The 57,671-nt window shown below is 47.8% G+C and carries 51 protein-coding genes (2 of these 51 cut by a window edge); 21 read left to right on the top strand and 30 right to left on the bottom strand.

What is annotated here, in order from left to right; all coding sequences use genetic code 11:
- The 3 genes from drmD to ACQ4M5_RS13385 form a co-directional block, all read right to left on the bottom strand.
- Positions 1–2,671, bottom strand: partial view of a DISARM system SNF2-like helicase DrmD gene (drmD, locus tag ACQ4M5_RS13375; protein WP_430676122.1) — the 5' portion only. The gene continues 590 nt to the left of window position 1, outside the view; the window shows 2,671 of its 3,261 coding nt (coding positions 1–2,671); its start codon is at positions 2,669–2,671; its stop codon lies off the left edge, out of view.
- Between the two features lie 72 nt (positions 2,672–2,743).
- Entirely contained in the window at positions 2,744–8,041 is a 5,298-nt protein-coding gene (locus ACQ4M5_RS13380; RefSeq protein ID WP_430676123.1) for an A1S_2505 family phage non-structural protein, read from the bottom strand.
- Positions 8,042–8,124: 83 nt separating this feature from the next.
- The gene (locus ACQ4M5_RS13385) at positions 8,125–8,397 is read right to left on the bottom strand and encodes a hypothetical protein (RefSeq protein WP_430676124.1); all 273 of its coding nucleotides are present in this window, start codon (positions 8,395–8,397) and stop codon (positions 8,125–8,127) included.
- Between the two features lie 243 nt (positions 8,398–8,640).
- Between ACQ4M5_RS13385 and ACQ4M5_RS13390 the strand changes: the two genes are divergently transcribed.
- Complete coding sequence (locus ACQ4M5_RS13390) at positions 8,641–8,907, top strand: hypothetical protein (protein WP_430676125.1); 267 nt, start codon at positions 8,641–8,643, stop codon at positions 8,905–8,907.
- Between the two features lie 301 nt (positions 8,908–9,208).
- On the opposite strand, the gene ACQ4M5_RS13395 is transcribed toward ACQ4M5_RS13390, so the two are convergent.
- On the bottom strand, positions 9,209–10,099 hold the full coding sequence (locus ACQ4M5_RS13395) for a helix-turn-helix domain-containing protein (protein ID WP_430676126.1): 891 nt from the start codon (positions 10,097–10,099) through the stop codon (positions 9,209–9,211).
- A 118-nt stretch (positions 10,100–10,217) separates the two neighbouring features.
- Here ACQ4M5_RS13395 and ACQ4M5_RS13400 point away from each other — a divergent pair, with 118 nt between their 5' ends.
- Positions 10,218–10,727, top strand: coding sequence for an MAPEG family protein (locus ACQ4M5_RS13400; RefSeq protein WP_430676127.1), 510 nt, complete (start codon positions 10,218–10,220; stop codon positions 10,725–10,727).
- A gap of 2 nt (positions 10,728–10,729) precedes the next feature.
- The gene (locus ACQ4M5_RS13405) at positions 10,730–11,455 is read left to right on the top strand and encodes a DUF4336 domain-containing protein (protein WP_430676128.1); all 726 of its coding nucleotides are present in this window, start codon (positions 10,730–10,732) and stop codon (positions 11,453–11,455) included.
- Positions 11,456–11,457: 2 nt separating this feature from the next.
- On the opposite strand, the gene ACQ4M5_RS13410 is transcribed toward ACQ4M5_RS13405, so the two are convergent.
- Positions 11,458–12,216, bottom strand: coding sequence for a hypothetical protein (locus ACQ4M5_RS13410; protein ID WP_430676129.1), 759 nt, complete (start codon positions 12,214–12,216; stop codon positions 11,458–11,460).
- 192 nt (positions 12,217–12,408) lie between these two features.
- On the opposite strand from ACQ4M5_RS13410, the gene ACQ4M5_RS13415 reads away from it, so the two are divergent.
- From ACQ4M5_RS13415 to ACQ4M5_RS13430, 4 genes are all read left to right on the top strand, one after another.
- The gene (locus ACQ4M5_RS13415) at positions 12,409–12,954 is read left to right on the top strand and encodes a hypothetical protein (RefSeq protein ID WP_430676130.1); all 546 of its coding nucleotides are present in this window, start codon (positions 12,409–12,411) and stop codon (positions 12,952–12,954) included.
- A 294-nt stretch (positions 12,955–13,248) separates the two neighbouring features.
- Positions 13,249–13,530, top strand: a complete 282-nt coding sequence (locus tag ACQ4M5_RS13420) for a hypothetical protein (RefSeq protein ID WP_430676131.1) — start codon at positions 13,249–13,251, stop codon at positions 13,528–13,530.
- Positions 13,527–14,141, top strand: coding sequence for a hypothetical protein (locus tag ACQ4M5_RS13425; protein ID WP_430676132.1), 615 nt, complete (start codon positions 13,527–13,529; stop codon positions 14,139–14,141). The genes ACQ4M5_RS13420 and ACQ4M5_RS13425 overlap by 4 nt, the downstream gene beginning before the upstream one ends.
- A 27-nt stretch (positions 14,142–14,168) precedes the next feature.
- Positions 14,169–14,567 (top strand): hypothetical protein, encoded by a 399-nt coding sequence (locus ACQ4M5_RS13430; protein WP_430676133.1) that lies wholly within the window; start codon positions 14,169–14,171, stop codon positions 14,565–14,567.
- Positions 14,568–14,633: 66 nt separating this feature from the next.
- Here ACQ4M5_RS13430 and ACQ4M5_RS13435 read toward each other — a convergent pair whose 3' ends face one another.
- Positions 14,634–15,494 (bottom strand): hypothetical protein, encoded by an 861-nt coding sequence (locus ACQ4M5_RS13435; RefSeq protein WP_430676134.1) that lies wholly within the window; start codon positions 15,492–15,494, stop codon positions 14,634–14,636.
- Positions 15,495–15,619: 125 nt separating this feature from the next.
- Positions 15,620–17,080 carry a PLP-dependent aminotransferase family protein gene (locus tag ACQ4M5_RS13440; protein ID WP_430676135.1) on the bottom strand — a complete coding sequence of 487 codons (1,461 nt, stop codon included), beginning with the start codon at positions 17,078–17,080 and terminating at the stop codon, positions 15,620–15,622.
- Positions 17,081–17,184: 104 nt separating this feature from the next.
- Between ACQ4M5_RS13440 and ACQ4M5_RS13445 the strand changes: the two genes are divergently transcribed.
- From ACQ4M5_RS13445 to ACQ4M5_RS13465, 5 genes are read left to right on the top strand one after another with little or no spacing between them, the layout of a single operon-like run.
- Complete coding sequence (locus ACQ4M5_RS13445) at positions 17,185–17,874, top strand: HAD family hydrolase (protein ID WP_430676136.1); 690 nt, start codon at positions 17,185–17,187, stop codon at positions 17,872–17,874.
- 15 nt (positions 17,875–17,889) lie between these two features.
- Positions 17,890–18,384 (top strand): GNAT family N-acetyltransferase, encoded by a 495-nt coding sequence (locus ACQ4M5_RS13450; RefSeq protein WP_430676137.1) that lies wholly within the window; start codon positions 17,890–17,892, stop codon positions 18,382–18,384.
- Complete coding sequence (locus tag ACQ4M5_RS13455; protein ID WP_430676138.1) at positions 18,372–18,980, top strand: transglutaminase-like domain-containing protein; 609 nt, start codon at positions 18,372–18,374, stop codon at positions 18,978–18,980. The genes ACQ4M5_RS13450 and ACQ4M5_RS13455 overlap by 13 nt, the downstream gene beginning before the upstream one ends.
- Positions 18,977–19,651, top strand: a complete 675-nt coding sequence (locus ACQ4M5_RS13460) for a pyridoxamine 5'-phosphate oxidase family protein (protein ID WP_430676139.1) — start codon at positions 18,977–18,979, stop codon at positions 19,649–19,651. Before ACQ4M5_RS13455 ends, ACQ4M5_RS13460 begins: the two co-directional genes overlap by 4 nt.
- A gap of 25 nt (positions 19,652–19,676) precedes the next feature.
- Complete coding sequence (locus tag ACQ4M5_RS13465; protein ID WP_430676140.1) at positions 19,677–20,564, top strand: DMT family transporter; 888 nt, start codon at positions 19,677–19,679, stop codon at positions 20,562–20,564.
- Between the two features lie 121 nt (positions 20,565–20,685).
- On the opposite strand, the gene ACQ4M5_RS13470 is transcribed toward ACQ4M5_RS13465, so the two are convergent.
- The 3 genes from ACQ4M5_RS13470 to ACQ4M5_RS13480 all read right to left on the bottom strand — a co-directional run bounded on the left by ACQ4M5_RS13470 (position 20,686) and on the right by ACQ4M5_RS13480 (position 22,672).
- On the bottom strand, positions 20,686–21,384 hold the full coding sequence (locus ACQ4M5_RS13470; protein ID WP_430676141.1) for a hypothetical protein: 699 nt from the start codon (positions 21,382–21,384) through the stop codon (positions 20,686–20,688).
- A 55-nt stretch (positions 21,385–21,439) separates the two neighbouring features.
- Positions 21,440–21,685, bottom strand: coding sequence for a hypothetical protein (locus ACQ4M5_RS13475; RefSeq protein WP_430676142.1), 246 nt, complete (start codon positions 21,683–21,685; stop codon positions 21,440–21,442).
- A gap of 93 nt (positions 21,686–21,778) precedes the next feature.
- A complete protein-coding gene (locus ACQ4M5_RS13480; RefSeq protein WP_430676143.1) occupies positions 21,779–22,672 on the bottom strand; it encodes a phosphotransferase enzyme family protein in 894 nt (297 codons plus the stop codon).
- A 165-nt stretch (positions 22,673–22,837) separates the two neighbouring features.
- Between ACQ4M5_RS13480 and ACQ4M5_RS13485 the strand changes: the two genes are divergently transcribed.
- A complete protein-coding gene (locus ACQ4M5_RS13485) occupies positions 22,838–23,014 on the top strand; it encodes a hypothetical protein (RefSeq protein ID WP_430676144.1) in 177 nt (58 codons plus the stop codon).
- Between the two features lie 178 nt (positions 23,015–23,192).
- On the opposite strand, the gene ACQ4M5_RS13490 is transcribed toward ACQ4M5_RS13485, so the two are convergent.
- Both ACQ4M5_RS13490 and ACQ4M5_RS13495 read right to left on the bottom strand, forming a co-directional pair.
- A complete protein-coding gene (locus ACQ4M5_RS13490; RefSeq protein WP_430676145.1) occupies positions 23,193–23,909 on the bottom strand; it encodes an arylamine N-acetyltransferase family protein in 717 nt (238 codons plus the stop codon).
- Positions 23,910–23,985: 76 nt separating this feature from the next.
- Entirely contained in the window at positions 23,986–24,216 is a 231-nt protein-coding gene (locus ACQ4M5_RS13495; protein ID WP_430676146.1) for a hypothetical protein, read from the bottom strand.
- A 465-nt stretch (positions 24,217–24,681) separates the two neighbouring features.
- Here ACQ4M5_RS13495 and ACQ4M5_RS13500 point away from each other — a divergent pair, with 465 nt between their 5' ends.
- Both ACQ4M5_RS13500 and ACQ4M5_RS13505 read left to right on the top strand, forming a co-directional pair.
- Complete coding sequence (locus tag ACQ4M5_RS13500) at positions 24,682–25,791, top strand: nucleoid-associated protein (protein ID WP_430676147.1); 1,110 nt, start codon at positions 24,682–24,684, stop codon at positions 25,789–25,791.
- A gap of 39 nt (positions 25,792–25,830) precedes the next feature.
- The gene (locus tag ACQ4M5_RS13505; RefSeq protein WP_430676148.1) at positions 25,831–26,814 is read left to right on the top strand and encodes a GTP pyrophosphokinase; all 984 of its coding nucleotides are present in this window, start codon (positions 25,831–25,833) and stop codon (positions 26,812–26,814) included.
- 6 nt (positions 26,815–26,820) lie between these two features.
- On the opposite strand, the gene ACQ4M5_RS13510 is transcribed toward ACQ4M5_RS13505, so the two are convergent.
- The 4 genes from ACQ4M5_RS13510 to ACQ4M5_RS13525 all read right to left on the bottom strand — a co-directional run bounded on the left by ACQ4M5_RS13510 (position 26,821) and on the right by ACQ4M5_RS13525 (position 29,995).
- Positions 26,821–27,393 carry a hypothetical protein gene (locus ACQ4M5_RS13510; protein ID WP_430676149.1) on the bottom strand — a complete coding sequence of 191 codons (573 nt, stop codon included), beginning with the start codon at positions 27,391–27,393 and terminating at the stop codon, positions 26,821–26,823.
- 607 nt (positions 27,394–28,000) lie between these two features.
- Positions 28,001–28,396, bottom strand: coding sequence for a hypothetical protein (locus ACQ4M5_RS13515; protein ID WP_430676150.1), 396 nt, complete (start codon positions 28,394–28,396; stop codon positions 28,001–28,003).
- Between the two features lie 12 nt (positions 28,397–28,408).
- A complete protein-coding gene (locus tag ACQ4M5_RS13520; RefSeq protein WP_430676151.1) occupies positions 28,409–28,879 on the bottom strand; it encodes a hypothetical protein in 471 nt (156 codons plus the stop codon).
- 9 nt (positions 28,880–28,888) lie between these two features.
- Positions 28,889–29,995, bottom strand: a complete 1,107-nt coding sequence (locus ACQ4M5_RS13525) for a ParM/StbA family protein (RefSeq protein WP_430676152.1) — start codon at positions 29,993–29,995, stop codon at positions 28,889–28,891.
- Positions 29,996–30,615: 620 nt separating this feature from the next.
- On the opposite strand from ACQ4M5_RS13525, the gene mobF reads away from it, so the two are divergent.
- From mobF to ACQ4M5_RS13555, 6 genes are all read left to right on the top strand, one after another.
- On the top strand, positions 30,616–35,469 hold the full coding sequence (gene mobF, locus ACQ4M5_RS13530; RefSeq protein WP_430676153.1) for a MobF family relaxase: 4,854 nt from the start codon (positions 30,616–30,618) through the stop codon (positions 35,467–35,469).
- A 211-nt stretch (positions 35,470–35,680) separates the two neighbouring features.
- Positions 35,681–38,917 (top strand): HEAT repeat domain-containing protein, encoded by a 3,237-nt coding sequence (locus ACQ4M5_RS13535; protein WP_430676154.1) that lies wholly within the window; start codon positions 35,681–35,683, stop codon positions 38,915–38,917.
- A gap of 160 nt (positions 38,918–39,077) precedes the next feature.
- A complete protein-coding gene (locus ACQ4M5_RS13540; protein ID WP_430676155.1) occupies positions 39,078–39,320 on the top strand; it encodes a type II toxin-antitoxin system RelN family antitoxin in 243 nt (80 codons plus the stop codon).
- Between the two features lie 163 nt (positions 39,321–39,483).
- Positions 39,484–40,310 (top strand): IS5 family transposase gene (locus tag ACQ4M5_RS13545; RefSeq protein ID WP_430674732.1). Its coding sequence is split into 2 segments (ribosomal slippage): positions 39,484–39,871 and positions 39,871–40,310, totalling 828 coding nucleotides; the frame shifts between segments, so codons are not numbered across the junction.
- Positions 40,311–40,462: 152 nt separating this feature from the next.
- A complete protein-coding gene (locus ACQ4M5_RS13550) occupies positions 40,463–40,717 on the top strand; it encodes a ribbon-helix-helix domain-containing protein (RefSeq protein ID WP_430676156.1) in 255 nt (84 codons plus the stop codon).
- On the top strand, positions 40,710–41,033 hold the full coding sequence (locus ACQ4M5_RS13555) for a type II toxin-antitoxin system RelE/ParE family toxin (protein WP_430676157.1): 324 nt from the start codon (positions 40,710–40,712) through the stop codon (positions 41,031–41,033). The genes ACQ4M5_RS13550 and ACQ4M5_RS13555 overlap by 8 nt, the downstream gene beginning before the upstream one ends.
- A gap of 246 nt (positions 41,034–41,279) precedes the next feature.
- On the opposite strand, the gene ACQ4M5_RS13560 is transcribed toward ACQ4M5_RS13555, so the two are convergent.
- The 14 genes from ACQ4M5_RS13560 to ACQ4M5_RS13625 all read right to left on the bottom strand — a co-directional run.
- A complete protein-coding gene (locus tag ACQ4M5_RS13560) occupies positions 41,280–42,623 on the bottom strand; it encodes a hypothetical protein (protein ID WP_430676158.1) in 1,344 nt (447 codons plus the stop codon).
- 9 nt (positions 42,624–42,632) lie between these two features.
- The gene (locus ACQ4M5_RS13565; protein WP_430676159.1) at positions 42,633–43,046 is read right to left on the bottom strand and encodes a hypothetical protein; all 414 of its coding nucleotides are present in this window, start codon (positions 43,044–43,046) and stop codon (positions 42,633–42,635) included.
- A 6-nt stretch (positions 43,047–43,052) separates the two neighbouring features.
- The gene (locus tag ACQ4M5_RS13570; protein ID WP_430676160.1) at positions 43,053–43,532 is read right to left on the bottom strand and encodes a hypothetical protein; all 480 of its coding nucleotides are present in this window, start codon (positions 43,530–43,532) and stop codon (positions 43,053–43,055) included.
- 15 nt (positions 43,533–43,547) lie between these two features.
- Entirely contained in the window at positions 43,548–45,365 is a 1,818-nt protein-coding gene (locus ACQ4M5_RS13575) for a type IV secretory system conjugative DNA transfer family protein (protein ID WP_430676161.1), read from the bottom strand.
- Entirely contained in the window at positions 45,362–45,913 is a 552-nt protein-coding gene (locus ACQ4M5_RS13580; protein ID WP_430676162.1) for a hypothetical protein, read from the bottom strand. The genes ACQ4M5_RS13575 and ACQ4M5_RS13580 overlap by 4 nt, the downstream gene beginning before the upstream one ends.
- A gap of 71 nt (positions 45,914–45,984) precedes the next feature.
- On the bottom strand, positions 45,985–46,431 hold the full coding sequence (locus tag ACQ4M5_RS13585) for a hypothetical protein (protein ID WP_430676163.1): 447 nt from the start codon (positions 46,429–46,431) through the stop codon (positions 45,985–45,987).
- Entirely contained in the window at positions 46,409–48,733 is a 2,325-nt protein-coding gene (locus ACQ4M5_RS13590) for a glycoside hydrolase family 19 protein (RefSeq protein ID WP_430676164.1), read from the bottom strand. The genes ACQ4M5_RS13585 and ACQ4M5_RS13590 overlap by 23 nt, the downstream gene beginning before the upstream one ends.
- Before the next feature lie 68 nt (positions 48,734–48,801).
- Positions 48,802–49,797 (bottom strand): hypothetical protein, encoded by a 996-nt coding sequence (locus ACQ4M5_RS13595; protein ID WP_430676165.1) that lies wholly within the window; start codon positions 49,795–49,797, stop codon positions 48,802–48,804.
- 29 nt (positions 49,798–49,826) lie between these two features.
- Positions 49,827–51,200, bottom strand: a complete 1,374-nt coding sequence (locus ACQ4M5_RS13600) for a TrbI/VirB10 family protein (RefSeq protein ID WP_430676166.1) — start codon at positions 51,198–51,200, stop codon at positions 49,827–49,829.
- Positions 51,201–51,215: 15 nt separating this feature from the next.
- Positions 51,216–51,884: a hypothetical protein gene (locus ACQ4M5_RS13605; protein WP_430676167.1), complete on the bottom strand. Its 669-nt coding sequence runs from the start codon at positions 51,882–51,884 to the stop codon at positions 51,216–51,218.
- Between the two features lie 48 nt (positions 51,885–51,932).
- The gene (locus tag ACQ4M5_RS13610) at positions 51,933–53,180 is read right to left on the bottom strand and encodes a hypothetical protein (RefSeq protein ID WP_430676168.1); all 1,248 of its coding nucleotides are present in this window, start codon (positions 53,178–53,180) and stop codon (positions 51,933–51,935) included.
- Between the two features lie 5 nt (positions 53,181–53,185).
- Positions 53,186–54,046, bottom strand: a complete 861-nt coding sequence (locus ACQ4M5_RS13615; RefSeq protein ID WP_430676169.1) for a hypothetical protein — start codon at positions 54,044–54,046, stop codon at positions 53,186–53,188.
- 18 nt (positions 54,047–54,064) lie between these two features.
- On the bottom strand, positions 54,065–57,181 hold the full coding sequence (locus ACQ4M5_RS13620; protein WP_430676170.1) for a hypothetical protein: 3,117 nt from the start codon (positions 57,179–57,181) through the stop codon (positions 54,065–54,067).
- Between the two features lie 10 nt (positions 57,182–57,191).
- Positions 57,192–57,671, bottom strand: the 3' portion of a protein-coding gene (locus ACQ4M5_RS13625; protein WP_430676171.1) for a hypothetical protein. Its footprint extends 153 nt past the window's final position; the window shows 480 of its 633 coding nt (coding positions 154–633); its start codon lies off the right edge, out of view; it ends in the stop codon at positions 57,192–57,194.

The following is a 57,671-nucleotide window of genomic DNA, read 5'->3' on the forward strand; positions in this document are numbered from 1 at the left end:
GCAATTCATTCACCGCCATCTCTTCCACGGTCAGCAGCAAAATGCCGTCCCATCCTTTCGGCACTTCTCCATACCGTACAATCCAACGGCTCGGCGGGTTCTCCAAGCCACCCGGAAATCGTGCCCGCGCAAACAGCGACAATGCCTGATGGTAGAGTGGATGCCCCAAATGAACTAGCGTCGTATCTTTCGCTGCTCGGAACACAGGGCGGTGATTGCGATACTGAATAAAATGCTGAGGGTCAAACACGATCGCAGGCAACGCTCCTCGTGTTCCATCGGGTGTCTCTAATCTCAAATAGTCATCCACCAACGCCTCCCATTTCGGCGGAATCGGAGCCTTCAACCGCACCCGTCCATCGGAATCGATCGCTTCAAATCGAGGCAGTCCCAATCCGCCGATGCTCAATGCAATCTCCAGCGTATCCCGCAAGGTTTCTGGGCTGAGATCCACTTCATCCGCAAGCGTTTGCAAGGCTTCCGCTTCAACTTTGCCAGCGTCGCCCTCTTCAGTTGGGATCGCCGCCCGTCCGCGATGCTTTTCAACCGCGAGATCTAATCCATCGATGACGCGATCGCTCTCTTCAAAATCCACAAATCGTCGCTGAAATGCGGCATCAAAGACTTCACCCATCGATCCCAATTCTTCGCGAATCGTGTTGACCTTCTGCACCACATGCGCCAGAAATTTCAAATCGGCATCATCTTCGCTGGTGAAGTGAAACACAATCACATCGCGGGCTTGCCCATGTCGATCGAGTCTGCCGTTGCGTTGATCGAGCCGTGCCGGGTTCCACGGAATGTCAAAATGCAAGATCAGATGGCACGTTTCCTGTAAGTTTAGCCCTTCCGATGCTGCATCCGTCGCAATCAGAATCCGTAATCCGCTATCTGGATCGTTAAATGCCTGCTTAATTTCTTCTCGTTCCGGGTCAGTCATTCCCCCGAACAACACTCGAATTACCCCGGATTCCGGATAGAGTTCGTAGAGCCTTTGGTGCAAATAATCCAGCGTCGTTTTGTATTCAGTGAAGATGACCAATCGCTCATCTAAACGCCATTCTGTCCCGTTGCGAAGATTCTGCTTAATGGTGTTGACCAACCGCTCCCAGCGTTCGTCCTGAGCCGGAAATTCCAAACCTGCTCCATCAGTCAGTAGCCCTAACTGGCTCAAAGCTTGATCGATCGCTGCAACTTCTTCGGTCAAATGCGGCGCTAATTGCTTTAACCAAGCTCCAACCGTTCTAGCGGCATGTTGCAGTCGTCCTTCGACTTCCTGATCGTCATCTAAATCGGCTGCGATCGCTCGTTTTGCCGCATTCACTTCCGAAACATCGGCTGTATCGGATTGTGCAATCCCTTCTTTGAAGCGATACCAGGATTGTGCAAAGGTGTAGGGGCACGAGAGTAAGCGTTTATTCAGAACTTCAACCGCAAATGACCCCGCTAGTTGAAATGTTTTCTTTTCTGCTGCAACCAGTTGTTTCACTTTGGCGCGAAAAACTTGAAAGGCTTGCGAGAGGTCTTTTTCGGTGCGACGAAAGTAAAGCGGAATCGGTTGAGGATAGCGATCGCAGAATCGAGGAATTTTGCCGGATTTCTGATCCAGTTCATTAATCTCGCGTTTCAGTCGCCGAATCACAACTTGAGCAATTCGATCTTTCATCGCGGTACTAAATTCACTCGTTTGGGTGAATCTAACCGGATCAAGCTGTTCCAGCAAACCTGAAAAACAGCGTGTATGACCGTTGTGGGGTGTTGCAGTCAAAAACAATTTGTGTTCAAACCAAGGAGAGATCGATCGCAGCATCGCTGCCAAATCGCTATCCTCGCCAAAGTTCGACGGCATCAGGTTATGAGCTTCATCGACGATCAGCAAATCCCACGGCAGTTGAGCCGACCCCTCCGGTTGTACGCAAGCTGCTCGAAATTGCTCCAAAACATCCGCTTGTTTCAGGTAATGGTATGACGTGATAATCCGGGGGTAAGTGCGCCAGGGATTCGCATCCAAGCCCAGCCGCTTCTGTAGGCTATGAGTTTCGTGGCGATCGACCACATCAAAATTGAGTGAAAACTTTGATCGCATTTCTTGCTGCCATTGCTTCCGCAATGCGGCTGGACAAAGAATCAGCACTCTCCGAATTCGTCGTCTAAGCAGAAGTTCTGTCAAAATTAACCCTGCTTCAACCGTTTTCCCTAAACCAACATCATCGGCTAGCAATAGTGAGATTCGCGGCATTTGAAGGGCTTTCAGCAGTGGAACAAGCTGGAAATCTTCCACCTGCACTGCTCCAAAGAACGGCGAAGCAACCGGCGCTTTCATTCCACTTTTCGATCGATCCAAGGGCAAAAAGGGTGAAAGTGCTGTCCAGCGGGTTGCCCGCACTAACGCCTCAAACTCCGCTGCAAGCATGGGCGACTCTGCTTCAATCTGAGGCAGTGCAGTCGGTTCCAAAACTGACGCATTCAATTCCCGCTCCCAAATTAGCGTATCTTCGGGAACACCATCTGCGTCCGTATACTCCAATGTCACTAGATGAAGTTGTCCATCTACCCCAGCATCGAAGGCTTCTACCGATGAAATCAGCGCCCGCCGATTTCTCACGGTCGCCAACATTCCAATCCGAGGCTTTATCGAGGCAGGAGATTGAGCAACTAGGTCAGAGTGCATATCAAGCTCTTTTTGCAGCCTCTCAATTTTGTCATACGGTGATAAAAATAACTCCTCTAATAACCGAATTGTTTAACGTAATTCAGCAGGTCGTTGACAGCGAGCTAGTCGCGCAGCAGACTGATGCGTAGGCGATGCTTGATGCTGAAGGTACTGAATTGCTTTTTGCATACGTTGGTAATCTTCAGGCGACAGAACGACTGCGGGATTCCGAAACTCGTTCTGTAATACATCTACAGCCCTTCCCTGACTATCGTGGTAAATCGACTTTGCTTGGGGAGATGAGCTAATTTCTAGTCCTTCACTTTTCTGTCGAAGTCGAATTGATTCAACGTATGCCATGCCTGCTCGATCGTGTTGAAGTTTTTGAGGATCATGAAGATGGGTTTGAGCGCGAATCTGGTAAGCCTGATACCACTGGAACAGTTCGCCTCGACTAGGACAGTATCCCGCATTTGCAGGAGCGACAGCGCTTTGACTAGATTCTGTCGCGATCGCAGTTGCAATGTTTGCTGGTGAAGTTGCCTTTAAGTAGCCGCTGGACGAGGCAATCGAATTCCACTCCAAAGTGTAGCCGTGCGATCGCAAATACTGCTGCACGAGTTGATCCGTCCCCGCCGCATTGCCAACCACAAATTGAGCTTGAGCCGCGATCGCTTCATCTAAAAGTGGTCGGTAGTGAGTTTCAAAGGTTTGTTGAATTGCTGCTTGAGAAACACCGCGCCACGGACCACTCCCACTGACCATGATGACATCGGTTGAAGCATAGCATCCTGTGTTTGCGCGATCGCCCCAAGCGAGTTCATAGTTTCGAGTACTGGAGGGCGTATGGTCAGGCGCAGCAGATCGACCAATGAACTGAGTTGCCGCTTCCGCCATTGCAATATCTTTTTGCATATGTCGAGCCGTTGCTGCATTCAGTGCAGGTAGATCAGCTAAAGGGTTCGATTGCAGTGTCGGCTGAGACGCTGTTTGAATGCCTTCAATAAACGATTGGGGAAGCCGCACGTTTTCCGGAATTACTTTTCCTGCCCACAACGCAGCAATTTCGCTGTCACGATAGCCACTCAGTCCACAACCAATGCGGGTGACTAAAAATTCTTGGTTTGGATGCGATCGTGCATAATCGATCAACTGGCAAATCTGCGCTCCAATTTCTGGCAGAGGGATCGACCGCGTTCCTGCCTGGAGATCCTTTGTAATGATCGCATAGGTTTGCCCTTGAATGCCTTGAGAATTGCCATATTCGGCTCCAAATCTCATCGCCGTCTTTGCAGCTCCTGCACCGTGAATACCTTGCCGATTGGAACCAAAGACAAAAACTTGATGTGACTCAAGAAATGTAATCCGATTAGGCGCAGCTCGTAAAGCTGCATCGGATTGGGGAGATGAATTCTCAACTGCTTGAAAATCAATTCCAGCCGATGAAACAGTGAACGTTTGAATCGCTGTGATTCTTGCTAGAAGGGATTGTCCTGGCTGTCCAGTGATCGCCACAATATCACCAACGTTTGCTCTAATCTGTCCATGATTCCGCAACGTACTGGTGCGTAAATCGGCTGCGATCGCATCAAAGGTGTTATCGAATTCGCTGTTTGGAGCTAGGCTATTCGCAACTCCGGTAATTCGAGTCATCATTGTGCCATCGAAATACATCGGTAAACGATGCTTGACTGAACCATTGGGCTGCTCAATCCGTTCATACTGAATATAGTCATAGCTACGTCCAGGTTTGAGATACTGGCTTAATGCTTCTGCTGACCAGACATACTCTGTTCTCAGAATTTGAGCATACAGATTCTCTGGAGTGTTTGAAGCTGCTGACATTGCTGACTGACCCTCTGGTTGTGTTTGTGGGAGTCGTAGACTTTCTGAAACAATTTGAATGGCGGCAGTGCGAGCGATATCTGAAGTGAGGGATGCCACGATCGTAGAATCTCGTTTCAGCACAGGCGTTGCTTGTCGAAATGCTGCCTCAACTGCCTGACAACCTTTTGCAGTGCTGATAATCCCTAAGTCTTGTAATTGTCCCGCTGAATCCCGCATCGTCAGAACTAAGTCAGCCCACTGGCTTCCTTCACGATCGCGGCGTTTCATCCCCAGTTCAACCGCTTCGTTGCTCCAAGTGTGACCTTCAAAGTAATGCGTTTGAATTTGATTGACTTTAACTGTTGCCCCGCCTGGAAGCGTTACCTTCGCAACGGCTGGAACTTCGGGTAGGATTCGAGCTTCGCCCTGAGTTCCGATCGGTAACTGATAGCTATCGGTTGAGAAGGGACCAAGTGTTTTTCCTTCGACTTGTAGAACGGATCGCCCTGCGATCGCACTTTCTGAATTGGTTTCGGTGACAACTGCGATCGCGAACGGTGAGTCTGAGAACGATCGTTCGCGATGTTGGTTCGTCGGATGCTGCAATCCAACCACAGTCATTGTCTGCTGATGCAGTATCTGAAGCTGCTGACATAACTCTGGGTAAAATGCTTGAATAACTAAATGCTGTCCACCGTGATGCCAGAGCGCGGCTGCGATCGCAGCACGTTCGTGAGTCTCTAATGATTCAGCCTGCTTTGCGACTCTCTGTATTGCTTCAGTAATCTCTGCTTTCGCTTGAGCAACGGTCATTCGAGGTTCAAACACGCATCGCTCAATCCGATCAATTGGAATAGTAATTGTTTTTCCAGCCTGAATTTGTTGTAGCCAGGTTTGATTTGACTGGGTAGACTCCGGGCTAATCAACCCAACAATTTGAGATGAGTTGAGCAAAGAAACAGCGTAGGGGAATTGTGCTTTTGTTTGCCAGTCCTGATTTAGCCTGACCCGGAATGCTAGCACAATGTCTTGACGCGCTGCTTGCCAGATAGGAGAGTCTCCTTGAGGATCGCAGCGAGTGAGATTGACCACTCGAAGCTGACGACCACTGATCGATTGAATCGTGAGACTTGGACCAACTTCTGACTTTGCTTGCTCTTGTGCGACCGCTGCCCGTTGGATTGCACTGTTGTATCCCTCAACCCACGATCGTGCTATTGATGCTTGAGTCTGATTAAATCCACCTTGCTCCTGGTTCGGAAATAGAGGTAAAAAGCTATCACGGCTTCGAGGTATTAACACCACTTCTCGATAGTGCTGATTGACCTGAGTGGCAATTTGCGCGACGGGATCGACAGTGCTAGTTGAGAGAATTCGAGCTGTCTCAGTCGTTTCTCGTCCCTTCAACGGCTGATAAAGGTCTTCATCCTTGCGATGGTTCAGCAATGTGTTTTCCTTGTATTTACCGATCGCAGCGGCAAATTTTTGCAGTCTCCATTCAACCTCTCTCGCACTCTTTGGAGAGTCCACGGCACGTTGCAAGTTCATCGCGATAATTGCTTTGACATCCCACAGTAGAGCTTGAGCTTGCTGAAGAACTAGCTCGGCGGCTTGCGCTCTTTCATGCTCTGGAAGTTGAAGGATTCGCTGCCCTTCGTCTACGATCTGTTGAATGCGATTGCCGAAGTGTAAATCCCCGGTTGACAGTACTGCGGCGTAATCCTGCGGTTGAGGTATTCCTGCACGTTCCAGGATTTTGGCGTAACGTGAGCAAATTTGCTGAAGATAAACAGAGCGGTGTTCTGGTGCAAGATAGGCAATATCCCAATACAGCGAGTCGATCTTCATTCCCAGATTCGCCACGATGCCCGTCGGATTGTTTGCTGCATGAATGGCACATTCTTCGATCGTGCCTTGTCGCTCAATCTTCGGCTCTTTATTGACGGCGACTGGTCGCACTTCTGGACGATTTTTATCCAGTACTTCTGCAACAAAAATCGGTGATTCAGCAGGAGTAAAAATAGCTGAATCCTCAATTGCTGTAAGAAAAAGTGACTGTGCTGTTTCATAAGCGATACGAGGATCGAGAACATCTCGGAGTTGCTCTTGTAAGCTGTAAACGGTTGTGCCGGGAGATACTGCTGTGTAGCCTGGAACAATCGCATTACGATCGCCATCAAAATCTGTAATCAAAATATTTGCAGCAGACCAAGGACTGAGATATACGACTCCCTGCTGTCGAAAAGCTTCTGAATCTGTTTCCCTGATCTGTTCAATGTTATTGATAAACGTGCCGATGCCTGCAACGTTTCCTAATGGCGATCGATATAGTGCTACTAAAGCGCCATGTGGAAGTTCTCGAAAACAACATTCCCAGGGTTTGAGGTTGGCATGAGGTTGAGCGATCGCAGAAGGCGAATACACCCCAATAGTGACAGCATCCATCCACTCATGATGTAGAACTTTAGCGATCGCATCAATCACTTTGGGATGTCCCTGCATCTGCTGAAACGGATCAGCTTGAAGAATTTCGGAGATGGAATCTACATAGTCTGCTTCGACTACTTCTAGGTCGTCTGCTTCTGAATCATCTTTATCCGGTTCAATTTGCTGTTGCTGTCGTCGTTCTGCCACGCTCAAATAGTAGGCAGTCGCGGATTGTGAATTGACTTGAATCTGAGCCACCGCGATCGCTTTTTCCACCAGTTCTGGTAAAACTTCCTGTTGAGTTGACTCCGGCGTGACTAATGCAGGCTGTAGTCCTCGTTTCTGCTGAGTGGTTGCAGCATAGCTTTTATTGGCAAAAAAGAAATGAGAGACAGTTTGTACCCCTACAATTTGCGGTTTCTTCCCGTCTAGTTGCTGGGTTGCTTTAAACGATGAAAGAGACAGAATCGCATCGACCTGCAAGCGATCGCACCAAGCACTCACGCGGCAGGTTCCTTTGATCACTCCTGGAATATTGGGCGATCCTGCTCGAAATTGAAAAGGCGATCGCTCTGGATCTTTAGGCTGTTTTTGTCTCGATGAATAATCAACCGCATGAGCTAGATTAGATGATACCAAGTTATAACAGTCGCCTAGTTTCTGATGAATCTCAACTAAGTCGCTTTCGCTGAAATGGTTGACTAACGCTTTACGAAGGTGGGGAAGCTGAACGATCGCATCTTGAACAGTTGCAGCATCATCTAGAACCAGAATTCTAGCTTGGGGCTGAATTGTGGAGGCATTCGCGTTAGAAAGGAATAAGCTGCCGTATGCGATCGCATCACTCGGTCGAGCAACTTGATGCCGAACTAATGCTGCCGTTTGCGTGTCAGTGAAATACGCCCACTTGCCATTCGCCAGCACCAGTTCAAGACCTAACGATCGAAAAGCATCTAAGTCCGCTGCCGTAACACCCTCATAAATTTGTGCGGTAGCATAACGGGCTTCCCAATTACCACCCCGCTGCCGCTCAATCTCAATAAGGTGTTCTAGTAGCGTGTGGTTGATTTCTTTCGCCGTTGCTTCAATTGGGCGAAGTAACTTAGCATCGTATTGAGTAAAACTCAGAACCATCGCAACCTCGGAACAGAAAAATCTAGAGGCGTTTGATGCTTATCTCACGACAGGGTCGCAACGCACTGCCTCAAGAGGATGTGTCAAAAATCGTTAGCAATAATCTCAATTAATTCTCCACGAGCAATGAGCGCAGGAATTTCTGCTGCTTGAGCGATTAAAAATGATAGCGATTCGTCAGAAATAATCGGCTCATCGAATGGAAGGTCATCGACCTCTATTTCTCCGCTGGCTAGGAGATCGTCAACGCTTTCACTGAATAGTAACTGGTCTACAATCTCGTCGCGCTCACCAGAGATAGGTGTGGCATCTCTGGGAAAGTTTTCTCCAGTAGTACTTGCTGAGTTATGAGACATAGTAAGGAACTGTATTAGAAACCTGAGAAGCCTAGATTATGGTACTGCATTTCTGAGTTTTTGTTTTCGTAGATAGATGAAATGCTACGGCAATGCTAAGAATCTTAATGCTTCTGAATTACTTTAGGTTTGAAGCAAAAAGGTAAGTTGCGGTTGTGAATTGAGATGGCGCGGTAGCCCGTGAAAAATGCTGAGTTGGTCAGAAAAATGACTGTAATCTATCTACCTCTTCCCTGCTCCCAGATGAACCTTTTACGATTGAATTTTCTAGAGCGTTTATCGTTCCAGTATGAACCTGACTTGAGATTGTTTCAAGCTCAGATTGCCCCGTTGCTTCAAGACGCGATCGATCAAATGGGCTTGCAGTTTGAAACTGTGGATGCACTCCTCAGAATCAGAGAGAGCGAAATTGAGATTTATACGGACGATCGTGAAGCTCCAGTTCGGTTTGTCATCCAAGAAGCCCCAGATCAACACGAACAGCTTCAGTGGACAGTCTTCCCGGCATGATCAATTAGCAGGTTTGCTCTTACGAGTGAATCTGCTAATTTTTCAAAGTTTGGAAATTTTGATCAACGCTGTGCTGAGAGCAATGGGCGGTTTCGTACTTACCTAACTGCGTGGATTTGTGTCGATGCCCGGAATTTTAGTCTAAGGAGATGAACGATGCCGCGTAAATTTGGTGAAATTGCGTTCACACTAGCATATTCCGATTCGCTACTCGGAGGTAGAAGTGCAAGCGATCGTAGAGGGGCTGCACCACCACATTGCAGAGCTTGAATCTCAGTTGGCAGAGTAACGACCCTATCGGTCAAACACTCATCCCTTTCGCTTGACGATACTGTTTTGGAGTGGTCTGTAACAGACGCTGAAATACGCTGGTCATGTGGCTCTGATTGCCAAATCCAGCTTCTACTGCAACTTCAGCCAGCGATCGGGAACGATCGCCTAGAAGCTGTTGAGCGAGTTCCACGCGACAGTGCAAAACATACTGATAGGGCGATACTCCAGTCGTTGCTTTGAATGCACGGGCAAAGTGGTAAGGGCTGAATCCAACGATCGCTGCGATCGCGTCTAAGCTCAATGATTGCGAAAGATTAGCTCGAATGTAGTCGATCGTAGTTTTGAGTAATCTGGGTTCGAGCAATTCTGGTGGGCGTTTGAACTGGTGTGAGAGCGTTGAACGTTGGTAGATGATTTGCCCTAAGACTGCTGTAACGACTGATTCAAAGTAGAACGTATCTTCAGATTGTCCATTGTTAAAAAATTCTTGAATTGCGATCGCGCTATTCAACCCCCAATGTGTTTTTGGAATCTGTCCTGGCAGCAATTCCACTTCAGCACTCACACTGCGCGACAAGAACGAATCAGAATAGCCAAAGACAACAAAGCAAGATGCTTCCTCTACTGAGCGGTAAGTGCTGTTTTGAGGCACGATATCAAATCCTCCTGGTAAAGCCTCATACGGCTGCAAGTGATCGCTATCAAAAGCAGCCACACCACGAGTCACCCCGAAACTTGTAACCACCAGATTCAAGGGCGATCGCAAATTTACTTCTAAGTGTCCAGGAGGAATGATTGCCACCATGTACTCCGATGTGGTTAGCCAATGGCCCCACTTTGGCAAGGTTTCGAGCGGCGGTTGATCGAGTGAGATCTTGCGCTCTGGTGGATTGAATAAAAACTCTTGCAGAGGATTCATAGGTAGAAGCATTGAAGAACCTCAATTTTGATTGTCTCAGAAAACTCCGCAAGAATTGAAAAGACTGCGATCGCTCAGAACGACTACGATCGCGACAGACTTGTGACCGGACTGAACTATGCCTGCTCTCATCCCAATTTCCACCTTTTTCATCGGCTGTCATGGGCTATTAGCGCTCGGTTTATCGTATCGCGTTGCGATCGAGCGGACGCGACAGCGGATTTGGCATGGAGCCACTGCCGCTGAGGTTGCCGCACAACCGGACTACCTAAAAGATCCTAATGCCTGGGCAGCCTTTGTAGAAAAACTCACTCAACAGACTGTAGCGAGGAAAACAGCAGACGATGGGGTGTTGCAGCGAACGATCCGGGCGCAGGGCAACTTCATCGAGTATGTTCCTTTGGGTTTGTTGTTGCTGCTGGCGCTGGAATGGGAAAAAGCTCCAGCGGCATTCCTTTGGTTACTGGGAGCAATGCTGATTCTGGCTCGAATTGCCCATGCATGGGGCGTGATTCAAACCTATGGACCTTCACCGGGACGCGCCATAGGATTCTTTGGAACGTGGCTAGTTTATCTGATGGGTAGCATCGCGTGTTTGTACTACAGCCTGCTCAATAGATTGAATTAACCATGACGATTTTGAGAACGATCGACACGGATCTTTGGGTTGCTGAACAACCTCTGAAATACTTTGGACTAGAAGTTGGCACTCGGATGACTGTAATCCGTCTCAATCAGAACCAGTTACTGGTCATCTCGCCAATCGATCCTGATGGTGAACTGCTTGAACACCTGAATCAATTGGGACAGGTGAGTGTTATCATTGCCCCGAATTTGTATCATCATTTGTTTCTCAACCAGTTTAGGCAGAACTATCGGGAGGCAGAGCTTTGGGCACCAACCGACCTACAGCAAAAACGCCCGGATTTGCAAATCGATCGAGTGTTGAGCGATCACACAATCAATCTACTCGACGGAATTGAAGCAGAGCAAGTAATTGGGTTCAGCACACTGACCGCAGCCGGATACGCACCGTTGAGCGAGTGGGCTTTCTTTCACGTTCGCAGTCGGACTTTGATCATCACTGATCTCGCCTTTTATATCGATCGCACGAGTTCCCGACCTGTGCAACTTGCTTTCAAACTGCTCGGTGGATATCAGCAGCTTCGTCCATCTTGGTTGGAGAAGCTTGCAACACAGGATAAAGAGCAAGTTCAGCACTCCATTCGACGAATTTTAGCTTGGGATTTTGAGCGAGTGATTCTAGCTCGCGGTAGTATTGTCGAACAGGAAGGGAAGCGGCAATTTCAGCAGGGGTATGAATGGTTTTTGGGCAAATCGCTCTCGAAACCGTGAAGTCAGTTAACCCAAGAACCAATCGGGTAGCAAGTCGGCACAAATTGCTCACGGGTCTCAATTGCTTGAAATCCCCGATCAACCCCTAGTGCGTACTGACCATTCAAATTCCCTTCAATCCACTCCTGGGTCTCAGAATAGCCCAGTTTTTCTGCTTGCTCGACTGCCCTGACCCAGCTTGTCAGACACATCGGATCACTGCTCTGGATCGCGAATAGACCTTGCCAAACTGAGAGCGGGACTTGAATCGGTGAGGTCGCGATCGCTAGACGCTGTTTGGCATTGCTCGGTCCTGTAATGCAATTATCAATCACAACAATTTCTCCTCGATCTGCGCCTGTTTCACCTTGCCAGGTTACTATTCCGTTCAATTGGTAATTCCAGCGATCGAGAAAGTGATCAATCAAGTACTGTAACCACTCGACATACCGATAAAACTTCTCTCTGCCATCCCATTGAAGCCCGCCTCCATCCGGTGTAGGAATCCATTGACACCAAAGGCTCGGTTGAGTCGTTGGCGGGCGGTTATCGTCGAGAATTGAAGTCTCCGCCGCTGGGTCTGCGGCAGCAATAAAATACTCTCCTTCTGTTCCCAGCGACAAATCTACTGCTTCACGACCGGGATCAGGAAGAGATCGTAAAATTGCCACGTTTCGTTTGACGCGACGAGTCTTTGAAAACTTCAAAAGATACAAGGCGTGGCTGTCTAAAAGCCTGGGTGAGATATCGAAAGCGCCCTCGAATTGAGTGGTGTAACCCATTGAATTTGTTGCGATTACGAATTCTATCCCTCATTCTAAGCTGCCGGAAGCAATTAAGGTCTCGAAAATGCGCCTAGCGGCAAATTCGTAGGAAAAATCAGAATCTCAAATTCAATCAACAACCGCCTAGCGGCAAAACTGTGAGTTTAGATTCTGACTCATTGATCCATTGATTCATACAGGAGATTAACAATGGCTGGCAAGAAAAGTACCAATAATGCAGCAACGCTTGAAAGAGACACAATGCAAACTGCTCCCGCGATCGACACCGTTGCAACTCCAGTAGCAGAAATGCCTGCTGCTCAAGCACCGACTGTCGATCCTTCGGAGCTTCGCGGAGCGAATCGTACTGCTGAATCTCAATTCATGGAAGCATTCTTCGGAGTCATTCGTGACGAATTTCAGAGGACATTTGGCAGACCGTTGTACAGCAGCGACATCCACTATCATGCCACTCGCTACAATCTTGGACTCAGCCTGCGAGCGCCTGCTTACCGAGTAGCTGCGTATCAACTGGAAGGACATCTTTCGGCTGAGGCTCCTGAGTTCAAGCAGCAACGCGATCTGATCACAATGCAGTTGTTGCAGGCTTCTGGCTACGATCCGAACGTCAAAGCGATCAACATCACGTCTGCTCAAATCAAGGCTTGGTCAGGTAACTTCCGCGCTCAAAACGGTGCGGTATTAGATGTGCTATCAAGCCGATCTGCTTCATCCGCGCCAGATAAAGGCTGGTAGCGCTGCAACAAGATTGCCTCATCTGAGGTGATCTTTTTTGTTTTTGCGAAGGAGGAAATGAAATGCTCGAAACGCCGAACGATAATCTGCCATCCGAGCAGAAAGACCAAGATTACGATCGTCAATACGAAAGCTACCTGGACGAGCGACTAGGACGCTATGGCTACTAGCTGTATCGCTCTGAATTAAATAAAAAGTTTTGCTAAGGAGGTAGTTTGATTTGCCTCCTTATTTCTTGCTGACTTAATTCATGCCTCGTTAGCACGAGAACAATGATGGTTTCTGATAATTGCGATGGCTACCCTTTACATTCAATACCGCATCAGCGCTTGGCAAGCGGTGAATCAAATGATTGCCGATGCAGAACAAACGACACAGACACAGCTTGATGAAGCAGGTCGCCGTGTGGCAAAAGGTGTCGTGATCAATTGGCTCATCGAAAAGACTTGCTTGCCTGTGGACTTGATTCCCGAAACGGTTCCAATGCAGGACAGCCTTCAGGCACTTCAAGCCGTTTCCCAGCTTTGTCACACCTATTTCGCGAGTGGCTCAACTGAATTTGGAGATGTTGTATGACGAATTTTCTCAAACCTCTAGCTCATCCTATGCCCGAAGTTGCTCAATTTGATTGTGCAACGATCGATAAGCTCGTTCACGCTACAGTTTGCCGCTATCATCCTGCTCCTGAAGTGGCTTGTGCTTGGTACGCGCTACTTGGGACACTGACATTAAGGCACTTATATCCCAAATCTCAGTACAGCTTCTATGCTGGAACGTTCGAGATTTGTACTAGCCCTGACCCAGTAGAAGAAGGCGTTTGGTATGCGCTGTGCTTTGATGCTCATCAACCTCTCATTCCTGATCTGGAGTTTCATTGCTGGATTGCTTGCCCCGATCCAGCCCATCGCACTTACGCTGAAGTGATTGATTTTAGTGCCCGTCATCTAGAAACTCGTGCGCGGGAATTTGGTGTTCCTTGGAATCGTGACCCGATCCCCAACTTTATTTGGACAGACTTAGTTGGATTGGAACAGTTGAAAGTTCGGCAACTTCGTCCGATCGTAGAGCTAACTGATCGTATTAGCCGATCGCTCATGCAGGATTTATTGTTCCGTCAAACATGGCAGGCGTTGAAAGCTTTGCTGGAAGAACGAGCGTTGTCAAGCTCGTTAGCACGAGAGCGATAAAGATTCTACCTTCATGGAGAAAAGCGAATGGCACTTGAGATTTTATCGATTCGCGATCGCGATCTACTCAAACAGATTTGGCATGAGTTCGAGCAGTATAACTCTGGAATTGGCTACGTTTCCTGTGGTGTTGCAATGAATGAGCATCACTATACTATCACGACCTTCCCAGATGGTTCGATGCAATCAATTATTGAAGATGCACAAGACTCAGGAGGACTCGAAGAAGATGTGGATGCACCTGGGCAGCAGCATCGCCCTGTTCCCGCTACGGGCGGAACACTTCTGATGAGAATTGACTGGGATGCGCCTGAGCCGATTTGCTATTGCGATCGATCGAAACTAGCTGAATTATGGAATGCTTTGTTGTCCTTGAAAGGACAGCCACCTGTCTTGATTCAATGGATTGATGAACCCGATCTCTAGAGAACCTTGAGCGTGTTTGACTCTGCAACGAGTTCCCTTGCAGAGTCAGCCTTTTACAGCGATCGCTCATTTTCTCTTCCGGTTTTTTCGACGAGATTCAATCTGCTGTTTCTGTTTCGATTTACGATTCGATTTCGATGGTTGAATCTTGCTTGCTCCAAACCCACTTGGAGCAGATGGCGTTTGATCAAAAGAGTCTAAATACCGTAAAATTCTTGGATCAACGGCTTTTCGTGGCACTTCCTCACGCGACTTCAATCCAAGCTGTACTTGAATCTCATCCCAATCCCCGTGCATCATCTCATCGACCTTTCCCTCCATAAAAGCTTGCTCCATTAGAGGTACTGCTTCCATGACTTGCAGCTCTGCTAAGGCTCCAATGAGAAACGCATTAAAGTCAGCCCCATTCTCAGCAAAATGGGATAGTTCTTCAAGGAGAATCGTGACGCATTGTTGATAGACAACATCCTTGCCTTCTGCCTGAGATCGTTTTGCGATTGCTTCTAATCCATCTAAGGCAATCACTCGCGCCCAGGATAATCGAGTTCGGTCTTGAATGACTGCTGCTAAATCAGGAATAATTGATGCTCCAATCATTGCAAAGACGCTCGGCAACTCCATTGCCATCCAATCCCACCAGCCCTCCTCGTCCACGTACTCATTTGCGTGTTTCAGCAAGGGTTCAGCAGCCTCAGCCACTTGTAGCTGCCCCAATGCCCGCCACGCATGAATGGGTGCCCAACCCTCCAGTGCTTCTGAATCTAACTCATAAAGATCGTGATCCGTTGCCATCTTGATAAGGCTAAAACGATCGCTCTCGCTCAGCCCCAAACTCTGATAATCCATCCAAGATTCCACCCCGTGGCTTGAACATTCGCCTTGATTCAACAGTTGAGCCACAGGTTCGGAATAGTCAGAAATTGCCATTGCTAAATCTAGAGGTGAAGGAACTTTGCGATCGTATCTCTAATTGTGCGATCGCAACTCTTGCACAAGTGCCTAAGTAGGAAACCTGTTCTAACATGAAGTTGCATTTACCGATGGTCAGGAATCTACTTTAGCGCTGAAGCTAATCGATCGATGCCTTGAACGATCGCGGCTTCATCAAGTTCGCTATATCCCAAAATAAACTCTCCCTTGCCCCCATCTACTAGATAATGAGGAGCAGCAGGCATCAATCCCACATCCGCAGCTTTGGCTCGTTGCAAGATTTCAGCATCGCTGATGGGCAGGAAGAAACGAACCATGACATGAATTCCAGCTTTCTCGCCCAGAATCCTAATTTGTTCCCCAAAATGCTTTTGTAGCGCTCTGACAAGTACTTGACGAGCGCGATCGTAGTAGGCTCTCATTTTGCGAATATGACTCTCTAAATGCCCTTCTGTGATGAAGTCAGTGAGAACCTGCTGTTCAAGGGTAGGAAGTTGTCGATCGCTTAACCATTTCGCATGAGCAATTAGAGGAACTAATTGTGGTGGAAGTACAAGATATCCAATCCGTAATGATGGAAAGAGTACTTTTGAGAATGTGCCGATGTACAGTACTGAGTCACTCTGATCTAAACCTTGCAGAGATGGAATAGGGCGATCGCCATATCGATATTCACTGTCATAGTCGTCTTCTAGAATCATAGTTCCATTTTTGCTTGCCCATTTCAATAGTTCTAATCGTCGCGTCAAAGAAAGCGTTGCTCCGGTTGGGAACTGATGGGATGGAGTAACATACACCAAGCGTAGAGAATCTGTTGCTGAATGTTCTAATTTCTCAATGATTAAACCGGATTCATCGACTGGGATTGGCAGTAAGTTCGCACCGTGGCTCAGGAAAACTTTGCGGGCACTGAGATAGCCAGGGTCTTCGAGCGCGATCGTATCCCCAGGTTCAAGCAATACTCGTAAAATCAGATCTAAAGCTTGCTGCGTTCCATTCGTAATGACAATCTGTTTCGGATTACATTGAACTGCACGGGCGCGTGAGAGATATTGAGCGATCTCTACTCTTAGTGGATAGTAACCCTGTGGGTCAAGCGCATAATCGAGCCACTCAGAATCTGATCGACAACGCCGAGCGAGAAGTTTACGCCAGAGTGCGATCGGGAACTGTTTCAGAGCAGGACGACCGTAGCGAAAGCTAATTTCAACTTCTGGTTCCGGTTGTAATGCAAAGGGAGTTTCAGCAAGGTAGTGAGCATAACGAGATAGCCGGATCGGTGGGCTTGTAGCCTCGGAGTGGGTAGCAATTTTCTCAGTGTGTAGCAACTCATCTGGCAGTTGGCGACAGATGAACGTTCCCGATCCATGATGCGTCTCAAGATAGCCTTCGCTCAACAGTTGCTCATAGCTTTGAGTCACAGTTGTGCGCGAGATACCGAGCGATCGAGACAGCGATCGGGTTGAGGGCACTCGTTCACCTGGCAACAATCGACCGCAGAGAATTGCACCTCGCAGTTCTGTATACACCTGCTGGTGCAACGGAATTTTAGAGTCATGATCCACGTTGAGGGTGAGTTCCATCAGACTTCTCAGGGCGAAGTGGACTTATATTAAAACACAAAATTGGCTCTTGTGAGAGTCCACTAAGGGGATTAGGCTAACAGAACGTGAAGTGAGGCACTCGGATGCACTTAGTTATGTTTGACATTGATGGCACACTCACACAATCGAATGCGATCGATGATGCGGCATTTCTCCAAGCATTGACCGATGCGTTTGGCATTGTCATCGATCCGCCCGATTGGTCTACGTTCAGGCACGTAACTGATGCTTGGATTTTGGATGAGATTTATCGATCGCACTTTGGTTACTCTCCTACTGAGCGCGATATTGAAGCATTTCGGCATCACTTGATTGCTCGACTCGCAACGGCGCGGAATAAAGCAGGTGGAATTCAAGCGATTCCTGGTGCAATTGAAGCGATCGCTGCTTTGAGAAATCATCCAGAATTTGCGATCGCATACGCAGGTGGAGCGTGGACAGATTCAGCCCTGCTCAAACTTCAATCGGCTGGGTTGCCGCATCACAAGATTCCTGCTGCCTTTGCAGATGATGCGGTATCGAGAGAGGAGATATGCCACATTGCTTTACGTCGTGCCCAACAGTACTACCAGCAGTCCTTTTCGATCGCGGTTTACCTGGGAGACGGGGTTTGGGACGCTCGCACGTCGCGCAATTTGGGCTATCCGTTTATTGGCGTTGCCCATGAAAGCGATCCAACTCCGCTGATTGCTGAAGGTGCTAAAGCCGTTCTGCCAGATTTTCAAGATCTGGAGCGATTGATCGAACTTCTCAAAGAAGTGACTTCCTGCTAGTAGTGAACACGCGAAATGAATAAACCAATTGAAATCAGAAAAGCCCAATGTGAGGAAGATGGACTGATTGCTGATCACTTCTATCAGATGTGGCTAGATAACGAAGTTACACCGGATAGCTTTGCATCCGATTGGCGAGATCAGATACTTCAATTTATCGATGTTGCACGGCGGTCTTTAGACTATCAGGCATTTGTTGCAGTGGCAGGTGATCAAGTGATTGGCTCAGTTGGATGTCAACGATTTGCAGGGCTTTATCCGATCGTATTCAAGCCTTCTTATCGCTGCGATGGTTACATTTGGGGAGTTTATGTCGGACCTCCTTATCGGCATCAAGGCATCGGCAGGCAACTGACTAAACAATCAATTCTGTATCTGCGATCGATTGGATGCACTCATGCGGTCCTGAATGCCTCACCCTCTGGCAAGGCGTTGTATGAACACATCGGATTTATCACCAGCAATTTGATGCGCCTTTCACTATTGGAGTTGGACAAATGCTCTCTTTAGAATTGAAAAACTCGAATTTGGATGCTTACCTAGAAGCGTCGAACGTGCTTGATTTTGAGCAGCCTGCAATTTCTGAAACCGCGAAGCAATTGATTCAGTCTGAAACGACAGAGATTGCTAGGGCAAAACGCATTTATGAGTTTGTGCGCGATCGAGTTCCTCATACCTTTGATATTGGCGGTGACATTGTAACTTGTAGTGCCTCTGGAGTTTTGCAACATCGCCAAGGAATCTGTTTCGCGAAATCTCACTTACTTGCTGCGATGCTTCGCTCGATCAACATTCCTGCTGGACTATGCTATCAGAGATTGATCTGCGAACAAGAACAGAGTTCTAAATTCGCGCTACACGGTTTGAATGCCATTTATCTTGGCAGCATCGATCGTTGGATTCGAGTCGATGCTAGAGGGAACAAACCGGGAGTACAAGCTGAATTTTGCTTAGAAAAGGAGAGGTTAGCCTTTCCGATTCGAGCAGCGTTGCATGAGACAGAATGCCCGATCGTTTACAGCCAGCCGAATCCCAATGTTATTGCAGCCTTGAGAAACAGCACCACAGTCACAGAACTCATTCAAAACCTTCCAGAGCAACTATGAACAACACAGAATCACCCTTTGAAATTACTGCTCGAACTCAGATTAAACGACTGCCGCAACGGGGAGAGTACGATCGTGAAATGATCTATCAGATTTTAGATGAGGGACTGATCTGCCACGTTGGATTTGCAGTCGAAGGACAGCCTTTTGTCATTCCCACAGCTTACGGTCGAATCGATGACCGTCTCTACATTCACGGTTCTCCTGCCAGTCGGATGCTCAGAACATTGCAAAAAGGCATTGAAGTCTGTGTGACTGTGACGCTGCTCGATGGACTCGTTCTAGCACGTTCTGCCTTTCATCACTCGATGAACTATCGCTCGGTCGTCATTTTTGGCACTGCAACTCTAGTTGAGGCTTCCGAAGAAAAATTGACTGCATTAGAAGCATTCACAGAACACATTATGCACAATCGCTGGTCTGAAGTGCGCCCTCCCACAACTCAAGAGTTGAACGGAACCTTAGTCTTATCCTTGCCGATTGGGGAAGCTTCTGCGAAAGTACGATCGGGACCGCCAAAAGATGATGAAGCGGATTATGCTTTACCTGTGTGGGCGGGAGAATTGCCGTTGCGAGTCGTTGCTGGAGATGCGATCGCAGACCCACGGTTGTCTCCGGAGACTGAGATTCCAAGCTATATTCAAAACTACGGTAGAGGTCAAAGCAGTTGATACCAAGACTGAGTGAAAAGGCACAATGAATACACATTCAAGACCTCAGCGAGAATTGACAGGTTTCGTCTATGGATTTTTAGGGGTATTAGTGTTCAGTCTGACATTGCCAGCCACACGAATTGCAGTGTCCGGATTCGATCCTGTGTTTGTCGGGTTGGGTCGAGCGATCGTGGCAGCAGCACTATCCGCCATTTTGCTAATCGCCACTCGTCAACCGATTCCTCCACTAAGATTTCTGCCCAGATTTTGTATTGTCATTGCAGGAGTCGTGATTGGTTTTCCATTGCTGTCTGCGATCGCGATGCGGGATGCCCCTGCTTCCTATGGAGCCGTCATCACTGGGCTACTCCCGCTCTCAACGGCTCTTTGTGGCGTGTGGCGAGCAGGAGAACGCCCATCTTTACTCTTCTGGGTCTTTGCAGGCTTGGGGAGCGCCTTAGTCGTTAGCTTTGCCTTACTCTCAGGAAACGGCACGACTCGGTTGGCAGATTTAGCGTTACTGGGAGCGGTAGCAGCGGCGGGATTAGGGTACGCAGAAGGCGCAGTGTTATCGCGCACTTTTGGCGCTTGGCAAGTCATTTGTTGGTCTTTACTGCTATCAGCACCGATCCTTTTCCCGATCGTGCTGCAACATACCCCGTCTAATTTTTCATTGATTTCACCCAGCGCTGTACTCGGTTTCTTATACGTCAGCCTCTTTAGTATGTTCCTCGGTTTTTTCGCATGGTATCGAGGATTGTCGCTGGGGGGAGTGGCACGGGTGGGACAAGTCCAGCTTCTTCAACCGTTTCTGACCATCCTGGCATCATCCGTATTTCTGGGTGAGCATCTAACCATGACAACATTGATCTTCGCTCTAGCAGTAATTTTTTGTGTAACCCTAGGGAAGCGAACTCAAATTCGTGCTTGATCAAAATAGTCTTCGATCGACTGAATCAGGTACATCCTGAAACGCACAACACGAATTCAACTTGCAGGAAGTTGAGCCTGCGAACACGTTTCGTGTAGCGAAGCGAACGCTCTCCGATTGCTCAAGGTGAATTAGGCTCATCATCAGTCAGGCTAGACCTGCCTTCAGCCTCCAAGTACTCAAAGTTTGGATAGTCGAGAATCGGAGCTTGCAGAGTCGCGGTGGAGTCGAGTGCGTTTTTGATCGAACCCATTGTCGCCGCCATAAATACATTCTGAGCATTAAGGGCTGCGGTTAACTCAAATATACTGCGAGTGTTCCAGTAGTTGCCTTGATCATCGACCTCGCAGCGAACGCCTAATTTCTGAGATTCATCAAGCAGTTTGACAAGGGCTAAATGGCATCGAATAAAATGCTCTCTGCCCCCGTACTCAGAATTGCTTGCGTACTGCGTTTTGCAAAACCCTGTCCAAATCCAATCGTTCACAGCTTGGATTTTGTTATGCGTTGCGAATCCAAAGGCAGCCGTTTCACAACCTTGTCCGGGTAAAGTATCAAATGCCAGCAGGTAGGTCGAATCTTTCCAGGACATCCCATTCATGGCGATGACTGTTGGCTTGAGTCCACGCAATTTCAGAAAGATGTGAGGGTCTTCGCGATCGTCCATGTCAAAATGACACGCTTCTCCCTGCAATTCGACGAATTCATCAACCTGAGTAAAGGCAAGATCGAGTGCCTTCTGACGTAGCGCCAAGACGATTTCACGAGCTTGGTCAACGCCTGCCGTGAGGCTCAAATTGTAGGAAATATTAAGTCCCATTGTTTGCTGAGAGTTGCTTTCCCCTCAGCTTATCCGATTCGGAGCCGAATGCTGTTTAGTGTGACTGTTTTTCAATTTCTTGTAGCAGTGCTTCATCCGAGTAATCCTTCTGCCAATCGCCGGATAACTTGAGCCGAACCGACTGCGCTCCGCCGCCCGGTGTACAAACGACCCAGTAAGCATCTTCTTGCCCTTTCACCTGAGCGGCTTCTGAGTGTTGGGATTCGTTGTCAGAGAGTCCAGTGAATGCCTCAACACAAGACCAAGTAGTACCGTCTCGATCGCTAACTGTTCGCTCCATTACAATGTTCCTTTCTTTCGTTCACTGAGTTGCAATTGTGGCAAATCGTCGAGCAGAAAGCATCAGTCGATGAGCAGAGACAAATTCCAGAAATTACCCTGCCTCACGGCGGCGAAACCAGTTCAGTCTTCCTTCAATCCGGGCTTGTCGCGATCGATCAGGATGTTGGCGATGCAAGATGATCGTCCACACCAATGCCACCAAGGTTCGAGCCTCAATACAGAGTGCTAATGCTTCGGGATTATACGATCGACCATAGCCGTCCAACGCCATCTCCACTTTGTCTCGATCTGTGCCAAACACATAGGGAGCGGCGACGAGAGAAGCTAAATCCCACTCGATCGGTCCGATCATCACATCTTCCCAATCTGTCCACAACACGCTGCGTGTGGTGTTAAGAACATTGCCAGAATGCGGATCACCGTGGATCGGCTGCATCGGGAACTGTCGCAGGCGTGGTTCTAATCGTTCACTGATCCGCAGCAGCATTTCGGCATCCTCTGTCGTAAACTCAGATTCAGCAATTAAGCGATCAAGAAGTTGCTGCGCTTCTAAGATCAAAGCCAGCACGGGTAACTCTCCAGAAAATTCTTTGAGAACTTCATGGCAGTGGCGGAGAGCCTGCCCTGCTTCATGCGGATCGAATGGTTCATCTAGGATCTGCACAAATTGCCAAAAGCTCAAGACTAAACCTAAATGATGGTGCGGTCCCGCTTCCAATTCTGAACTCAGCGGAATAATCGGCGCACTTGCAGCGGTGAGATATTTCGAGATCGCGACTTCACGAGCAAACCAAGCATCGCCTGTACGAATCGTGCCAGTAGTCGTTGAAACTCGTGCCACAACCGAAATCGGCGCAAGATGAATGATGACATTGCTGAAGTTTTGCAAAACAATTGCTTGTTCAAACTTCAATCCCTGCCGGGTTGCAACCTCGCAAGCGGCGCGTAAAGCAAGTTGTAAGCGTGTATCTGTCAATTCCATCATTATTTCTCGATCGTTACTCAATGAACAGGCACTTCATCACAAATGCTAATCCATCGCTTGAGCAATTGCCCTGAACGCCAGAAATTGAAGTGCCGAGCCACGTTTTATACGATGCCAGAAGCCTGGAAAGCGAGTACCATTTACTTTGTTATCTGAAATTGAGCAATGCAAGCACCCGATCAACCAGAGCGATCGCACTATCGTTTAGCGAAACATCTGTTCAGCAGTACCTTCCCTGATGAGCAATTCGCTCCTCAATTGGCGGAAGCGTGGTGTGGAGAGTTTGCTACGGAGAAAATCGCGCAAATGACGACGACGATATTGACGACAAAATCTTGCTGATTATTGTCCCTTCGATCACAGCAAAACAGTTAGAGAACTGGGGCGCAGCGCCTTCACCGCGAGGGATTTCTGGAATGTATCAGTCGCCGCCCGCCTTCTGCACTACGATTATCGTCACAGGCGAATTGCCACAGATTCCCTCTACGCTTTGGATCAGATTACTCGGTCGGGGAAAAACTCAGCGATCGGCAATTCGAGAATTGATGCAGTTAGAGGCTAACCATCCGCTTCGAGCGATCGCACTGCAACAACTCCAACAAGCTGCCATCAATCCTGTAACAAATCGGGAGCTTGGATGGGTAGAAACAAACCAATTGCTCACTTCGTAATCTGGTAGATGTTGCTCTTGCAAATCAAACCGATACAAGGATTTCCACTTGTGACCGAGCTTCGCTTGCAGCGTGTGAGTTTGATCAGTTGCAATTAACCGAAATGGCTCATGCGGCGTTTGCTGCTCAAGATCGGGTGTGAGCAACAGTGGAGCCGTTTGTGTCAGTCCACCAAACCCAACATCTGCCAAATATGCCGCGTTGTCAATTTCGACTTGTAGCAGCATATGAGTACGAGGTGAGATTGTGCCTTCTGGCAGGTTCCATACTACCCGCGCCGCCAAGTTCTTGACCCGAAAGCCAAGGGCAACTAATACCGATCGCAACAGTAAATTCTGCTCAAAACAATAACCGCCACGTCGATCGTAAATTAGCTTTTTCTCTAATGAATTGAGATCTAGGAGAACGGGTTGCTTGAGTAAGGGAGTGAGGTTCTCGAAGGGAATTGCGATCGCATGGTGTAGATGAATTGCCTGCAATGTTTCAAGCGTAGGAGCAATATTGCCTTCATAGGTAATTCGCTGGAGGTAGGCATCTAGGTTAACGGTTGCCGAGGAGGAGTCCAACTTGATATTCCATGACTGACACTCTTTCATGATGCCACGACAAAAGCGACCCGGTTTTCTCTGCCTTCAGCTACTCTTAAATTAGTTGTTGCCTGAGTTTAGGCGATAAGATCTGTAATCCTCCCACAACTTCTTCCGGTGTTGCCGTGCCACTTTGAACGCGCTCCATGATCGCCATGACTTCGAGTGCCAGTGCGGTTGGAATGCCCGTCGATTCCAGTCGTCTTAATTCCAAGACATCAATGCCAGATTCCAGCCATGCCAAATATTCTTCAATACTTACCCCGAAATCTTCAATATCTGGCATGGCTCTGTTTCCAACCTGAGTCGCTTAATCAAAATTGTTCAAGCCCATTGTGGCACGGTTAGGTTTGGTGTTGAGGTAAGCGTCAATCGCCGAGTTTTCGGTTTTTCCCGAAGGAAGTTCTATCTGGAATTTTACGAATATGCTCCGTATAGCGAAGCTAACGCAATCCTTCATTCCCTCAAAGCCAACGAAACCGCTACCTCCGATTCTGAGATTTGATAATTTTTGAACGGGGAGTTTTTTTACCATGCATTAATTGCGGCGAAGCTTGTTTAGCTACATCTACTGCGTAACGTTTGACCGAATCTTGGGCGCATTTCAGGTTCTGCGGGAAATCTACGTTGCGATCGTACTGCTAATCTTATAAGTAACAATCAAGCTCTGAATTTCTATTGGGGACTTGTCAAATTGCGGAAGAACGTGTAAAGTGGCGTTTTTTACACTCAAGCTCCGTGGTTAGCACGCATGAGAATTGATCTAGGTAGATTGAACATTGAGAGATTGATCGTTCACGAAATTCCGGAGAAACAGTCTGACAGTTTGCCGTATCTATCCCTAAGCGAGGTTGAAAGTACTCTCACTCAAGCGCACAAGAATCTTTTTAGCCAAAAACTTTCAGGAAGCTTATCCGCATCAGCGTTTGACGTAGTACTGGATGCAACATCAGAGTCGCCCATCCCAAAACAAATCTTCAAAAATTTGGAAGATTCCGATGATAATTTTGTGGATATGTCTATTAAAATGGCGCAACGTCTTTATGACAGTCAGACAGGTATTAATCCATCTGGTCTGCTAACAGTTATTCAGGGAAGAGTCGGCAAAAAGAGAGTTGTTGCTGTTCTCAAGCTAGAAAAGGATGAAGGGGTTCGTGCCACACCGTTGCAACTTGAGGGTAAGAATACCTTCGATCTGGAGCAAATCCGCGATTTAATGATGACTGGCAAAACAAAAGTGTTTAAAGCTGGAATCTTTTGGCAAGCAGGCAACACATTTGACTCTATTCAAGGAATCATCTCGGACAAACAGCGTGGCTCCGTGGGAAATAACGCTGTTGCAACCTTCTTCTTGAAATCTTTCCTCGGATGTCGTTTGCAGGAAGCTCCAAAGCTCACCACAAAGAAATTTTTTGAGGCAAGCGAAAAGTTCATTAACAGTGAAGTAGATGATCCGGCGAAAAAGGCGAAATATGAAATTTCTCTTCTAGCGTTGATGAATAATCAGGAAGATACGATAAGACCGAAGCACTTCGTTGAGCAGAATCTTGAAGTGCGCGACCGCCAGCGCCTTATTAAATATCTTGATGAGTCTGACGTGCCTACAGACACTTTTCCAAAAGATGTAGAGTTAATTCAGAATAGTTTGAAGCAAGTTTGTATGAAATTTAGTAGTGGGATGGTAGTGCTAGCTCCACCACACGTCATTGAAGAAAGAGTCCGGCTTGAAGAGGCAGAGGACGGCTCGACTCATGTGGAATTTAGTGATCAACTTAGTGAATTGAGAGGCAAGGGTAAACATTCAAACAAACAAGCTCGTATAGCACCAGATTCGGAATCTCCAACGCTTCCCGGAAAATAGTACAATTATATTACCTTCCGATTGCGACAGGGGGCGCTAATGTCAGTAGTAAATGTTGATTCGCTTAGACAGAGGTATGAAAGTGAGCGCCCAGTTTATGAACAGATGGCGCATTTTGTGCAGGACGAATTGAAACGAAAACTTCTCCCACACGGTATTAGCTGCATATTCGAGGCACGCGCCAAAGAAGTCGAGAGTTTTCTACGAAAGGCATTACTCAAATCCTATACTTCACCGTTTGAGCAGATCAAAGACAAAGCGGGGGTACGAATCATCCTCACATACTTAGATGATGTGGAGCAAGTTAAAGAAGCTATTTCAAAAAGCTTTCTTGTTCAGAATGTTGAAGATAAAAGTATAGAGCTTGGCAAGAATCAACTAGGCTATCTTGGCATTCATTATGAAGTTTGCCTTACCGAATCTTTCAATGAAAACGCACAAAAAAGCTTTGAAGGCAAAGTGTGTGAAATTCAGCTTCACACACGCGCTCAGAATCTCTGGGCAAAAGTATCACATGAATTACTGTATAAATCATCTCATGATATTCCCGACGAAATTCAACGTAATATTTATCGTTTATTAGCTTTGGTAGAATTAATCGATAAAGAGATTAAAGATGCTCGATGTGCAATTCAGGAGGAGGCTGCCCAGCCTGATGTAAGAATGTTAGAGCAATTAGAAAAGCATTTTTACAGGTTTACAACTGCAAGCTTTAACAGAGAACTATCGCTCGAAGTTCTTGAAAGGTTGTTATTACTCTTTGAGGATGATGAGATTGAGAAGTTTAATGAGCTTATAGATGTTTTTGTTGAGAACAATAGAGAAAAACTTCAGAAAAAATTCAGCAATTACTATCACGATATCGGTCGCAATCCACTTCTTTTTCAGCCAGAAGTCTTTGTGATTTTTGAGAGGTTAGAAGAAGATCCATTTCGGCTAAAAGAACTGTGGGTAGAGAGTTTTCCTCTTTCAGTTTTAGAATCTTTAGCCAATATTTGGGGAACGACAGTTGAATTAGATTAAGAGAGTCTATTGCTTGCTTAAGAGGAAATCATACGTCTCCTTGAGACGCTTGTAGTCATTTATCGCAAGTTTTTTCCATGCAGAAAAAGTGATACCTGCACCAAAGCTAAATAGGGTAAAACAGAAAACAGTAATCATCCAGCGATTACTGTTAGGCAGGTTACTCAACCTTGTCCATATAAAAACTAAACTGCTGAGAGTGAGCATTACAAAATTGATGCTCCATGCGCGAGTAATTCGGAGGCGGCTTCTTCCGTATTCAAATAATGCAATTAGCCTATCTACTGCATATGTGTAAACGTGGTTTCTAGCAATATGATATTCGTCATTATTAGGAAATCCATGTGTATAGCGGAGGCGTTTATCCCATTTGCTAAACAGTCTATCTGCAAGGCGATCAACTACGATTCCTAACACATAAGTCACTGTAAGTAAGGGCAGCAATATTGCCGTTGCTGCCGCAGCTTTCTCCCACGGAAGCCAGTTATACCCAAAGAGACTGAATGTAAATAATAGTAGCCAGAAGAAAGCTCCTGCCCCAATGACGATTAATTCAACAAATAGATTAGTTGTGTTCACTAATTAGACCTTGATTCGGTAGAGCTTGTTGTGAAAGCGATCACTGATTTTACAACTGTCTTTGCAAGTCGATGCTTGCTAAAAAATTAAATCTTATCTCAAAATATTAAGAATTCGTAATGTATAGCATCATAGCGACATCTGAAGATGCCAGAGGAAGCTTAGAGATGTCAAATTTTGAGATTAGGCTTGTATGGCGAGAATAGGTCGGAAAACTTTCTCATGAGTGCAAATCTCACGTTCTCGAATGAGTTGGCTGTGATTAGCAAATTTGGCGAACACCTTGTTAATACAAGGCAGATCCTGGTTGAGTTCCATCGCTACCTGATTCAAGCCCAATAGTCCCGAACTCATGCTGATTATGATGCGAGTTCGCAAGCGACAGAAGCTACCACGCAAGTTGAACATGCGGAAATCTTGATTGCATTTGCTAAAAGCAATTTGTGATTTTCAATCCAGTATGAATCTTTCTCGAAGTGTCAGAGCTTGTTCCCTTATGACATTAAGAAATGGCAGCGATCGCTATCGAGCATACATTTCCTAAGTTTTTTAGATAGAAACCCCATCTGGAATTGTGGCAATTGGTTCTCTCAAAGCAGCGATCGCACTAACTGCGATTTCGGGATCTGATGCCAATCGATTGCTCTGAGGAAGCATCTTGCATTAAGCGTGGCTGTACCCGTTCAACTATATCTGCCGCGTAACGTTTGACCGAATCGACGGGTTGTCCTTGTTTGACCGAATATTGCACTTGTGGACTGACTGCTAACAGATCAAACACCTGCTGTTTTGTTAATCCTTGCTGGAAGGCTAATTGTGCGATCGATTGGTCGAGCGATCGCGCATCGGGTTTGCCTTGATAGGTTTGCTGTAACTCCTCAAAACTCAATCCAGGATTCCCGATCGCTTGCCGTGCGAGACTCAAGTAAGCCAATCGATAAATTTCTGGATTGAGCGGCGTGCTTTGATTCGTTCGTTGCTGGGGCAATTGCGGCTCGACCATGATCGCTGCTCCTTACGATGAGTTGCCGTTCAGCATAGTGCTGAATACGCTATCGTCATAATCAAAATACTCTGGAGAATTTAGGACAGGTAACGATGCTGTGGTCGTGTCGATCGTCGTTCGATCGGTGGAAGGAGAAATCGCCTCCAGATTGAAAGAGTTTTGCGATCGGTCGATCGTAATTCCCAAAGGTTTCAAATCGAAGCATTCCTGAATGAGCAGGATTTGGGCTTGCAGTTGGGCAACGCAATCGATCGCAGCGACTCTTAACTCGACTTCTGAAGTTGAGTGTGAGTTTTGATAGGCGAAAGGCAACCAGAAAGACCGAATGGCGCGATTGACTAGCTCTTTCGTTGACCCCAGCATCGAGCCATCTTGGAGATAGCGGTACAGCACATCTTGTCCTGAATCTTCTACGGTGCAGACTCGCAGGCAAATTGTTGGCTTGCGTTGTTTCGATTTCTTCGGTGTGGCAGTTGACATTTGTTCTCGCTATGAATTGGCTGCGCTTAAGGATTGCCGTTGCAAGTGTTGGAAGGTCGCGAAGGCATCCACCAGACGGAGATTGAGCGGTTCTTCTAATGCAAATTGCACCTGACCAAAGCGATCACTGATCCCACGCCGAATACCTTCTCCAAAACTCCAACGTGAAGGAGAAATTCCCAATCCTTTCAAAAATTCTGACAGTTCTGGCGCAATTAACTGAGACGCTCCACCACCGATCACGACTTCACAGGTCGAATCCACATAGCGGACGAAATGGTTGATCAAAAAACTCTCAAGCTGTCCCCAGTAGGTTGCTTGCCCAACCCGTAGTGCTTCGCTAACATCACGGGCTTGACTCTCCCCAGCCAGAACAACCGTTGGATTCTGACTGACGAAGGCAGAGAGCAATTTGCTGTAGTCCCGCGATAAAATTCCCTGCACGCTGGCTCCACTCGCGATCGCTTCTCGAAATCCAGGACCATTGCTGGTAGATTTGCCGGGTTGCGGTTGTCCATTCTGAAACACCAGAATCGAGGCATTGCGGTGTCCCAACATCAGGATGAGGAAAGTTCGCGAATCTGGAGCGACATTTTGCAAGCTTAGTTCACTACGCCGCCCTAGAAATAAACCAAATCCTTCCGGGTAAGGCTTGCATAAGGGAATGGAAACATTTAGCGATCGACCGCGAAAACTAAATTGGGCAGCAGCATCTTGGATTTTTTGACAAACCCGAAGTGCATCCACAAATTCGGTCATGGGCAGTAGCAATCCGATGTGAGCCGTGAACTGTGATGGTAAGTTGGCGCGTTCTTGGATTGCTCCCAGTACCGCAAGCGTTTTGAAAGCAGCACGCCTTTCTTTGCGCTCGTCGGCTCCGGTGTCACCGCCAAAATTCTCAGCCGCACTTCCAACGGCACGAATCTCATTTTCCAACTCAAGCCATGCTGCATCTTCTGGCTCTGCATTCGCATTGTGTAGCTTGAGCAGTTGAAGTTGTTCTTTCATCAAAGGACTGGTTAAGGCAGGCTGCATCAATAGATAGTCGATGCGCCCGTGTACGCTAAACACAACTTTGGTCAGTGAGTGACCATAATCTACTAACACTTGAAGCATAGGTTTCGATTTTGAATGATTAATGACGATCGAGGAGTTTTGTTTCCTCGTTGGGTGGGGATTTATTCAGCGAATGGTTGCTGATGCCTGATTAGCGATTCCTGCCGAGTTATGTGCAGTACGAATCACCTGGAGGTGGAACTGTGCAATCCGATCCGGTGAGAGAGGCGCTGTCTAGTTGCGTCTGCTCTAGAACTGCACTATGAAATATTCTGCCAAGCTTTCCATAGATGAAAAAGCATGAATACAAAAAGTAACGTAAGTGGCGAATTGCAGCGAATGATCAACGCAAAACGGGTGCGATCTCTGGTTAGTCAACTAAGTTAGTGCTGTGAATAGCAAATTACAGCAACTTGTCGCTACTTGTGATCGATCACAGCAATCCTCTTTAACTTTGCCCTTTCTAAATTTCTCTCCCTCTACTCACACCTAAAGCACAGAATTTTAGAAAAGCTCGCTAAAACCCTTGGCAGTTAAGGAACAGAGGCGTATATTGAGTATATCTTGAATTCCATATCAGTTAATCGTGGCAAGCTGCAAAAAAATCCATAGTAGTCTTTGCTTTGCCCTAGATATTGGATTTCATTCTCAGCAAATTTAGATGAAATTGATAGTTTTGTATGTTGAGTCTGGGTCAGGTTCATCCAGAAGGTAGCGTTCACTATTTTGCTCAAGATGATCATCAATCCGATGCACTGAGCGTAGAGACGAGTCAGTGGAGCGGACAAGGTGCGATCGCGCTAGGGCTATCAGGAATCGTGTGTGCTGATGAATTCGCACAAGTACTAGCAGGTCGATCGCCAACCGGAGAAGCTCTGCCTGGGCGCACAATTCATTCACACCACAAAGCAGGACTGGATTTAACGTTTAATGCCCCAAAGTCGATTAGTTTAGCTGCTTTAATGGGTCACGAGACAGATTTGATCGCGGCACATACTCAGGCTGTACAGCAAGTGCTGCAACTGGTAGAGCAACGCTATGCACAAACTCGATTGTGTGAGGCAGGGCAGCGGCAAATTGTGCCGACCGGAAATGCGCTAATTGCTCAATTTCTGCATACCACTTCGCGATCGCATGATCCGCATTTGCACACTCATTGCGTGGTTGCGAATCTGACGCAGCTTGCCGATCAAGCGTGGCGATCGCTCGACTTCACCGCAATTCACAACGATCGATTACTGCTTAGTGTGCTGTATGTCAATGCTCTAGCTGATTCAGTTCGGCAACTAGGATACGCGATCGCGCTTCGTCCTGATCCTTCGTTTGAATTAATCGGCTATAGCTCCAGTCAGTTGGAGCATTTCAGCAAGCGTCGGCAACAGATTCTTCAGCTTGTAGGACAGAATGCGACGACGGATGAGAAGCAATGGGCGTGTCTTGCAACTCGTCCGCGCAAGATCTTGAATGTTGATGCCACGACGCTCGACCAGTGGTGGCAGATTCAAAATGACCAGCTTCACCTTGATATTCAACATTCAAAGCCTGACCCGATTGCAATGCCAGAAGTGGCAATCGAAGAATCACTGATGAATGCGATCGCGGTATGTCATCTTCAATCTCCGGTATTTTCTCAAGCTGATTTGGAACGACGGATTTTCACTCATGTTCAGCCCTTTAGCTATCAAAGCTTTCTTCAAGCCCTCGATCACGCTCAACGGTCGGGGCAACTGATTGCGATCGGAGAGCATTATTGGACGACTCCGGCTGCCCTCGATCGCGCTCGTCATGCGAATGAACTGCAAACTTCAGATTCTCTTTCTAGTGCGGTTCGTGCGATCGCTCAAGGGAATCTTTTAACTGGATGTGCCCAGCTTCTAGAACAGAATCATCTGATTGAATCGCCCCAATCGTTTCAGCAAATAGCGATCGATTATTTGAAGTTAAATTCTGCGGATCGAGCTAAGACCGCAATCATCGTGCCTGACGCAGCAACTCAAATCGAGGTTCAGCAGATATTAGCTCAGGTTCGTGCGTTAGGAGCGCCAACATTCCATACGCTGCAACAATTACAGCTAAAGCCTCTGAGCTTCGCCCAAACTCTCCGAGTTCAATCATTTGACATTGGGGATGTTGTAGTTCCTCGCTACAGTTGTCCTGCGCTGGGTCTTGTCAAAGGAGCTTGCTATACCGTAACTGCCCAGAATTCCAAAACGATCGCAATGCAGGATTCAAGCGGCAAAGAGTATGAATTGAATCCACGTTGCTTTCGGAAATGGGTCTACACGCCTGTTTCTGTCCCGATCGATGTAGGAGATCGCTTTCGATGGACAACTTCCGATCGTCAGGAAACTTTCACGATTAATGCTCTCACTGAAACTACGGCGGTTGTTCAGCATCTTTCTGGGCGAATTGAAGTTCTACCTTTAGATCAGTCTTACTTTCTAACCGATGCTCGTGTTCTAGTTCCAGCAGATCTTCCACAATCGAATCCAAGTCAGCTAATCGTTACTGCAACGGCGCTAAAAGAACTAGCTCCAGTACTTAAACAGCTACCGACTATTCCTCAGTCTCTAACGCTTTTTGCCGATGATATTTCAGCGTTACTCTCCCAAGTTCGGAATGCCTCTGCTCGTTCTTATTCCCACTTCAATCATGACCGACAATTCACCCATCAATTCACAAGTTCTGCGAGTTCTGACCAATCAGCAGCAAGTATTTCAATCACTGACCCAAGCGATCGCAGCTTGGCAGACGAGCGATCGCGAATCGATGCAACAGCTACAGACCGAACAAGCCAGCTTGAGAACGGCTTTAGAAACCTTCTTGACGCAATTACACAGCGTTTTGAATCCCACCTCCTCAGAAGCATCGCCGAATCGTTTGATCGAGCAACTCCAAGCCTTACAAGCGGGCTTGAACGCGCTCAACGAGCAACTCGAAGCAAACACCAATGGACAGATGCAATTCAGTCAGCAATTAACAACACTACTGCAATCACAAGCAGAATTGAGCGAGCAGTTAGAACAACTGAATCGCTCACAGCAGGAGTTATACAGCCAACTCACATCAACTCAATCGATTCCCTAATCGCTGATCACTATGACTTCAACCTTCGATCGCTCAACGGATCTAGAAACCTCACTGCGGCAAATTCACCACACCCTGACGCAATTCAATCATCAAATCCAAGGGCTTCAGCAAACCGTGGTATTGCTCAACCAGACGCAGCAGCAGGAGTTCGATCGCCTATCGACACTTCTACAACGATTGGCGATTCAATCATCTCTCCCATCGCGTCCATCTCCCACAGCATTACACACGATTCTTCAGCAACAGGAAAAACGCTTACAGGAGCGGCTTCAACGAATTCAGAGACAATCGCCGCTCATCTAGTCACGTTGCTGAGTGATGTCCAGCGATGGCGCGATCGACAAATGGAAAGCGCGATCGCCGAACAATTGATGCCCACGTTGTCACCGATAACTACGCTAGTGAACTCAGCATCTCTTTCGCAGCAGGCGCAACTGAAGCATCTTCTGAACTATCAACAGCAATTGAATCTCGCCTTAGAAACTTCCCTTTCTTTGACGAGTAATCTAACGTCTTTTGTCCTTAATTCCAATTCCCACGATGGCTTCAACGATAACCGACATTTACGTGCTTCTCCAAGCGATCGCGCCCAGGATCGAGCAGATCGAAGCAGCTCAATCTCAACTTTCCACAACACTGATCACGTCCTTAGCAGACAGCTTGCAGCCGCTCGTCGAGTTGTTGACGCTTTTAGGGGAAATTCGCCAGCACCAACACCAGAGCTTGAACCAACTCGATCGCGGCTTGCAGAGCTTGGTCGAATATTTAGAGACACAGCAGCTTCCCTTCGAGACGCTGACGGAAATGCGTCAAACGATTCAACAGCACGATCGACATTGGGAAGCGATTCTGCCCTTCCTTCCCCAACTACAGAGCGACCTCAGCAGTTTGACCACGGCATTAGAAACTTACTTGACGCGGTTGAGCGAAATCGTCAACTCGAAATCTTCTCCAGATACAGCGAACAACTTGGAACAACGCTTAGACGACTTGCTGAAGGGATTACAAACGGTGGAACTTGCCTTAGTGCAGCAAACGCAGCAATTACAGCAGTTCAATCAACACCTACAAACGCTAACTCATCAATCCTCCACGCTTTCGTAACGTCCAATGACTCAGTGCCCCTTCGACGAACCTTCGCAGCAAGCCTTGACGCACTTGTTGACTACGCTGATCGAGCGGCAAGACGCGATCGCGAACTCGCTGTCAGCATTATCGACGCAGCAAGCAACCCTCGTACAGTCAGTTCAGGACTTGAGCGATCGCTTAACAACGATCGAACATCTATCCCAACAATCCAATACTCAGACAACACGATCGCTCGATACGCTCACTTCCCAACTGACCCCATTACCCGATTCGCTAACAACGCTCCACAGTGGCATCAAACAGTGCGTGATGTATTCGAGCAGTTTGCTGATCGAGTTACGCAGATTCGGTCGCAAGAAAACACCGAAGCGATCAGCTCAGAGCTTGCAGACCTCGTTGGAAACCTTACGCCAAATGATTCATGCCAATACGCAAACCTATCTTCAGTTCATGCAGCAATTGCAACAGACCGATCCAACGCTGCAACAAGCATTACAAGCTTTACAGCAGCAATTGGGCGAACATCTAAATGCGTTGCAGATCACCTTACAGACACCCGATCCTACCTTACAGACCTCACTCGGAACCTTGACCAACTCGTTAGAACTCTTGCAACAACAACTGGATCAACAGATGCGATCGATCACCTTACTAACGCAGTCAATCGAGCAGTGGCAGATCGACGCGCCCGATTCACCGAATCCTTGAATCTTGCCCAACCGTTGCCACAAGCTTCAATTTTCCAAAGTCTGGAAAATTCTGCTTCACCAAATTCGCAGGTGTTTAGCCTGAGTGTTGGGCAAGGGCGGCTCAGTTGTGTTGTTCTGGTGGATACGCCTGAAGATGCGATCGCACTCGCTAAACTCGATATTGCGCGACTGGAACGATCAGGGCGATCGCTTTATGTTGCAGGAATGGATTCTACGAAGCTGAAAGAGCTTCAGGCATGGGTAACACTGCCAGAACAGACGGTCATTAACGCTTCATCTGTCCAGCAGGTCATTCCGCAAGCGCGAACGCTACCAATTCCAAGCGGTTTGACCTGGGAAAGCTTGCTGCGGGCTGGTCAACAGAATCCAGCACAGCTTTTGCGCCACTATAGTCAGGGATTGAAGGGAGAGCCAACGGCAATGCTGTTAGAAGCTGCAAAACGGGCATTACAGCTAGGGCAACCCTTGGAAGTAGTGCGATCGATGGTGATGACATCTGAACGAGTGGTGAAAATGCAACAATTTCACCCTCAACAGGCGGAGCAGTATATCAAAGCAATTCTCGATCGCGCTTGTAAGAATCTTTCAGAGAGACAGCAGACAACGCCTCGACTAATTCAGAAATCAGAAGTTCAACAATCTTAAATGACCTTCCATTCAGAATTAAAAACAATCACCGAAATTTGATGCCTTTTCAATTTTAATCGGCGAGAATTCCAGGTGGAATATCCATCTGGAGAAACTGCATCTCTAAAACGTTGAAGCCTCTCTTGTCGGGTTGAGAGATCCTAAACAATTTCCTGAGTGCGAAAAATGTTGAGGTAGCATAGACAACAGAGCCTCCCCCTGTTTTCGCATGAATGACCTGAGCGAATTCCAGCCCTATCTTGAATCGATTCGCGCCGCTTATGCTAAGTGGTGGCAGCTTTACACGCTGACAGATGCCGCAGGGAGACGACGGCAGGAAAAGCAAGTTGCGCCGACGTTTGATTTTGGGTTGATGGTTCAGACGGTGAAGAAAGAGGAGCGACGAGAGGAGGAAAAGGTCGAACGCTTTCCGGTTCTCGACGGAATTCGTAAGTATGCAGAGCAGCACGTTTTGTTAGTGGGGCGACCGGGATCAGGGAAATCTACCGCGTTGGCGCGATTAATGCTGGAAGAGGCGACGACTTCGCAGGCGAGGATTCCGGTGCTGGTGGAATTGCGCTATTGGCAGGGGTCGATCGAACAATTGATCCTCGATTCTCTAAAACGGCATGGATTAGCGATCGCGTCTCTAGCCCAAGTGTTATCGAATGCGCTGATTCTCTTTGATGGGGTGAATGAGTTGCCGTCGGATGAAGCGCGATCGCAGTTATCGGCGTTTCGTCGCAATCATCCAAGAGTGCCGATGATTTTCACGACGCGGGATTTGAGCATTGGGGGCGATCTGGGGATTGAAAAGCGGTTGGAAATGCAGCCGTTGACTGAAAAACAGATGGAGGCGTTTATTCGATCGTATCTGCCTGGTCAAGCGGAGGCAATGCTGCGGCAGTTACGCGATCGATTGCGAGAGTTTGGACAAACACCATTATTGCTTTGGATGCTGTGTGGCGTGTTTCAGCAGACGGGGACGATTCCAGAGAATTTGGGGTTGGTGTTTCGGGAGTTTACGCAGGGGTATGAGCGATATTTGAAAGACGATGTGCGGGTTGAGAGCGATCGGGCTTGGTGGAAGCCTGTGCTTCAGCAGTTGGCTTGGGTGATGATGCAGGGGGAGAAGCCGACGGAGTTTCGGGTGGCGATTAGGTATGAGGAGGCGGTGGGAACGATCTCTCAATTCCTAAGTGGAAAAGTACAGTGTAAAGAAGATATTGCACGGAAGTGTCTGCGAGATTTGCAAAAGTATCATTTGATTCAAGCAGGAGCAAACCGAGAAGAGTTAGAGTTTCGGCATCAACTGATTCAAGAATACTATGCAGCAGAAGCACTGCTGGAGCAGTTGATCACTTTAGATGATGAGCGACTAAAACAGAAGTATTTGAATTTCTTGAAGTGGACAGAACCTGTAACATTGATGCTGGCGCTAGTGAGTGAAACTCAGGGGATACGAGTTGTGAAACTAGCGCTAGAGGTGGATCAAAGTTTGGGTGCAAGATTAGCAGGAGAGGTAAAGCCAGCGTTTCAGGAGAACGCTATTGGAATGGTAAATAAGCTGAAAGTTCTCAAGCATTGGCAACTGGGCTTTATCAAATTCTCACTAAAGGTAGAAACGCCTGCATGGCTGAAGGTTGAGCTTTTGAAGAAGACGCGATCAAATGATGCAATTTCTGGCTTGCTCAAGCTTGTGGAAGATGCTGATTGGGAGGTGTGTAGGAATGCAGTAGACGTTTTAGGCAGCATTGATTCTGATGCGGCGATTTCTGGTTTGCTCAAACTTGTGGAAGATGCTGATTCGAGGGTGCGTGAGAATGCAGCCTGGGCGTTAGGCAAGCTTGCTGATGCGGCGATTTCTGGTTTGCTCGAAATTCTGGACAGTGCTATTCCAGAGATGCAAATGGAAGCAGCAGAAGCGTTAGGCAGGCTTGGTTCTGATGCGGCGATTTCTGATTTGCTCAAACTTGTGGAAGATGCTGATTCGAGGGTGCGTGAGAATGCAGCAGAAGCGTTAGGCAGGCTTGGTTCTGATGCGGCAATTCCTGCTTTGCTCGAAATTCTGGACAGTGCTATTCCAGAGATGCAAATGGAAGCAGCAGAAGCGTTAGGCAGGCTTGGTTCTGATGCGGCAATTTCTGGTTTACTAAAGCTTGTGGAAAATCCTGACTCGTCTGGGCGTGGGAATGCAGCATGGGCGTTAGGCAGGCTTGGTTCTGATGCGGCAATTCCTGCTTTGCTTAAACTTGCAGGAGATGCTGACTCGTCTGCGCGTAGTGATGCAGCAGAAGCGTTAGTCGAGATAGGTTCTGATGCGGCAATTTCTGGTTTGCTCAAACTTGTGGAAGATTCTGATTCGAGGGTACGTAGGAACGCAGCATGGGCGTTAGGCAGGCTTGGTTCTGATGCGGCGATCCCTGCTTTGCTCAAACTTGTGAAAGATTCTGACTCGTCTGTGCGTAGGAAAGCAGCAGAAGCGTTAGGCAGCATTGGTTCTGATGCGGCAATTTCTGCTTTGCTCAAACTTGTGAGAGGTGCTGACTCATCTGTGCGTAGGGATGCCGCATCTGATGCGGCAATTTCTGGTTTGCTCAAGCTTGTGAAAAATTCTAACTCGTCTGTGCGTGGGAAAGCAGCAGAAGCGTTAGGCAGGCTTGGTTCTGATGTGGCAATTCCCGCTTTGCTCAAGCTTATGAAAAATTCTGGCTCATCTGTGCGTAAGGAAGCAGCAGAAGCGTTAGTCGAGGTAGGCTCTGATGCGACAATTCCTGCTTTGCTCAAACTCCTAGAAAATTCTGACTCGTCTGTGCGTAGTGATGCAGCAGGAGTGTTAAGCAAGATCGCCAAAAAATGCCCACAGACGGTCGCTCAACACCTTCCCCATCTCTTCACTCTAATTCCAACTAAATCAGGCGAAGAAGTCTACAAAGTAATTCTTGCCATTCAAGAGAACTGTAAATATTACAACTACGAAATCTATCAAGCCTATCTAGAGGCACAGAAAGCCGATCGACAAAAAAGCCAAGACAGCGATCCAACCGCTATAACAGTACAAACCATAGAGAGGTTAACTATCATGACTGACAAAGCACCCATCTTCAATCAGCAGAACGCAACGATCGGCGTTAACTACGCGGCTGAAGGCAGCAAGCAAGAATTCACTCAGCACATCAATGGAACAGAGCAAAACTTTGAGATTTTGCTGACGAGCTACAAGCAATTTATTCACGAACTTCAGCAAGAACATCCGGATCTCACCCACGAAACTGAGATTACAAAGACCATTACTGTAGAAGCAAGACGCATCGATGCCCGTTGGCAAAACTTCCTCAGCCTCAAACGCCTCTGGAACGGTGGCAAAAAAGCAGCCGTTAAAGTTGGCGAACACTTTGTCGAATCCAATCCTTGGGGTAAAGGCGCGATCGCATTTCTCGAAGGCGTGAGCGAAGACGTGAAGTAGAGTCGCTGTAACAATAGGAGCCAAAATCATGCAAATTACGATCGATACTACGAAGCCCCACCTTCCTCCAAAGATCCACCATTATTAAGAGCTGTGCGGTTTACATCTCTCAAAAGCACCCTTAGTAACCTTTCAAATTTCCAATTCAGGAGAATTGACCATGAAAGAGATCGAAACCACCGCGCCCCTCACAGAAGATGGACAACTTACCCTCGACCAACCTCTGAACCTCGCCCAGAACGGTCAAGTCCGCGTGATCGTTCTCGTCCCTGAACCTGAAGGAGACCTCGAAGAGACTCCAATTGAAGAAATTCGAGAAGGACTCTACCAAGGCTGGCAAGATGTTCTTGCCGGAAGAACTAAACCCGTGTCTCAACTTTGGGAGGGCATGGATGTCGAATAATCTGCCCATTCAGGTCAGCATCAGCGATCACTTATAGAAGCAGATTTACGTCAGAAGTTTCAATTGCTCTCTTACAGCATAAAAATAGACCTCCTGCACGAATCCTGATCACAGATTTGAACTCCTGAAAAGAGGACTAGATGCCACTCAGGAGACTGATCAAATGTACGATCGCATTCAACACCTGCCACCAAAATCGTTCAAACGCAAGTGCGGAGTGAAGCGTGAAACCTTCGAGAAAATGGTTGAAATTCTCAAACCCAAGCTGATCCGAAAAGGCAAACGAGGCGGACAAGGCAAGTTTGGAGTCGAAGATCAACTCTTGATTGCGATGGAATATTGGCGCGAGTATCGGACTCAGTTCCACATCGGACAAAGTTGGGGGATTCATGAAACGACCGTGGGGCGCATTGTGCGGAAAGTTGAGAACAGTTTGATTCGGTCGGGCGAATTTCGGCTTCCGGGCAAGAAGGCGCTGCACTCGCCTGATGCAGGGTGGAACCTCCTGTTAGTTGATGTCAGCGAAAGTCCGATTGAACGTCCAAAAAAAAACAGCGACCTTACTACAGTGGTAAGCAAAAATGGCACACACTAAAAGCGCAAGTCGTCGTAGACTATTTCAGCGGTCAAATTGTCTGCACCGCATTTGGCAAAGGGCGCAAGCATGATTTCCGCTTGTTCAAGGACTCGCAGTTGCCGACCCAACTTGAGCAACTCTGGGTGGCAGACCGAGGCTATCAAGGCATCGCCAGACTTCATGCTTACAGTTGTACGCCCTACAAAAAATCGCGCAAGCGTCCGCTCTCCAAGCAAGAACGTCAGTTTAATCGACAATTAGCGCAAGTTCGTATCACGGTGGAGCATACCTTTCGCAAGTTGAAGATTTTTCGCATCTTATCGGAGCGCTACCGTAACCGTCGCAGGCGATTTGGGCTACGGTTCAACTTGATCGCAGGCTTGCTGAACTATGAGCTTGCTCATCCAATTTGATTCGTGCAGGAGGTCTAATCTTCTGATCGAGCAAACTGCCCAAGTCAAAGGCATCAAAGACGTTAGCTTAAGTCCGATCCCCGAACTTTGGGAGAATATGAATATCGATTAAACTGAGATTAAATCAGCCAACCGAAACCCCTTCAAATCCAATGACTCAGATCTCTATCATCCTCTCTGAATCCCTCACCAACTACCTACAGTCGCAAATCGCCGCAGGTCGCTACGCCACTCCCAGCGACTACATCCAGGATCTCATCCAACAAGACCAAGCTCGTAAGGCTCACCTAGAAAGCCTCATGCTAGAAGCCCTAGACTCTCCCGCCAGTCCAATGACTCAAACAGACTGGGACACTATCCGATCTGCCGTTCGCCAGAAGCTCAGCCAAGATCACTCCAATGGCTAATCTGATTAAACGCGCTGTTGTCATTCAAGACCTGATCGATATTGCCACCTACATCAGCCTCGATAACTTAGATGCAGGCGATCGCTTTCTCTACGCAGCCGAAAGCACTTTTCAACAACTTGCCAGAATGCCGGGACTTAGGAGACTCAGTGGCTTTACTCATCCAAGGCTAACCGAAGTTCGTCAGTACCCCGTCAAAGGCTTCAAGAACTACCTGATCTATTATCAAGTACAGGCAGAACTCATCGACATCATGCACGTTCTTCATGGGTCACAAGACATCGAAAATCTGCTTCAGCAAGAGATTCCAGAATAAGCGATGCATCCAAATACAACAGAAGTCAAGCTCTTTGAAAACGTCGATCGCTATTCCGAAACGTTACCCTCATCGTGAAATACATCGAAGTCTTTCTGATCAAAGCCTAAACCTTGCTTTGATGGATTGGGGTTTCGGAAAGAGGTTGCAAGCCTGGGGAAATTGTCCATCGTTCGCTGAGTTTTCCAGAAGGAACCTCTACCTGGAAAAACTGCCGGAATCCCCAACTGCATCGGCTTCATAAAATCACACTTGTTGGGTTGTCGATCGAACTGGATGGCTCACTCGCAAGTTCTCTCTCGTCTGAAGATGCTGAAGGGCTTGGGAATTAGCTCGTCCGACGACAAGTTCTGCGTATCGCTGTGCGAATTGAGATCCCTGTTGTGCCTGAATCTTCTGGAACTGAGGGTCAAGGTGCATCATTTGCCTTACAGCACTTGCGGGGATGTGATCCTGTAAGGCTTGACGCGCAGCTTGAACTGCGATCTGAGTGGGTGTTCCCTGAAGGTTCTGCGTATATTGATTCCAAAGCTGAGCGGGTGTTTGAGTCATCACTGCTGTTTGAGTTGGGCTGCTATTCTGTCCAGTTTCTCGCCCAGATACAGCGATCCGATTGCCATCAATTACATACCGTTGGTCGCGCTTCGAGTCATACGCGATCGACCCATCTGCTTGCGAGTCTCCCACCATTTTGATCACTTGCCGCAATCCAGCTTCCATAGATCGAATCATCGGCTCTGCGATCGCTTGTTTCACTGTTTGTCCGAACGATCGCGCCCACGACTGAATGTTCTGTTCCGTTTGCGCTAACCAACGAGTAGGAGATGATTGCACAGACTGTAACTGCTGTGTCAATTGCTGAATTCGTTGTTCTAGTTGCTGAATTTGGGTCTGTAGGCGTTCGAGATCAGGTTGTAGTGAATTGGCATTTACAGGAGTAGGAGGAGGAACTGCTCCTTGAGTTTCCGGCACAGAAGAATTTGTTGAACTTTTTACTGAAGCTTGTTGAGGAAGTTCAGTCGCTTCAGGAGTTTTTGTTGATTGCACCTCAGAAAAATGTCCATTAGTTTGAGATTTTTGCTCGATCGATGAAGCAGCTTGTTCGGCTGTCGGTACTTCTAGGGTGGATGTTGCAGTGTTTTGTGGAGCTTGAATCTCAGAATCAGAGGAGAGATGCGATCGCGCTGCTAATCCTAGCAAATCTGTTTTAACAACTCCATCTTGAACCCGATAGACCTCTTCTTTGCCGATGAAAATCTTGAACGTGCCTTGAACTGTTTCTGGACGCTCTAAGGCAGCTTGTAGAAGCTCAAGGTGTTCGGGTTGAATGCGGTTGCAGCGGGGTGCTTCTCCGACGATCGCTTCAAACAATCGGCGATTTCCATGACGTACTACGATCGGGACGTAGGGATCAGCGTAGCCGGATAAAATTGCTTGTTGCCGAATGCGCTGAAGGATTTCAGTCAGAAGCGTTTGCTGCTCTGCTGTCAAAGGTGTCGCTTCAGCCGTTTGTGTTGGGCTTAGAGTTGCTGTTGGTTGAACTGTTGTAGTCAGACTCGGATCAGGAGAAATGGAGGCAGCATCAGTCATAGTTCCCTCCTATACGATCGCATGAATAAAAGATTGCGCTAATTGCGAGATATCAAGCAACACTTCAGGAAGAACGACTCGTCCTGAAATGCGATCGAGAACGACTGCTGAACCGATTTGAATAAATGCCCACTGTCCATCGATTTCCAGTTGAATGATCTCACAGCGCGTTTCATCGGTTGGAATTCTGATGCTGGTTAGGCTTCCTGCTTCGATCACAAAATCAGGGGAATCTGTGCCATCATCGTTGCTGTAGTAAAGTTCAATCAGTTGCGGTGTGTAGCCAACGGGAAAAGGGGGTAAGTGCCAAGCGCAGGCGAGTTCATAAGTAGTGTTGGGATAGCGATCGCGCAACTGAGCAAGTTCAGGCGGAAGAATTTCAACAATCTGCTGAATTTGAGCGGTTGTTAGGGAGTAAGACATAGTTATCTACCGTTGAGGGCTTTTAATCGTAGGCTGACGCTGCATGAATCGTCCAGCTTGAGGTGGGTAAATGCCTTGTCGTCGGTTATTTGCTTCAGCGCGTTGAATCACTAAAGCAATATAGCGACGAGCAGATTCGGCTCCTTGCTGTTGCGTGATGCTTTGAGCCTGGGGCGAGTGATTTAAGATCTGCTGGACTTCTTGAGGAGAGTAGTGCTGTAGGGCGCGGCGAGAGGTTTGCAAGTCAATCTGAATCGGTGAGCCGTACAATCCTCGCTTGTAATACTCGTAGGGCAATTGTGTTTTAGGATCAGGTTGTGCTTTTTGGGAATTGGTTTCGATTCTGAGTGGTTGAGGCTGGTTTCTCAATCGAGCGTATGCCTCTACGCCATCTCGGAATAGCTGACTTCCCGATCGCGCTACTTCGCCACCGACTTCTTGAATATTGGACTGAACCGAAGACAAATCATCAGACGACAAAGGCATACACTTATCCTCCTGTTACCAGTTCTCGACGCTTGCAGCTAAATCCTCAAAGGTGGTGCTTTCAAACTTCTCGACCGGATCAATCGGTTGACTCGCAACTTCTGGCATCGGCAACAGAATTTGATCCACAAACTCAAATCGTTCGCGCAGTTGTACTGCCATTGTTTCAGGAGTCCAATCGACGCGATCGCGCAGACATCGTTCAGTTAGACGCGCTTGCAGCTTACGATCCCAGAGTTCCTCACTGCGTTGCTGTTTCGCTTCATCCGCAGGTGGAATCTTTACCTCTAAACAAAATGGAATCGCCGCTTCTCCCCGTCCTTGATAGGCTGGATTCACAAAAACACATTTGCCGCGTGGAAGTGTCAAAAAGAATCGGGCATCAAAGACTGGACGTTTATGATATTGCTCAGAAGATCCGGTTCCTGAACTCTTACCATGATTGCGGCTTTTGGTGCGAACGATGACTTCTTCCTCGCCAAAGTACTTCGAGTATCGTTCTGCGGTGGTTTCATCTTGAGGATTAAACACGAACTGAGTCGCACAAGCCGCGAGGATGCCCTGCGTCATTTCTTTGCCGTATTTGCCTTCGAGTTGAGCATAGTTCTGATAGCCCAGAATCAGAGCTAATCCGTTCTCGCGATATTCGTTTGCCCATTGCATGATTGCTTGGAGGTACAGCGTAGGAAACTCATCCATTGCAAGCACTAATGGTTCTGTACGACGAACTGAGAGATTTTGTACCACTAACAGATTTAGAATAGTTGCGACGATCGGGGCAACGACATCACGAGTTCGTTGTTCTAATTGGAAGATTATTAATCGCTTGCCGACTAGCTTCATCGGTAAAGTTGTTTTCCCACACAAACAAGCCAAGAATTTTTGATCCATCAGAGGGGCAAACGTCGCAACGGCAGTACTGATGATTCCTCCACCTGTCTGCTCGGCATGGGCGACAGAGGTGAGTGCAGTTGCACCGATCAATGCCCAGGTATCTAGTTCTCCTTGAGCTTGAGCATCGAGCATCCGTCGAGCTAAGTCAGGACAACTCAGAATTGCCCATACCATTGTTAAATCAGGATAAGGTGATCCTTTTGCCAGCATCAAAATCGATTGCACTAACAAATCACCTGCTTGCTTGAAATATTCGTCTTGTCGTCCTGATCCTTCTCCTGCTTTAGAATTACGATTCATCGTGATGGCAAACTGTTTCGCCATTGTCGAATCTGTCGCATCTTCGAGGAAATCTAACGGGTTACAGACAGCACTGTAGTCAAATCCTGGCGCGAAGACTGCGACTTCATATTCTTTGGTGACTGCATAAGCAATATGGCGGCGCAATTGTTCACCTTTGAAATCGTAGATAATGGTTGCGAATCCCTGATCGATCGACGATCGGATCATCGGATCAATGCCGCTAAAACTTTTGCCCTTTCCTGGTCCACCACACACCACAATCCCTTCATTCGCATTCGGGACATAAAGCGTTGGTAATTGTCCCAGTAACGTCATCGCATAAGCAGCAATGCCTCGATTACGAGGAGTTCCCACGTACAAAGAGACGCGATTCCGGCGGCGCTGTTTGCGCTGTTGTTCTGCTTGTCGAACAGCGGCTAATTTTTCCCATACCCCTGCGCGGCGACCGAACACTAATTTGCGTTTGCGCCCACCGATCGACATCAGCATCATCAGGATCAAACAACCTAACAGTAATCCACCACTGTCCCAGCGAAACAGGGGAGCCAATCCACTCAGCACATCGGAAGTCAGCGAAGGCTGTGCTGTAGTGGAATGTAGTTTACTGGGCTGTGAAGGGGATCTTGCGGCGTTCATCGTTTGTTAGCAGCTTGAATTGCAGAGTTTGCGAGTTGAATCAGAGTGTTGCGATCGCCTTTCTTCCAACTCACCAAATATCGATATCCGTTCTCTTCCCAAATCACTTTGGCATCGCTGTAATTAGCACCCAGTACCCAAGGAATAAAAAATCCCTGTTTGCCATTGGCTAATTGAACTTCGCTCAACGGTTCTGGCGATCGCGCCTGTGGACGAAACTTAGGATCGTTGAGGAAAGCAAATTCTTGCTCAATCGATGGCATATCAGCAGTTAGTTTCTTGGCGCTGACCAAACCATTGCGGCAGTAGTTCGATCGACATCTTGGCTCAGATGTTAATGCAACTTCGTAGCCATTGGATGAGGCTGACCAAAGCACTGCGTATAGCGATGAGGAAGCAAGAATCTGACGGGGTAATCGCAGTGGAATTCCAGTCTGATTTAAGCGATCAAGAATCGGCGCAAATAGTGAAGCTGGTGTAGTATTTTTAGCTTGAGCAATGCTAAATAAATCAAATGAGTTGAACTCTACTGCTTGTGCTGGATTCATGATAAAGCCAAAGCTGAAAATGATGCAAGCAAGTATGTAACTAAAAAGCCGATAAAGGTGCATAGTTCCTCCTACTCAGATGGGAGCGATCGCCAATCTGGAATCACTTGATCAAGTAACTTGACTGCGGTAGCTTCTGGAATTCCAAATTTCACCACCCCTTGCAGTCCAATCCAGTCATCGCGCCGCGTTACGACTTGCCACCCAGATCGACGCTGAATTAGAATTGCCCATCCTCCAGTCGGTCCCCAAGTCCAGGTTGCGATCGCATAAGGTGGAAGCACAGAGATTTTTGTCACTTGCCCAATGCCATATTGATCGCGGGCTTTGCTTGGATAATCCATGTCCTTTTGCAAGGCTTGTTGAGCCGCTTGAACCTCTGGTGCTAGGGAGGGTTGCGCGAGTGCGGCAGGTGTTGCTATCGAACTACTGATGATGGCTGTTAATGCGATCGCAGCCAAACTGAAGCCGAATGATTTTGCGATCGCAACGATTCTATTTGACGCGATAAATGCCATAGCTTGCTCCTCCATAAAATCCATCAAAATCTCGATCAGACTGCCAGCTAAAGGAACGACGGCTACTCGAATTAGATTGCACAACGCTACAACCAACATTCATACAAATGCCAACGTGTTCCATATTGTGGGCAATGACAATATCTCCAGGTTGCGCTTGGTTTGAAGACACGCGCTGTCCACGCCCGGATTCGAGTGCCGATACCATGTTGGGCACAGAACTACCATCGACTGGCGTAATGCCTGCTTTTGCCAGAACTCGATTCACTTCCCAGGCGCAAGCAATATTCCCGCCTCCGGGTCCTGCGGCTGTACTCTCTCCGATTGATCGCTGCGTCGCTTGCATAATCTTCTGTCCGGTGGGACCAGATGCCGCAACGCTGCATCCACTCGTTGTTGATGACTTTAGATCAGCGAGATTTGTCCCTCGAATTGCATTGCGATAACGCTCAGCATAGCCTGCGATTTCACCACTGCGATCTCCATCATTCACAATCTGACGGGCACTGTAGAAGTTAGCTGTTCCACCTCGAATATAATTGCCTAGCCCAACGGTTGTAAACCACCCATCGTGCATTCCCAAGACCATGATTTTTGACGCGATATCAGGACGATTGGCAAGCTCAGGATGATTGACTAAATCAACACCAATCGCTTTGCTTGCGCGATCGTAGTTACTTTGGTGAGTGAGTTGCACCAATCCTCGCCCACAGTAGTTACCGCAAGCTCCTGAACGGGAATAATCGTCATCCTCATCGCGAGGATTAAAGTTCGTTTCAGCTTGAGCCGTAGCGAGGATATAAGCGACTTGTGCCGGATCGTTCACTCCATATCGCTTTGCATCTGCCAGAACCAAAGGAATAATTTTCTTAGCATAAGGCTGATCAGAAGCGGGGGCTGCTGCAATGGCGCGATTTACAGCTTCACCGCTTACGGTTCCACCTCCGCAGTCATCAAGACCCAAACTGCCATCAGGATTTGCGATGCCATCGTATTGCTGTGCGATCGCGTCAATTTGATTCTGAACATCTGCGGGTACTTTAACCGGAGGCGCGTTCTTTCCAGCAATGATGACAAGTCCCTTTTCTTTGGCTGGAATCCACGGGATAGGACCGATGAAGTAAGGCGTACAGCCCAGATCAATCGTGCCATGTACACAAGCTCGTAGGTACAAGCCAAAATCTGCCTGACCTTTTGCTTCATCAGCTTTCGTCATCACCACTTTGAAGGCGGGTCCATACACTAATCGTCCGGTTGGTTCACGCCCACCGTTGACTTTAGCCAGAAATCCATATCCCCCTTTAACTTGCTGCGTAGCACCTGATGCCCACCGCTTGCCGTGCATCGAACTAGCTTGTCCAGTCACATCGCTGAGTTCTAAATATGAGCAGGGTTTTCCGGCTTCACAGGCGACAGGGGCAGTGGCTCCGGTTTTAAGTCCGCTTCCTGTTACAAATGATTCAGCTTTGACTGCGCGATCGCCGTGTTCTTTAACACCCCAAACAACATCCGCGATCGCAACCATATCTATACCCGTAGCAGGCGGCTGCGGAAACTGGCTAAACGGTACTTTGTTAAGTCCGGGAACCTGCTCGACAAAGCTTTGCTGCCAACCTTTGAACTGTGATAGCGGTGTTAGCTTGAGATTGGGAATGGTATCTAATCCATATTGCTTCAAGTTCAAGCGCTGACTGAGAGGGATTGCCGCGAAGGTGGGGGATTGCTCGATCAGTTGTGCGATCGTGCGTCCTTCGCTGCCCGTTCCACTCATGCTGCTCGTCCACAAATCTTGTAGCGGTTGCACTCGATTAAGTGGTAAATCTGCAAGAGCGGGAATTGCTTCTACAAGCGATTTAGGTGTTTGCCACTGACTTAAACCAAAGTTATTTAGGTTCAGAGAATCGATCGCGAGATGACTCAGAGCAGAAATTCGATTCAAATTAAACTGCTCCAAATGGAAAGCATCTTGCACATCGCCCAGCATGATGAACTGGTCTGGTGTTTGTCCAGCTTTCCAAGTCCGTGAAGGGTTGTACCCTAGCTGCTTGACTAGATTCGATGGTAAATTGATCCAGCCTTTGTCTGCGATCGCAGGCAAGGTAGAAAACTGAATCTGCTGCCAGTTTGGACCCAAAACGGATTGTGTTCCAGCCGAGTAAGCAAGCGTTGGAACGGGCAGTGTTGCTTCAAACGCCTGAGCGGGTCTACGAGCAAGCTCAGACAGTGAACTGAGAATGGTCAATATAAAGCTGATTACGAACAGAAGCGTAATCAACACACGGGATAGAGTGCGAACTGACATGGCTAGAAATGCTTTGACTGAATCAAGGCGTATCTGAACTGGAAAAATTCGTAGTCGTAGTTCCAGCGTTAGCGCTGTAATTGACGCAAATAATCGCTAGATGAAAGTTGTTGTGACCACTCGCTAACTGAATTGGATTGAGCTTTAGAATTCACCATTGCGATTTTCGATCTAGAAGAATCAGGAATAGTTCTTTTCCTAGACAAGGCTTCAGATTGAGAAATCTGTGGTGCGGGGTAAATGAGCTTCTCTGATGCTGGTAAAACTGCGATCCCACTGAATTGACTTTCAGCTTGGTTGGAAATTGATGCAGTAATTGAGTCATCCTGACGCTGCTCCCTCAAACTCTGAGAGTTCGGCGCTTGCTCCAAGGGTTGCGCTGGTAGACTGTTGATGCTTTCAGGTGCAGGTTGCTCTGCGACAAGATCAGAGGGCAAAGATGGATTCGGTTTGACAGAAGAATTAGACGGTTCAGCAGATTGAACTGGCTGTGGAAGTAACGGGGCTTGGGCAAGTGAAGTCGGGGGACTGGGTTGAGGAATTACTTCTGCTTGAGACTTATCTGACATCGGACGAACTGCCAATGTCGTATATCCAGGTTCTTTTGACACTGGACGCACGCGAAACTGATATAACTTTCGTCCCTCAGTACCTTCTGTAATCAGCGTGAGAAGTGTTCCGCCAGATTGACTAGATAGCAAATCTGGAAAGTTGATCGGGCGAATTTGACGCAGGTGAACAACGGTTGCTCCACTCTCGCTGGAACACTCTTGACCTTGGGCGATCGCTTGGCAAAGATTGCCATCAAAACTCAAAGTAATGCGCGACGGATCATCAATCCAAGCTTTCTTGACAACTTCTCCAGTAGCGATAAAGCTAATGTTTAGCCCAACACCCGGAGCGACATCAACTTTGACAGCATCTCCGGTTGTCCCTTGAGCTTGGTCACTGAAAACAGAACGAACAGCAGTTGCTGCTACGGAGTGAACCGCAATGATGCTAGGAACACAAACCAGAAATCCAATTGTGATGATTTTTTGAATTCGTTTTTTGTGGGTATTCATGTTGTGATGACTGCTTACGATCGCAGTTTCTATAAACTGACGGGTTGATTGACAAAAACTTGAACAGGACTACCCTGCTTCAACACAAAAAGAGCAGGCTGGTTGCTACTGGATTGTGATTCCTGCTGCGCTCGTTGAAGTTGCCGATTTAGAAGGGCTTGCCCGATTCCTTCAGCGACTCCAGCCGCCAGATTAGGCTTGCCGTTGGCCGTCGTAGACTGGAACCCGCCTGAACTGGTGATAGTTTGGCTCTGAGGCTGATTGAGCAGTCCTGCAACTTTTGACGCACCTGAAAGTAGAGCAATTCCTAGATCTGAGCCGAAATTAGATGAGCGTTCTTTTGATGCTCGTAGGGGATTGCCATTAGACCCTAGAATCAAAATGGCGTATTCAGGGAGAGGGCGTTGAACATTGCGACCTTGCTCATTTACGATCGCGGCAGTCGCTTCCATTTGTACCAATCCAGAACTATCTGCTTTCGTGACTCGTGTAATCAAACTCGTTCCGCTAGGCATCGCGATCGTGCCATCACTGGCTTTGAGTGGATCATTTAGTTGCACGAGAACATTTTGAGTCGCATTCTCGACTGATCCCGTCCAGCCGATCGGTGTTTGCAGTATTGCTTTTGCTTGCGTTCCGACCGAAATATCGACGCTAGAAGTTCCGGTTGAAGTTCCAAAGGTAGCTGTTGTTGGAGTTGCATCTGCGGGAGCATCGCCAACTCCACCCAATGCCTGCGTGTCTGTTAAATTAGTTGGCGAGGTTGTTCCACTGCTAGTTGAGAGGGAGCCGTAATTTCCAATACCAGCCGCCGCCAGCCAAGCTTGAACCGGATCGCGTACACGAGTCGAGGATTTAGCAGGGGGTTGAGAGATCACGGGTGCAGTTCGCGTCACAGGGGCAGATTTAGTAGGTGATTGCGATCGCGCAAGGGACTGTGGTGAATTAGCTCTCTGGACGATGGGCACAACTGGAGTAGAACGAGATACTACTGGAGTTGGCAATGGAGGTAGTTTTGTCGCCGTTGGTTTCTGTTGTAATTGATTAGCTTGGGTTTGTAGAGCTAGACGAGTTTTGAGATCTCCAGCGTCGTTCGCTGATGGGGTCGGAGATGGCGCTGAAGAAGGAGCTACAGACGGGTTTTGAGCGACTTGGGGAGGGCGATTTCCTCCCACCATGCTGACCAGGAACCATAGCCCGATCGCGGCTGGTATCGTTACCATCACAATTCGAGGAAATGGGCGATTCCATAACGGACGAGACTGATCGACTAATTGAGGTTCGATAAAATCTTCTGTGTCAAGCAAACCGGAATCAACGGGTGCTGTTTCTGAGGCGACGACTTGTGATTCTACTGGATCGTCTTGCCATCCGGCTGCTTCTGCGATACGTTGGCGGTTCATAGTAAATGTGTTTAACTAGGTTAAGTCTTGAATTTCATCGATTTCCAATCCAGCGAGCCGCAGGTTGTAGATGAGTTTTTGAATGTCTGTTGCTTGCTCAGGCAGTGGATTTGTAAGGGGCGGAACAGCTTTTAAGAAGATGCGCTTATTAAAGGTAAAGAGCGATCGTCCTGCTGCCCCAGGCGCATCGAATATCAGAACATTGCTAACTAAATCTACTTTCCAACGTCCAGGACTGATCGATTGCGGAGTTGACAAGCTACTTAGTTCGACGGCTGTTGTTGCCTGCCCAGTGAAAATTGAGTAGGGAATGAGTTGAGCAAGCAACGTTAAGAATTTCACTCGAAAGTTGTCTTGCTCAGATAGTAAGAACGATGCTTTCCAAACCACAGAGGGAACTTTTCGACCATTTGCGATCGCAACTCCAGGATCGATCGCTCCCTGCTCGGTTCTAAGCCGCCAATTCAGCGTTGCAACCACCCAATCTTTTACGACGGTTTGAATCACCTCTAAAGTCCGAAATTCTGGCGGCATCGTGGTTTGTCCGATGATTCGCCCACCTTCCATTTGAACAGCAACAGGTAAAGGACGATTCGCAAGGCGTGTTGTTTGCAGCCCGCTATAAACCATCATGAGAATGAGTAAAAGATGTAGCCCCAATGTTACGAGAACAAAGAGCGGCATGATCGCGGATGAATGAAATCTTGATTTTTGAAACGGTAAGTGCATAGCTTATAAAAATCGACCCACTAAACTCACGACTGACGATGCGATCGAACTTCCAACTTGTAGAGCAACCTGTGCCGCTTGCGCTCCGGTTCCTGCCATCCCTCGAATCGCTGCCAAAGCACCTCCAGTTGCCATTGTGAAGGCGATTAACGGTGCAAAAAATCCCAAAAGAAAGGCAAAACTTAAATCACTGAAGCTCGTTAGTTCTGCGCCTGCGATGACGGCTGCCATTACACCAAGCAGCAGCGCGTAGTAGACCTTCATTAACCCGATCGAGAAGAATGTGATTAGCCAAACCCAGATCGGTTTGAGTCGATCGATCGGCAAAACAGAAGTCGCCAGCATAATCGGACCTGCGAGGGCGTTCAGCCACTCTCCAGCTTCCATCAGATTGCCAAATACCCACTGCATGGCGTACAAAATCGTCTTGATATTGTCGTTGACGATCGTGCCTGCTCCAAAGTCTTCTAACTGATTAATGAAAACCCCAAAATCGGCTGAAATTCCATTTTTGTTAATCTCCTGACCCAGAGCAGAAAATGCACGTTGAAAAGCGCCTCCTGTATTGGAAAGGAAACGAGCTAGCCCTGCACATCCTCCATTGCAGTAAGCCGATTCATACTTTTGCTGAATTGCGGGAATTTGCTGCTGTACATCTCGATAGCATTGCAGTTTAGCATAAACTTGGCGTTGTTCCTGAGATAGATTGCTCGTGTCTGCTGGGGTTTCGAGCGACGGAATTGCAACATTTGGATCACGCATATTATCACATCTCGTTAGTAACCCCCTCACTTCGTTTCTTGCTTGTTCGGTGGCAAGACGATCGTTCAGTACTGTTTTGGCTTGCACTCCAGCAATCTGAACTTCTAAAATGCCGGATTGCCAGGAATTAATTAGGTTGTGAATGCCTAGACTCACCGATGCTAGTCGCTGTCCGTGATTGTTCAGAAAGATGAGAACTACAATGAGTCCTAAGACTTTCGGTAATGCACCATAAGCAGTTCCACTGTTTGACATTTCTTGTGCCCATCGGGTGAGCCAGAAAACCGAAGCAGCGGCGGCTATGAAGGTTGCAATGTAAGCAATCTGGTAATAAGAACTGGTTGGATTGGTATCGGAAAACGTGGTTTGCCATGCGTTTTGCCAATACTGTGATGTGTTCTGGAGTTGATTTAAGCTGTCTTGCAGCTTATCAACTCCACCTTGCGCGGCGAGATATGGCGGTTGAAATGCCCACAGAAGCGGTGACATGATAGCTACTTCGTTGTGTACAGACCGGGAATGTAGATATTTGAACCTGATTGTGCGATCGCAGCCGTTTGCCGCTCTAATTCGCTTTGCTGAGTTTGATTGAGTTGCCCCACACCCGAATCAATGCTGGTTAACTGTAGATTAGTTGCAGCTTGTCCAACTTCAAGCTGGGTTAGCTGCGTCGATAAATGCCCCTGAAGTTGAGCTTCGAGTTTTTGCTGCTGTGTCAAATTCTTGATCACATCTTGGGTAACTGTCTTAGATTGGGCATCGGTTGCCAGTTGTTCGCTTTGCCGAATGTAGCCTGTGATTTCTTGCTGTCCTTGTATCAGCTTTTGCTGTCCTGCTTTACTAAGAACAGATGCGGTGATGCTTTGAGCAATATTGCGATTAACGGATTGAGCGACATCTGGGCGAACACTGCTAGAAGAAGCCGTTGAATTGGGTTGCCCTCCGGTAGTAGGATTGCCGTTGGTGTTGCCAATTTGCTCTGACCAAACGGCATTCTGTGTTGCATCTGGATCGGGAATGCCCAATTCACCGATCACTCCGTCTAGGCTACCTAGTAACCCACGCAAATTGCCAGACGAAATTAGCGAGTAAAGCTCTTGCAACTGCTGAAAATACTGGTTAATCTCGCCTAATGTGTTGTTGATGTCGGTCACAGTTCCTTGAACAGGAAGACCAGCGGAACCTAAAGCGCCACCGACTCGATTGACGGTGGATTGAACGTCGCCCAGATCAAGCGCGATCGCGGAACCTGCAACAACACTGATCGCAATTCCACTTCCAACAGAAATTGCGACATAGCGATAGATTTTTTTCCATTTCAGTGCTGAAAATTTTGGTTGACGTAGTGTGAGCATAGGAACACCTCCAATGTGTTAATCAGTTCCAGTGAGCAAGAGTTGGGGCTGAATCTCGTTCATTGGCAAGCCTTGGCGACGGGCAGAAGCATACAGGTTAGAAAATGCTGCAACGCCGTCACAGGGGTCAGAATAAGCTTCCATCACGCGAGTCCGCGCCGCTTGCTCTTCCATGTTGTTTGCTGTGAGCGCTAGCAATACGGCACTAGGGTAGAAGCCGACCTCGGTGTAAGTTTTGTCTTTACAGATAATCCAGTGCGATCGCAGTTCTCGTCCCGATGGTTCAAAACCAGGCGTAGCGCACTGTGCAATTACTTCACGATCGTACCCCAACAGTTCAACAAACGATTCCACAGCACTCGGCTTGATGTAGCCAATCAGCGTGGTCGTGATTGTTTCGATGATCTGCTTGCCAGCCGCAGAGTTGTAAATGGTCGAGACGGTTTGAGCCGAGATAATGGCGCGAACTCCCCACTTCAAACCATTCGCACAAAGCTGTCCCACAATTCGAGCGATCGCTGGAAATTCAAACAGAATTGGACTCTCATCAATCACAAATGCTGATGCTGAACTCTCCAGCGCCCGTCTCAGTAAAGCTGAGTATCCAGACAATGCTAAAACGGCTGCATCTTGACGGTTTCGGAGTCCCCGCAGTGCAAAGATTAACAGAGAGACATCGGATCGAAAAGAACTCGGTCGAGCGATCGCACGTCCTAATCCGCTTTTAAGACATCCCCGCAGTTGTTCGAGAATTTGCCCTACCGCTTCTCGAATCGAGTCTGAAACTGTCAATTGATTAGTCTGCAAGTGATTTGCCAACCAATTCTCAGCGAAGGCAAGATAGTCCCACAGTGTAGGAGTCGCTTCCCATTCGGGAGTTCCGAAACCAGCCGCGATCGCAGCCGCGTAACGAGCCTGAATCTCAGCAGTAGCATGGAAATCTTGGAGGGATTGGGAAACGAGCGATCGCACCGATTTTTCTATCAGGGCATCGGCTGCCTCGCCCATGACGATGACGACGATCGCATCGATTTGGAAGTCAATAATTGCATCTCGCCGCTCTTTTTCGTTGGGAACGTGCCGCAAGTCGGGCATTTCGATCAGATTGTTGGCGCAGGTTCCCGTATCGTTGTAGGCGACCTTAGCACCAAGTTTTTGCAAGATAGCAGTCAAATCAGAAAAAGAACTGGTTCCATCAGTTGGACGGGGAAAGTCAAACCCTACCACTGGAATGTTTCGGACATAAAATCCCATGATGACTTCGCCTAGCAACACGCTCTTTCCGCCCCGTGTTGTGGCATAGAATGCCAGGTGCATCAGTTGAGTAAACGGATCGAGATGCACAGGAGTTCCACCTTCGAGGGTCAGAAACTCCAATCCGCGCGGATCTCCGGTTTGGGGTGCAACCAGTGGCAGCAGTCCGGGCGCTTCGTGGCTGAGATAGTAGTCTCGGCGATCGTAGGGCTTAGTCAGCAATCCATCCCAGACATAAGGCAGCGATTGTAGCCAGAGATTTTCTGTGATTTCGTAAGCCCGTTCTGAATCGGCAGTAGAAAGGCAATCGGCAAGATAGCTAAAATCTTGCTCTAGAGCAGCCGGATTGTTGCGATACAGCCAAACACCAGAAGCAACCGTGATCACCGTGGAGCCGCGTTCTAGGGCTTGACGTGCCTCGATCGCTTCATTGGTCTTCATGTCTGATGAGACATCAACTGTTTTCTGCCCCAATGCCCGCATTGATAGCTCTTTCGAGTTGCGCGTCAATCGCTCCAGATTGAATTTCTGCAAACTGCGATTAGAAGTCGAAATTTCGGTAATGAACTTGAGATTGCGAAGCCGATTTCGAGCGATCGGGTTCCATAAGTACCTTAGCTGCCCTCGCGCTGATGGAAAGGCAGACGGCTTGCCGAACTGCATGAAACCCGCGTATTTGCGCTTACAGGGTAGATAAATCCAATTTCGAGCAGCAGTCGGAACAGCACTTTTCCCTTTTTCTCCTCGCAGTAGAATGCTAGTAGCGTGGATCTCGCTAGTTGCCTCACAATGTAAACCCTGCTCATCGAGAATCAACAATTGCGGCACAGGCGGCGCAGGCTCGGTATGAAGTTCGGCATAGTCAGATTCCCAGAGTTCATGAGCCGTGAGAGGTTCGATCTCAAGCCCCATAAGTGTCGTCAGAATTGATTCAAGCCTTAAGAACCCTTCAGTGAAGGCAAGACTGATCATTTTCTGCAATCGAGCCGTATCTGCTTGCTCTTTTTCACCTGCGAACCGCTCGGCAAAATTAGCAAATACTTTGAGTAGTTTTGTTGTGAAGTCTCGATCGAGCGCAGTTTGCTGAGTGGATGTGACGGTGTAGGTTCCGAGAATGCGGATCTGTTTGAGTTGTCGCAGTCCGGTTCTCGTCAACTCCCGCGATCGCACTTTTTGACTAAACAGCAGCAACTCTGCCAGTCGATTCGTTTGGGGTTCAAGCAAGGCATCAAGTTCTGTTTGGCGATCGCAATCATTCGCGAACGAGCAGTACTCAAAGGTTAACCGCTCTCCTGGAGGCAGTTCTTTCGCCGCAGTTTCCAGCCGTTCAAGAATCGCTTCAGCTTGAGCTTCAGATAAGGTTGAGTGAATGCCTGCGGTGCGAAATCCAAACGTGAAGCGGAACTCTTGCCGTTGGTTCTGGTTGAGATTGTGCCGCTCAGAAAATTCAAAGCCAGCCTCCACATTTTGTAGATTGATTTGCCCGTAGCAAACCAGATTCAGCGCGTCCTCCAAGGGATGAAGCACGATCGTTTTTCGAGAGTGCTTGACTTTGCGCTTGCCTTGTCTAGCTCGATATGGCAACGGCGATTGTTTGCGCCACTGACAGCGAACTTTTGCTATGCTCCAGTGTCGGGGTGCATGAAACTTCTCTAGAAATTTCCATTCTTTTTGCCCAGTCAGCGTCCAAAACACAATACAGGGAAGAAAAGCAATCACAAGAAATTGTGCCAGGGTGAGATTGAAAAACTGCCAGAGTAGCGCCGCGACCAGAATAAAGCCAATCCAGAACGGCAGTTGATTTGCAGGTAGATAGCCAATGCTTGGCTGCTTTCCTACGAGCCGATTGACCGATCGCGGCTTCGACTTTTGAGTGTGCATTGTGCCTCCGTCAATTTCCTTGCCCAGTTGCCGCCGTCGTTCCTGTGCCCATGAATAGTCGAATAATGATGCCTGCGGCGACAACCACGACTAAAGCAAGAGCAACCGGAGTAAAAGCAGATCGAAATTCAGCCCCCTGCCCGACTTGATAAACAGCAACGCCGATCGCAATCACAAAGACAACAACCAATGCCGCTTGAATCAAACCAAACAAGGTACAGACATCATTGCCGCCTGTGGTCAGCGCTGCACTGAAAAAGGATGCTAATGGACCAAACAATCCACCTCCACAAGCCGCTCCATTTCCAGGTGCAGCTTGAGCAAATACGATCGGGGCAGTAATGAGAACAGTACTGCTCAGACAGATGCTTGCTAGAACGTACTGTAAGGGGCGTGATAGCGATCGGATTCGGCTGGAAATTCTAGGAAATATCGAAAAGAGAAACGTTAATCCAAATAGAATGAGAAACGCTGTAAGTGTTGGATCTTG

The organism is Leptolyngbya sp. AN10 (genome assembly GCF_050565645.1).
GTDB lineage: Bacteria > Cyanobacteriota > Cyanobacteriia > Leptolyngbyales > Leptolyngbyaceae > Leptolyngbya.

Excerpts from the sequence above, each read along its gene's own strand:
- ACQ4M5_RS13380 (WP_430676123.1), bottom strand. The coding sequence starts at position 8,041 with ATGGTTCTGAGTTTTACTCAATACGATGCTAAGTTACTTCGCCCAATT.
- ACQ4M5_RS13385 (WP_430676124.1), bottom strand. The coding sequence starts at position 8,397 with ATGTCTCATAACTCAGCAAGTACTACTGGAGAAAACTTTCCCAGAGAT.
- ACQ4M5_RS13390 (WP_430676125.1), top strand. The coding sequence starts at position 8,641 with ATGAACCTTTTACGATTGAATTTTCTAGAGCGTTTATCGTTCCAGTAT.
- ACQ4M5_RS13395 (WP_430676126.1), bottom strand. The coding sequence starts at position 10,099 with ATGAATCCTCTGCAAGAGTTTTTATTCAATCCACCAGAGCGCAAGATC.
- ACQ4M5_RS13400 (WP_430676127.1), top strand. The coding sequence starts at position 10,218 with ATGCCTGCTCTCATCCCAATTTCCACCTTTTTCATCGGCTGTCATGGG.
- ACQ4M5_RS13405 (WP_430676128.1), top strand. The coding sequence starts at position 10,730 with ATGACGATTTTGAGAACGATCGACACGGATCTTTGGGTTGCTGAACAA.
- ACQ4M5_RS13410 (WP_430676129.1), bottom strand. The coding sequence starts at position 12,216 with ATGGGTTACACCACTCAATTCGAGGGCGCTTTCGATATCTCACCCAGG.
- ACQ4M5_RS13415 (WP_430676130.1), top strand. The coding sequence starts at position 12,409 with ATGGCTGGCAAGAAAAGTACCAATAATGCAGCAACGCTTGAAAGAGAC.
- ACQ4M5_RS13420 (WP_430676131.1), top strand. The coding sequence starts at position 13,249 with ATGGCTACCCTTTACATTCAATACCGCATCAGCGCTTGGCAAGCGGTG.
- ACQ4M5_RS13425 (WP_430676132.1), top strand. The coding sequence starts at position 13,527 with ATGACGAATTTTCTCAAACCTCTAGCTCATCCTATGCCCGAAGTTGCT.
- ACQ4M5_RS13430 (WP_430676133.1), top strand. The coding sequence starts at position 14,169 with ATGGCACTTGAGATTTTATCGATTCGCGATCGCGATCTACTCAAACAG.
- ACQ4M5_RS13435 (WP_430676134.1), bottom strand. The coding sequence starts at position 15,494 with ATGGCAATTTCTGACTATTCCGAACCTGTGGCTCAACTGTTGAATCAA.
- ACQ4M5_RS13440 (WP_430676135.1), bottom strand. The coding sequence starts at position 17,080 with ATGGAACTCACCCTCAACGTGGATCATGACTCTAAAATTCCGTTGCAC.
- ACQ4M5_RS13445 (WP_430676136.1), top strand. The coding sequence starts at position 17,185 with ATGCACTTAGTTATGTTTGACATTGATGGCACACTCACACAATCGAAT.
- ACQ4M5_RS13450 (WP_430676137.1), top strand. The coding sequence starts at position 17,890 with ATGAATAAACCAATTGAAATCAGAAAAGCCCAATGTGAGGAAGATGGA.
- ACQ4M5_RS13455 (WP_430676138.1), top strand. The coding sequence starts at position 18,372 with ATGCTCTCTTTAGAATTGAAAAACTCGAATTTGGATGCTTACCTAGAA.
- ACQ4M5_RS13460 (WP_430676139.1), top strand. The coding sequence starts at position 18,977 with ATGAACAACACAGAATCACCCTTTGAAATTACTGCTCGAACTCAGATT.
- ACQ4M5_RS13465 (WP_430676140.1), top strand. The coding sequence starts at position 19,677 with ATGAATACACATTCAAGACCTCAGCGAGAATTGACAGGTTTCGTCTAT.
- ACQ4M5_RS13470 (WP_430676141.1), bottom strand. The coding sequence starts at position 21,384 with ATGGGACTTAATATTTCCTACAATTTGAGCCTCACGGCAGGCGTTGAC.
- ACQ4M5_RS13475 (WP_430676142.1), bottom strand. The coding sequence starts at position 21,685 with ATGGAGCGAACAGTTAGCGATCGAGACGGTACTACTTGGTCTTGTGTT.
- ACQ4M5_RS13480 (WP_430676143.1), bottom strand. The coding sequence starts at position 22,672 with ATGATGGAATTGACAGATACACGCTTACAACTTGCTTTACGCGCCGCT.
- ACQ4M5_RS13485 (WP_430676144.1), top strand. The coding sequence starts at position 22,838 with ATGCAAGCACCCGATCAACCAGAGCGATCGCACTATCGTTTAGCGAAA.
- ACQ4M5_RS13495 (WP_430676146.1), bottom strand. The coding sequence starts at position 24,216 with ATGCCAGATATTGAAGATTTCGGGGTAAGTATTGAAGAATATTTGGCA.
- ACQ4M5_RS13500 (WP_430676147.1), top strand. The coding sequence starts at position 24,682 with ATGAGAATTGATCTAGGTAGATTGAACATTGAGAGATTGATCGTTCAC.
- ACQ4M5_RS13505 (WP_430676148.1), top strand. The coding sequence starts at position 25,831 with ATGTCAGTAGTAAATGTTGATTCGCTTAGACAGAGGTATGAAAGTGAG.
- ACQ4M5_RS13515 (WP_430676150.1), bottom strand. The coding sequence starts at position 28,396 with ATGGTCGAGCCGCAATTGCCCCAGCAACGAACGAATCAAAGCACGCCG.
- ACQ4M5_RS13520 (WP_430676151.1), bottom strand. The coding sequence starts at position 28,879 with ATGTCAACTGCCACACCGAAGAAATCGAAACAACGCAAGCCAACAATT.
- ACQ4M5_RS13525 (WP_430676152.1), bottom strand. The coding sequence starts at position 29,995 with ATGCTTCAAGTGTTAGTAGATTATGGTCACTCACTGACCAAAGTTGTG.
- mobF (WP_430676153.1), top strand. The coding sequence starts at position 30,616 with ATGTTGAGTCTGGGTCAGGTTCATCCAGAAGGTAGCGTTCACTATTTT.
- ACQ4M5_RS13535 (WP_430676154.1), top strand. The coding sequence starts at position 35,681 with ATGAATGACCTGAGCGAATTCCAGCCCTATCTTGAATCGATTCGCGCC.
- ACQ4M5_RS13540 (WP_430676155.1), top strand. The coding sequence starts at position 39,078 with ATGAAAGAGATCGAAACCACCGCGCCCCTCACAGAAGATGGACAACTT.
- ACQ4M5_RS13550 (WP_430676156.1), top strand. The coding sequence starts at position 40,463 with ATGACTCAGATCTCTATCATCCTCTCTGAATCCCTCACCAACTACCTA.
- ACQ4M5_RS13555 (WP_430676157.1), top strand. The coding sequence starts at position 40,710 with ATGGCTAATCTGATTAAACGCGCTGTTGTCATTCAAGACCTGATCGAT.
- ACQ4M5_RS13560 (WP_430676158.1), bottom strand. The coding sequence starts at position 42,623 with ATGACTGATGCTGCCTCCATTTCTCCTGATCCGAGTCTGACTACAACA.
- ACQ4M5_RS13565 (WP_430676159.1), bottom strand. The coding sequence starts at position 43,046 with ATGTCTTACTCCCTAACAACCGCTCAAATTCAGCAGATTGTTGAAATT.
- ACQ4M5_RS13570 (WP_430676160.1), bottom strand. The coding sequence starts at position 43,532 with ATGCCTTTGTCGTCTGATGATTTGTCTTCGGTTCAGTCCAATATTCAA.
- ACQ4M5_RS13575 (WP_430676161.1), bottom strand. The coding sequence starts at position 45,365 with ATGAACGCCGCAAGATCCCCTTCACAGCCCAGTAAACTACATTCCACT.
- ACQ4M5_RS13580 (WP_430676162.1), bottom strand. The coding sequence starts at position 45,913 with ATGAATCCAGCACAAGCAGTAGAGTTCAACTCATTTGATTTATTTAGC.
- ACQ4M5_RS13585 (WP_430676163.1), bottom strand. The coding sequence starts at position 46,431 with ATGGCATTTATCGCGTCAAATAGAATCGTTGCGATCGCAAAATCATTC.
- ACQ4M5_RS13590 (WP_430676164.1), bottom strand. The coding sequence starts at position 48,733 with ATGTCAGTTCGCACTCTATCCCGTGTGTTGATTACGCTTCTGTTCGTA.
- ACQ4M5_RS13595 (WP_430676165.1), bottom strand. The coding sequence starts at position 49,797 with ATGAATACCCACAAAAAACGAATTCAAAAAATCATCACAATTGGATTT.
- ACQ4M5_RS13600 (WP_430676166.1), bottom strand. The coding sequence starts at position 51,200 with ATGAACCGCCAACGTATCGCAGAAGCAGCCGGATGGCAAGACGATCCA.
- ACQ4M5_RS13605 (WP_430676167.1), bottom strand. The coding sequence starts at position 51,884 with ATGCCGCTCTTTGTTCTCGTAACATTGGGGCTACATCTTTTACTCATT.
- ACQ4M5_RS13610 (WP_430676168.1), bottom strand. The coding sequence starts at position 53,180 with ATGTCACCGCTTCTGTGGGCATTTCAACCGCCATATCTCGCCGCGCAA.
- ACQ4M5_RS13615 (WP_430676169.1), bottom strand. The coding sequence starts at position 54,046 with ATGCTCACACTACGTCAACCAAAATTTTCAGCACTGAAATGGAAAAAA.
- ACQ4M5_RS13620 (WP_430676170.1), bottom strand. The coding sequence starts at position 57,181 with ATGCACACTCAAAAGTCGAAGCCGCGATCGGTCAATCGGCTCGTAGGA.